At 40.5% G+C, this 57,671-nt stretch carries 48 protein-coding genes and 2 tRNA genes (2 of these 50 only partly in view); 21 read left to right on the top strand and 29 right to left on the bottom strand.

Annotated elements, in window-relative coordinates; translation table 11 throughout:
• The 4 genes from NE848_RS03480 to NE848_RS03465 all read right to left on the bottom strand — a co-directional run.
• On the bottom strand, window positions 1-184 hold the 5' portion of the coding sequence (locus tag NE848_RS03480) for a glycoside hydrolase family 88/105 protein (protein ID WP_252110817.1). 1,070 nt of this gene lie to the left of the window's left edge; the window shows 184 of its 1,254 coding nt (coding positions 1-184); the start codon lies at window positions 182-184; the stop codon falls past the left edge of the window.
• Between the two features lie 5 nt (window positions 185-189).
• Window positions 190-1,194: a DUF4861 family protein gene (locus NE848_RS03475; RefSeq protein WP_252110816.1), complete on the bottom strand. Its 1,005-nt coding sequence runs from the start codon at window positions 1,192-1,194 to the stop codon at window positions 190-192.
• 10 nt (window positions 1,195-1,204) lie between these two features.
• On the bottom strand, window positions 1,205-2,632 hold the full coding sequence (locus NE848_RS03470; RefSeq protein WP_252110815.1) for a glycoside hydrolase family 28 protein: 1,428 nt from the start codon (window positions 2,630-2,632) through the stop codon (window positions 1,205-1,207).
• 134 nt (window positions 2,633-2,766) lie between these two features.
• Window positions 2,767-3,783, bottom strand: coding sequence for a pectinesterase family protein (locus tag NE848_RS03465; protein WP_252110814.1), 1,017 nt, complete (start codon window positions 3,781-3,783; stop codon window positions 2,767-2,769).
• 190 nt (window positions 3,784-3,973) lie between these two features.
• Between NE848_RS03465 and NE848_RS03460 the strand changes: the two genes are divergently transcribed.
• Window positions 3,974-5,023 carry a LacI family DNA-binding transcriptional regulator gene (locus tag NE848_RS03460; protein ID WP_252110813.1) on the top strand — a complete coding sequence of 350 codons (1,050 nt, stop codon included), beginning with the start codon at window positions 3,974-3,976 and terminating at the stop codon, window positions 5,021-5,023.
• Window positions 5,024-5,038: 15 nt separating this feature from the next.
• Here NE848_RS03460 and NE848_RS03455 read toward each other — a convergent pair whose 3' ends face one another.
• The 15 genes from NE848_RS03455 to NE848_RS03385 form a co-directional block, all read right to left on the bottom strand.
• Complete coding sequence (locus tag NE848_RS03455) at window positions 5,039-6,220, bottom strand: Gfo/Idh/MocA family protein (protein WP_252110812.1); 1,182 nt, start codon at window positions 6,218-6,220, stop codon at window positions 5,039-5,041.
• 13 nt (window positions 6,221-6,233) lie between these two features.
• Window positions 6,234-7,850 (bottom strand): UxaA family hydrolase, encoded by a 1,617-nt coding sequence (locus tag NE848_RS03450; protein ID WP_252110811.1) that lies wholly within the window; start codon window positions 7,848-7,850, stop codon window positions 6,234-6,236.
• A gap of 17 nt (window positions 7,851-7,867) precedes the next feature.
• Window positions 7,868-9,331 (bottom strand): tagaturonate reductase, encoded by a 1,464-nt coding sequence (locus NE848_RS03445; protein ID WP_252110810.1) that lies wholly within the window; start codon window positions 9,329-9,331, stop codon window positions 7,868-7,870.
• Between the two features lie 17 nt (window positions 9,332-9,348).
• Complete coding sequence (locus NE848_RS03440; protein ID WP_252110809.1) at window positions 9,349-10,638, bottom strand: TRAP transporter large permease; 1,290 nt, start codon at window positions 10,636-10,638, stop codon at window positions 9,349-9,351.
• Complete coding sequence (locus tag NE848_RS03435; RefSeq protein ID WP_252110808.1) at window positions 10,635-11,102, bottom strand: TRAP transporter small permease; 468 nt, start codon at window positions 11,100-11,102, stop codon at window positions 10,635-10,637. The genes NE848_RS03440 and NE848_RS03435 overlap by 4 nt, the downstream gene beginning before the upstream one ends.
• 1 nt (window position 11,103) lies before the next feature.
• Complete coding sequence (locus tag NE848_RS03430) at window positions 11,104-12,096, bottom strand: TRAP transporter substrate-binding protein (protein ID WP_252110807.1); 993 nt, start codon at window positions 12,094-12,096, stop codon at window positions 11,104-11,106.
• Window positions 12,093-12,764 carry a bifunctional 4-hydroxy-2-oxoglutarate aldolase/2-dehydro-3-deoxy-phosphogluconate aldolase gene (locus NE848_RS03425; protein WP_252110806.1) on the bottom strand — a complete coding sequence of 224 codons (672 nt, stop codon included), beginning with the start codon at window positions 12,762-12,764 and terminating at the stop codon, window positions 12,093-12,095. The genes NE848_RS03430 and NE848_RS03425 overlap by 4 nt, the downstream gene beginning before the upstream one ends.
• A gap of 4 nt (window positions 12,765-12,768) precedes the next feature.
• A complete protein-coding gene (locus NE848_RS03420) occupies window positions 12,769-13,794 on the bottom strand; it encodes a sugar kinase (protein WP_252110805.1) in 1,026 nt (341 codons plus the stop codon).
• The gene (uxaC, locus tag NE848_RS03415; RefSeq protein ID WP_252110804.1) at window positions 13,794-15,197 is read right to left on the bottom strand and encodes a glucuronate isomerase; all 1,404 of its coding nucleotides are present in this window, start codon (window positions 15,195-15,197) and stop codon (window positions 13,794-13,796) included. The genes NE848_RS03420 and uxaC overlap by 1 nt, the downstream gene beginning before the upstream one ends.
• A gap of 11 nt (window positions 15,198-15,208) precedes the next feature.
• Entirely contained in the window at window positions 15,209-15,973 is a 765-nt protein-coding gene (locus NE848_RS03410) for an SDR family NAD(P)-dependent oxidoreductase (protein ID WP_252110803.1), read from the bottom strand.
• 1 nt (window position 15,974) lies between these two features.
• Window positions 15,975-16,808 (bottom strand): 5-dehydro-4-deoxy-D-glucuronate isomerase, encoded by an 834-nt coding sequence (gene kduI / locus NE848_RS03405; protein WP_252110802.1) that lies wholly within the window; start codon window positions 16,806-16,808, stop codon window positions 15,975-15,977.
• 238 nt (window positions 16,809-17,046) lie between these two features.
• On the bottom strand, window positions 17,047-18,525 hold the full coding sequence (locus NE848_RS03400; RefSeq protein ID WP_252110801.1) for a pectate lyase family protein: 1,479 nt from the start codon (window positions 18,523-18,525) through the stop codon (window positions 17,047-17,049).
• Window positions 18,526-18,609: 84 nt separating this feature from the next.
• Window positions 18,610-20,277 (bottom strand): DUF4957 domain-containing protein, encoded by a 1,668-nt coding sequence (locus NE848_RS03395; protein WP_252110800.1) that lies wholly within the window; start codon window positions 20,275-20,277, stop codon window positions 18,610-18,612.
• Between the two features lie 25 nt (window positions 20,278-20,302).
• Window positions 20,303-22,111, bottom strand: coding sequence for a RagB/SusD family nutrient uptake outer membrane protein (locus NE848_RS03390; RefSeq protein ID WP_252110799.1), 1,809 nt, complete (start codon window positions 22,109-22,111; stop codon window positions 20,303-20,305).
• Between the two features lie 23 nt (window positions 22,112-22,134).
• Window positions 22,135-25,449, bottom strand: a complete 3,315-nt coding sequence (locus tag NE848_RS03385; RefSeq protein WP_252110798.1) for a SusC/RagA family TonB-linked outer membrane protein — start codon at window positions 25,447-25,449, stop codon at window positions 22,135-22,137.
• A 452-nt stretch (window positions 25,450-25,901) separates the two neighbouring features.
• Between NE848_RS03385 and NE848_RS03380 the strand changes: the two genes are divergently transcribed.
• A complete protein-coding gene (locus tag NE848_RS03380) occupies window positions 25,902-26,936 on the top strand; it encodes a LacI family DNA-binding transcriptional regulator (RefSeq protein ID WP_252110797.1) in 1,035 nt (344 codons plus the stop codon).
• A gap of 140 nt (window positions 26,937-27,076) precedes the next feature.
• Here the strand turns inward: NE848_RS03380 and NE848_RS03375 are convergent.
• Window positions 27,077-27,150: transfer RNA gene (locus NE848_RS03375), tRNA-Pro, on the bottom strand.
• A gap of 64 nt (window positions 27,151-27,214) precedes the next feature.
• Entirely contained in the window at window positions 27,215-28,066 is an 852-nt protein-coding gene (locus NE848_RS03370; protein WP_252110796.1) for an aldo/keto reductase, read from the bottom strand.
• A 222-nt stretch (window positions 28,067-28,288) separates the two neighbouring features.
• On the opposite strand from NE848_RS03370, the gene nadA reads away from it, so the two are divergent.
• Entirely contained in the window at window positions 28,289-29,239 is a 951-nt protein-coding gene (nadA, locus tag NE848_RS03365; protein ID WP_252110795.1) for a quinolinate synthase NadA, read from the top strand.
• A gap of 1 nt (window position 29,240) precedes the next feature.
• Window positions 29,241-30,782 (top strand): L-aspartate oxidase, encoded by a 1,542-nt coding sequence (nadB, locus tag NE848_RS03360; RefSeq protein ID WP_252110794.1) that lies wholly within the window; start codon window positions 29,241-29,243, stop codon window positions 30,780-30,782.
• Between the two features lie 32 nt (window positions 30,783-30,814).
• Here nadB and NE848_RS03355 read toward each other — a convergent pair whose 3' ends face one another.
• The 3 genes from NE848_RS03355 to NE848_RS03345 all read right to left on the bottom strand — a co-directional run bounded on the left by NE848_RS03355 (window position 30,815) and on the right by NE848_RS03345 (window position 35,204).
• Window positions 30,815-31,192 carry a HEPN domain-containing protein gene (locus NE848_RS03355; protein WP_252110793.1) on the bottom strand — a complete coding sequence of 126 codons (378 nt, stop codon included), beginning with the start codon at window positions 31,190-31,192 and terminating at the stop codon, window positions 30,815-30,817.
• 109 nt (window positions 31,193-31,301) lie between these two features.
• Complete coding sequence (gene nifJ / locus NE848_RS03350; RefSeq protein WP_252110792.1) at window positions 31,302-34,832, bottom strand: pyruvate:ferredoxin (flavodoxin) oxidoreductase; 3,531 nt, start codon at window positions 34,830-34,832, stop codon at window positions 31,302-31,304.
• 21 nt (window positions 34,833-34,853) lie between these two features.
• Window positions 34,854-35,204, bottom strand: coding sequence for a 4Fe-4S binding protein (locus NE848_RS03345; protein ID WP_252110791.1), 351 nt, complete (start codon window positions 35,202-35,204; stop codon window positions 34,854-34,856).
• 222 nt (window positions 35,205-35,426) lie between these two features.
• On the opposite strand from NE848_RS03345, the gene NE848_RS03340 reads away from it, so the two are divergent.
• The 14 genes from NE848_RS03340 (at window position 35,427) to NE848_RS03275 (ending at window position 48,612) form a co-directional block, all read left to right on the top strand.
• Complete coding sequence (locus tag NE848_RS03340) at window positions 35,427-37,283, top strand: 2-oxoacid:acceptor oxidoreductase subunit alpha (RefSeq protein ID WP_252110790.1); 1,857 nt, start codon at window positions 35,427-35,429, stop codon at window positions 37,281-37,283.
• A 2-nt stretch (window positions 37,284-37,285) separates the two neighbouring features.
• Entirely contained in the window at window positions 37,286-38,296 is a 1,011-nt protein-coding gene (locus NE848_RS03335; protein ID WP_252110789.1) for a 2-oxoacid:ferredoxin oxidoreductase subunit beta, read from the top strand.
• Between the two features lie 74 nt (window positions 38,297-38,370).
• Window positions 38,371-38,721, top strand: a complete 351-nt coding sequence (locus tag NE848_RS03330; protein ID WP_252110788.1) for an NADH-quinone oxidoreductase subunit A — start codon at window positions 38,371-38,373, stop codon at window positions 38,719-38,721.
• The gene (locus tag NE848_RS03325; protein WP_252110787.1) at window positions 38,712-39,272 is read left to right on the top strand and encodes an NADH-quinone oxidoreductase subunit B; all 561 of its coding nucleotides are present in this window, start codon (window positions 38,712-38,714) and stop codon (window positions 39,270-39,272) included. The genes NE848_RS03330 and NE848_RS03325 overlap by 10 nt, the downstream gene beginning before the upstream one ends.
• 11 nt (window positions 39,273-39,283) lie before the next feature.
• Window positions 39,284-39,760, top strand: coding sequence for an NADH-quinone oxidoreductase subunit C (locus NE848_RS03320; protein WP_252110786.1), 477 nt, complete (start codon window positions 39,284-39,286; stop codon window positions 39,758-39,760).
• A 6-nt stretch (window positions 39,761-39,766) separates the two neighbouring features.
• Complete coding sequence (locus NE848_RS03315) at window positions 39,767-40,888, top strand: NADH-quinone oxidoreductase subunit D (RefSeq protein WP_252110785.1); 1,122 nt, start codon at window positions 39,767-39,769, stop codon at window positions 40,886-40,888.
• 10 nt (window positions 40,889-40,898) lie between these two features.
• Window positions 40,899-41,951: an NADH-quinone oxidoreductase subunit NuoH gene (gene nuoH, locus NE848_RS03310; RefSeq protein ID WP_252110784.1), complete on the top strand. Its 1,053-nt coding sequence runs from the start codon at window positions 40,899-40,901 to the stop codon at window positions 41,949-41,951.
• A gap of 5 nt (window positions 41,952-41,956) precedes the next feature.
• Window positions 41,957-42,433 (top strand): 4Fe-4S dicluster domain-containing protein, encoded by a 477-nt coding sequence (locus NE848_RS03305; protein ID WP_252110783.1) that lies wholly within the window; start codon window positions 41,957-41,959, stop codon window positions 42,431-42,433.
• Between the two features lie 5 nt (window positions 42,434-42,438).
• Window positions 42,439-43,038 carry an NADH-quinone oxidoreductase subunit J family protein gene (locus NE848_RS03300; protein WP_252110782.1) on the top strand — a complete coding sequence of 200 codons (600 nt, stop codon included), beginning with the start codon at window positions 42,439-42,441 and terminating at the stop codon, window positions 43,036-43,038.
• A gap of 51 nt (window positions 43,039-43,089) precedes the next feature.
• Window positions 43,090-43,407 carry an NADH-quinone oxidoreductase subunit NuoK gene (gene nuoK, locus NE848_RS03295; protein WP_252110781.1) on the top strand — a complete coding sequence of 106 codons (318 nt, stop codon included), beginning with the start codon at window positions 43,090-43,092 and terminating at the stop codon, window positions 43,405-43,407.
• A 12-nt stretch (window positions 43,408-43,419) separates the two neighbouring features.
• Window positions 43,420-45,339, top strand: a complete 1,920-nt coding sequence (gene nuoL / locus NE848_RS03290) for an NADH-quinone oxidoreductase subunit L (RefSeq protein ID WP_252110780.1) — start codon at window positions 43,420-43,422, stop codon at window positions 45,337-45,339.
• A 9-nt stretch (window positions 45,340-45,348) separates the two neighbouring features.
• Window positions 45,349-46,836, top strand: a complete 1,488-nt coding sequence (locus NE848_RS03285) for a complex I subunit 4 family protein (RefSeq protein WP_252110779.1) — start codon at window positions 45,349-45,351, stop codon at window positions 46,834-46,836.
• Between the two features lie 18 nt (window positions 46,837-46,854).
• On the top strand, window positions 46,855-48,282 hold the full coding sequence (locus tag NE848_RS03280; protein ID WP_252110778.1) for an NADH-quinone oxidoreductase subunit N: 1,428 nt from the start codon (window positions 46,855-46,857) through the stop codon (window positions 48,280-48,282).
• A gap of 6 nt (window positions 48,283-48,288) precedes the next feature.
• Entirely contained in the window at window positions 48,289-48,612 is a 324-nt protein-coding gene (locus tag NE848_RS03275; RefSeq protein WP_252110777.1) for a hypothetical protein, read from the top strand.
• Window positions 48,613-48,724: 112 nt separating this feature from the next.
• Here the strand turns inward: NE848_RS03275 and NE848_RS03270 are convergent, their stop codons facing one another.
• Genes NE848_RS03270 through NE848_RS03260 form a run of 3 tightly spaced genes read right to left on the bottom strand, consistent with a single transcriptional unit; the run spans window position 48,725 to window position 51,568 of the window.
• A complete protein-coding gene (locus NE848_RS03270; RefSeq protein WP_252110776.1) occupies window positions 48,725-50,176 on the bottom strand; it encodes a glycosyltransferase family 2 protein in 1,452 nt (483 codons plus the stop codon).
• Window positions 50,166-51,215 carry a hypothetical protein gene (locus tag NE848_RS03265; RefSeq protein WP_252110775.1) on the bottom strand — a complete coding sequence of 350 codons (1,050 nt, stop codon included), beginning with the start codon at window positions 51,213-51,215 and terminating at the stop codon, window positions 50,166-50,168. Before NE848_RS03265 ends, NE848_RS03270 begins: the two co-directional genes overlap by 11 nt.
• Window positions 51,215-51,568, bottom strand: a complete 354-nt coding sequence (locus tag NE848_RS03260; protein WP_252110774.1) for a DNA-binding transcriptional response regulator — start codon at window positions 51,566-51,568, stop codon at window positions 51,215-51,217. Before NE848_RS03260 ends, NE848_RS03265 begins: the two co-directional genes overlap by 1 nt.
• A gap of 324 nt (window positions 51,569-51,892) precedes the next feature.
• Here NE848_RS03260 and NE848_RS03255 point away from each other — a divergent pair, with 324 nt between their 5' ends.
• Window positions 51,893-53,146 carry a YaiO family outer membrane beta-barrel protein gene (locus NE848_RS03255; RefSeq protein ID WP_252110773.1) on the top strand — a complete coding sequence of 418 codons (1,254 nt, stop codon included), beginning with the start codon at window positions 51,893-51,895 and terminating at the stop codon, window positions 53,144-53,146.
• 1 nt (window position 53,147) lies between these two features.
• Window positions 53,148-54,302, top strand: coding sequence for a hypothetical protein (locus NE848_RS03250; protein WP_252110772.1), 1,155 nt, complete (start codon window positions 53,148-53,150; stop codon window positions 54,300-54,302).
• 3 nt (window positions 54,303-54,305) lie between these two features.
• Here the strand turns inward: NE848_RS03250 and NE848_RS03245 are convergent, their stop codons facing one another.
• Both NE848_RS03245 and NE848_RS03240 read right to left on the bottom strand, forming a co-directional pair.
• Window positions 54,306-56,336 (bottom strand): LTA synthase family protein, encoded by a 2,031-nt coding sequence (locus NE848_RS03245; protein ID WP_252110771.1) that lies wholly within the window; start codon window positions 56,334-56,336, stop codon window positions 54,306-54,308.
• A 664-nt stretch (window positions 56,337-57,000) separates the two neighbouring features.
• Window positions 57,001-57,075 (bottom strand) — tRNA-Pro (locus NE848_RS03240).
• 122 nt (window positions 57,076-57,197) lie between these two features.
• On the opposite strand from NE848_RS03240, the gene NE848_RS03235 reads away from it, so the two are divergent.
• A protein-coding gene (locus tag NE848_RS03235) for a PQQ-dependent sugar dehydrogenase (RefSeq protein ID WP_252110770.1) crosses the window boundary here: on the top strand, window positions 57,198-57,671 show its 5' portion. It continues 717 nt past the right edge of the window; only the first 474 of its 1,191 coding nucleotides appear in the window; its start codon is at window positions 57,198-57,200; the stop codon falls past the right edge of the window.

Here is a 57,671-nt window from a genome sequence, read left to right as displayed (position 1 = left end):
AACGATGCATTTCTGACAGCATCATTCTTTCAGACCATTTCAGGTCTTCAGGAACTATTTTTTCCTGGTCTACAGAGGCCATTTCTTCCTTTTGCTTATCTCCATTCTCCTTGCAGCTTATAAACGCCCCACCAACAAATAGAAAAATGAAACAGTAGTGAAGTCGGTTTTTCAGAATTTTCATCAGAATTAGTTTAAAGTATTATTTGAATTCAATTCTTTCAATAACTCATCTAAATGAGATAAGAAATCTTCTTTAGTTGTTATACCATCTTTTTCCTGTTCCCAGGCACCAAGGAAATAATAGGTAATTGTTTCGGTAGTGGGTTTAAAGACTACTAAATGATCATCGGTCCCTTCAATTTGTTTGTCCAATTCATCGGTATTATAGAAAACGGCCATTCCCAGTTTATCATTCTCATTCACCAGCGTCTGCGCACCATAAGTGGCTATATAGGCCCACTTGCCGTTCTCACTTTGTCTTTTGATCAATTGCGGGCCATGTTTTACAATTCCCGTAGTAAGACCATCTATCTCTGCAGAAGGAGTAAGTTCGGCTTTGGTATACCTGCCTTCCGGAAAAATGCTAAGTTTAGCTTCCAGATCTATGGTGTCTTTACCTGTAGCCCAGTCTTCATAAAATATTTCTACTGAAGATCTGCTTTCTGTATTAATAACAGTCGCAATAGTATTCCCTACATTCCTGAAATGCGCCACAGTATCGTTCATATAACGGCCGTAACCTCCAATTCCCATGGATTTACCGGCTTTCAGGATATCCAGACCCCAATCGGCTTCCTCATGATAAGAATCAAATCCATCCTGCCCTACATATGGTAGAACCAGGGTATCCACTTTTTTTCCGAAGATATCTATAGCATTTCTCCAGTCCAGATAGAGCCTGTAGCCAACATTTTTGTTCTCCCAACCCGGACCTTCATACCTTATAAACCATGAATGGTCAGTATGATTTTCGGGCACGGAGAGACTATCAACATTTTTAAATTCTCCACCCTTATATTCACGACCTTCCCATTTACCGCCTTCCTTCACTGAAATTTCAGCATAAGTCTTGTTCGAGATTAATGTTTCAGTTTCTTCCTTTGTTTCTACCGTAGCTTCTTTTTCTTTCTTCCCGTCATTACAGGAAACAATGCTCAGGGTAGCTAAAAAAAGTAATATTAGTTTTTTCATAGTCTTCTATTTAATATGCTTTTCCATTAATTGTGGTATTAATAAATTTTACCGGTTCGCAATTTTCGATATTAAGCGGAACCTCAGTACTCTTAATGCTTACATTTTTAAGTTGTACATTCTGAACAGGTGATTGTTCCCTTCCTTTTATGAGTAAACCATATTTACCTCCATTTTCCACCTCTACATTTTCCAGGAAAATATTTCTGATCTCCGGAATATAGTCCCCTTCCTGATTGTCATATATAGCGTAATAAGTATTTATTTTAAGCACAGCTTCCTTAACCTGCCCCACCTGAAGATCTTTTACGTAAACTCCGTCTACAAAACCACCACGAATGGTATTGGTCTTGATACGGATTGCACGGTCAAGATTAGGACTATCCATACGGCAGTTTCTCACAAAAACGTTGCGAACCCCGGCAGAGATCTCACTTCCCATTACCACGCCACCATGACCATCAGCCATTTCGCAGTTTTCAACTACAATATTCTCACTGGGAATATTAACACGCCGACCATCGTTGTTACGGCCAGATTTTATGGCAATACAGTCATCACCAGTATCAAATATGGAATTTTTGATATGAACATTTTTGGAATACTCAGGATCGCATCCATCATTATTAGGACCATGACTACGCACTGTCACTCCATCTACGGTTATATTGTTGCTTTTTATAGGATGTATAATCCAGAACGGAGCGTTAGTAAAGGTAACTCCTTCAACAAGTATATTTTCACATTCAAATGGTTCGAAAAAGGTTGGACGCAATTGATTACCTTCCCCAAAAACCCTTTCGGTTACAGGAACGCCATCGGCCACCATTTGTCTTAACCTAGGCAGATTACTATCGTCATGTTGTCTTGGATCGCCTTCCTTATATCCATATTCGTCTTTCCCGGCCCAGGGCCACCAGTTATCATTGTCTGCCTGCCCATTAAAAACTCCCTTTCCGGTTACCGCAATGTTCTTCTGGCCGTAGGCATAGATCAAAGGTGAATAGTTCATCAGTTCCATCCCTTCGTAAGAGGTATGAACCACGGGCAGATAAGCCGATTTATTCTTACTGAAGAGGATCTCCGCACCTTCAGCCAGATGAAAATTTACATTGGATTTTAAATGTATTGGTCCGGTAACATATCTCCCCGCCGGCACTAAAACTTTTCCGCCTCCCTGTGCATTACAGGCATCTATGGCCTTTTTGAAAACTTCAGTATTATCAGTGACTCCATCTGCCTTTGCGCCGAAATCGGTAACATTAAAGCTACGGTCTGGAAATTGGGGGACTTTAATATCTTGAATAATATTTTCTGCCCTCTCCCAGGCCTTATCTGAATTAAAGTCCTGATCACCAGCTTTGCATGAACACAGCATAAAAATCAACCCAAAAACCACGGCATTGATCACGAAGTTAACTATAGTCTCTCTTTTCATATTTATTGTAATCGATTGCACTAAAATAGCAAAGCTTTGTCAGTTTACATAATATTTATTCAAAAATTTATCAAAATATTAAAATCACTGCTTTTTTAATAAGGAATATGAGTCCTTAATATAAATGAACCAGGTTAATTCTTAATGGATTTAGCAGGATTCCAATTATCCGTACCTCCGAGTATCTTTCTTACTGTGAAGTTTTTTGCTTCCTCTGCAGTAAGTAACTTTGCCCATTCAATCCTCTCTTTGGAAGCTCCTTCTCCTTTTGAGTTATATTCCGCATAAAATACAGTTTCTTCAGCATGAGGCTTATTCCAGTTATGCCATCCTTCGGGTTTAATGAGAGATGCCATTTCGGTACTTATAAAAACGGTTTGGGCATGGTCTCTCCACGGGCGTCCGAGATAAAAGCTTTCCTCTGGAGCATCACCGGTTATGGAACAGTTAATAAAGACAAACCCATATTTCGAGCTTTCTTCAGTGGAAGCAGCCGTAATATAATGGCCGCCTTCCTTACAGTAAATTTCACAATCCTCAAAGACCGCCGTGGACCAACCAAAGATAAAATCGGTGGTTCCTTCGATATAGCAATCCTTATAATATTGTCTGCTATTCCTTCCATGCAAGTACAAAGTATCCTGATTTCCAAGGAATCTGCAGTTTACGAATACAGCCCTATCCCCATCTACCCTCACGGCGACTGCCTGCCCTACAGGACCTGCGCTGTTTTCGAAAGTAAGATTGTATGCTTTAAAATCATCTCCAAAAATGAAAAAAGAAGTTGATCCGGTAGTTCCTATTTCCTCACCATATTTATTGAGTTTCTGGGCATAATCATCATAGGTCAAAACGGTTTTATCCCGGCTCTCACCAATAAAAGTTACATTAGTCTTGGAGGTAGGAAGTATAAGTTTTTCTTTATAAATCCCAACTTTTATGAGTATCCTTGTTTCTTCTTTTCTGAAATCCGGGATGGCATTGATGGCTTCCTGTACATATTGAAAGTCTCCACTTCCATCTTTGGCAACAACAAAATGATATTCCCCCCCAGTATTTTCATTAGCTGGTTGGTATGCCCACCCAGTGTATGAAATCAAAAGAACTTGAAGAAAAGCAATGAATTTTAATTTAATCGAAGATAAAGGCATATTGTATTATTTTTTGCAATCGATTGCTTAAATTAAGCTAATTTTCTTTTTTTACTAAGAAAATTCTTTATTTTTAATAAATATATAATGTAAGAGTTGCTTTATGGAGGAAGAAAGTCATATTTTACCCGAAATATTATTGGCTAATTCAGATTCTTAAAATAACTATTCTACCAAACAAAACGCCTTCATGAAAAGTAAAGACAAGGTTACTATCTATGATATTTCCAAAAAATTAAATATCAGTGCTGCTACAGTCTCACGGGCATTAAATAACAATCCTAAAATTAGCGAGAAGACGCGGGAGTTGGTTGTTAAAACCGCCAGAGAGATGAACTATAAGCAGAACCGACTGGCCCAGGCTTTGAAACAAGGTAGGACCAATAACGTAGGAGTGATCGTTCCTTATATTAATCGTAGTTTTTTCTCTTCAGTAATTAGAGGTATTGAGGAAGAGTTAACTCCACATGGTTACCATATCATTATAGGCCAATCTCATGAGGAAGTTGAGATAGAAGCGGAGCAATTGAATGCCCTTTTAAATACTCAAATTGACGGTATATTCATGTCGGTTTCCAAAACCACCCAGAAGACAGATCACATTAAAAAAGTACTTGAAGAACAGACGCCCCTGGTATTTTTTGATAGAAAAATAGATATCCCAAGCGTGAGCTCGGTAGTGCTGGACGATTATAAGGCAGGATATATTGCCACAGAACACCTGATAAAAGAAGGCTGTAGCAGAATAGCACATCTTTCTGGTGACATTAACCTGGAAATCTATAGAAACAGATTTGAGGGATACAAAAAGGCTCTAAAAGATTATGAGATTGATTTTAATCCCGAGTATGTAATTCAGGTAAACAGTAAAATAGAATCTGGAATGCAGGCCATAGACGATTTATGGAAGCTTGAAGAAAAACCCGATGCTATTTTCTCTGCCGGAGATTACGCAGCACTTGGTGCCATGCAGGAATTACGGGCCAGAAAGATCAAAATTCCTCAGGAAGTTTGTGTGGTTGGATTCAGTAATGAGCCTTTTACCAAATATATGGAACTGCCTATCACCTCTATGGATCAAACCCCGCTTATGATGGGTAAGATTGCCGCCCAGGTTTTTCTTGAGCAGGTAAAAGAGACCAATGCCTATACTGTTGAAAAAAAGGTGGTGCTCCCTCCAGAGCTAATCATCCGTGATTCTTCAAACAGAAAATTGCTTAAACTTAGTGATGTAAGTTAGGTTCGAGGAAGGGTTTTAAAGCCACGGAATCTTTACTTCAGCACCTTTATTTTCAGCTGAGAGGTAGGCTGAATAAATACTTCTGATCACATCGGCCGCAAGGGCAGAGTTACTTTCAGGGTCGCTTCCTTTGACTATCGAATCATAAAAATTATCCATTTCGTGCTGATATCCATTAAACCAGGCTTCATCTGGTGATATATTTGACCAACCCTGCTTTGTTCCGGTTTTCTCTACTACGTAAATATCTTCAAAATACTCCTCTTTTGGATTGTAGGTTTGCATGGCATTGGTAGGAGTAAGATTGCATATAGTACGATGGTTATTGGCGTGTACTTCCAAATAATTCTTTACCCCTCCATGAAGAATTTCGCTGGCTGTAATATCAGCGATGGTACCATCTTCAAAAATAATATGGGTTAAAGCATAGTCTTCAACATCTGTGTATGTATCTTTTAAATGTTCCAGATTCTTATAAGTCGGCAGGCGGGTTATACTATGAACCCGACAACTAACAGACATAGGTCGTATAGGTTTACCATTTGTAGATCTACCTTCGACATGCTTCAAATAGATGGCAGCTGCCATAGGATGACAGCCTTTACCCATAAGAGAGCCACCTCCCGACAATTCCCATTTTCCATAAGCCGTAGAATGCGACCCTGAATGAGACTGTTGAGCCTGGATACAAAGAATCTGGGATTTAGTCTTCTCAATAATTTCCCTTTCTTTCTGAATTGCCGGGGCATATATCCAATTCTCGGCATACAGAACCTTCCCCTTACTATTCTCTTCTGCCAGCAGAATATTCCTAATGCTTTTTAAGCTCTCCTCAAGCCCTGCTTCTCTGGAAAAGGTGTCACCAGAAAAGTCTTCTTCTCCTTTCCCGAAATAACCTGTAAGAGGTTTTTCCACAACCACATACTTATTCTTACTTAGGATCTTTATACTAAGAGCTTCATGGGTTACAGGAGGAGTACACAGGTGGAGTACATCTGCTTCATTAATCAAACTATCCAGATTATCAAAAGGCTTAAGATTCTTTTCCTGACAAAAGGCATTTAGGTTTTCCAAATTAAGAGAATAGGCTCCGATTATTTCAAGATTTACGCGATAAACTCTTCTAAGGGCATCACAATGAAATCTAGCGGCAAATCCTGAACCTATAATTCCAACTTTGATATTTTGGACTACCATTTCCATTGTTTTTTTACAATGAGACGCCTCTTTTCCAGGGGATGAAATCGTTCTGATTAAGCTGATCTGCCTTTGAACTAATATCTCCGCTTGCTACTTTTATGATATATTCAAGTAATTCCTCTCCCATCTCCGGGATAGTTTTTTCTCCTTTTATTACGGCTCCTGCATCTACATCTATTATATCGGGCATGCGTTGTGCAAGGATAGAATTAGATGATAGTTTTATAATAGGAGCAATAGGATTGCCTGTTGGAGTACCGAGACCGGTTGTAAAAACCACCACATTTGCTCCAGACCCTACCATTCCCGTGGTGCTTTCCACATCATTCCCTGGGGTACACAATAAATTAAGACCTGGTTTAGAGACATATTCTCCATAATCCAATACTGCCTGAATGGGAGATGTACCTCCTTTTTTAGCTGCTCCTGCCGATTTCATGGCATCGGTAATAAGCCCGTCCTTTATATTTCCAGGGGAAGGATTCATATCAAAGCCTGAGCCTGAAGCTTCAGCTGCCTTCTCATATGATTTCATCAAATCCATGAACTTTTGGGCAGTTTCATCATCTACGCAACGATTTACTAATTCCTGTTCAACACCACATAATTCAGGAAATTCAGAAAGTATTGGCGAGCCACCCAGGGCCGCTAAAACATCTGAAACATAACCTAAAGTAGGATTTGCTGAAATCCCGGAAAATCCATCTGAACCTCCACATTCCAGACCCAGTTTTAAACTGGATAGTGGCGCAGGTTTTCTCTGTATATTATTGGCTTTTTTTATTTCTTCAAAAGACTCCCTGATTATGGTATTCATCATTTCGTCCACCGTTCCCATCTGTTGTTGTTCATAAATCAAAACCGGTTTTTTTATGTCGGGATTAATTTCTTTCAGGGAATTCTTAAAAATATCGATTTGAAGGTTTTGACAACCAAGACTTAAAACCGTAGCACCGGCAACATTCGGATTATTCACATAGCCGGCCAGCAACTTTGAGAGCATTACAGAATCCTGCCTGATCCCACCACAACCTCCCTGGTGGGTTATAAACTTTACCTCAATATTGTCAAAAACTTCGCTCTCTTCCTCTTCAAACTCGACGCTGGTATTTTCATCCTTTCCACTGATAAGATTACGCAACAGCTGACGTTGTTTTGGTGATTTATGAAAGGACAACTCTTTTTCAAAAACGTCCTTAAGTAATTCAATGTTCCTGTTCTCACAGAATACAAGAGGAAAGAATAACCAGGTATTGGCAGTTCCCACCTGCCCATCAGGGCGATGATAACCATTAAAGGTGCGATCTTTCCATTTGGAAACATCAGGAGCCTGCCATTTGGTGACTTCTGACTTTTGAAAAGTCTGGCTGGCCTCATGCTTTATATTGTTTACCGTAAGCACATCACCTCTTTTTATTTCTTCTGTCGCCTTTCCCACCAGTACACCATACATATAGATCTTATCCCCCTTAGCAAGGTCAACCATGGTAATTTTATGCTTGGCCTTCACATCAGAAAGGATTATCACTTCTTCCCCTTCAAATTCAATTTTATCTCCCTGCCAAAGATCTATTAACGCAATGGCTACATTATCATCGGGGTGTACCTTGATCAATTTGTTTTTCATAACTTATCTTTTTTGACTTACGAAAATTTTTCTGAATAAACCTCGTAGCCGTTCCTCACTCCTTTATTATCAATTACCTCCAAAGCAAAAGTTATATGCTCTTTCAATTCAGGAATTTCATTAAGGTTGACTCCCCAAAATTCTGTTTTGCCTAAAACCTTTTCTGTAATTTCATTGTAACTGTGCAGTTCCCAAATCTTTTTCATACTTGACATTACCTGCTCGTCATCCTGTACAGGCAGACTTTTTCCTTTCCATTTGGCATCATAGAACCTTATAAGACATGCAAAGGCAAAGGTCAGCTTTAAGGGCAATCGATTGAATTTTTTCTGAAAAGCTAAAAGACTGGGTAGGACCCGAACCTTGAACTTAGAAATACTATTTAAGGCTATACTGGAAAGCTGATGTTTTATAAATGGATTTCTAAACCTGTCGAACACCTCCGAAGCAAAAGAATTCAACTCTTCTTCAGGCAGAGATAAAGTAGGATTGATTTCTTCAAAAACAGCTTCTTTTATAAACTTTCCAGTAAATTCATCATCTACTGTTTCTTTCACTGTCTCATTGCCATAAAGTAAAGAAAATGGCACCATACTAGTATGCGCTCCATTAAGTATTCTAACCTTTCGCGTACGGTAAGGCTGCATATCCTTTACTATTAGCACATTTTCATCGATCTTGCTAAAAGGAATTTTAGCCTTTAGCTTTTCGTCACCTTCTATAACCCATAATAGAAAAACTTCAGCAGAAACAATAAGCTTATCCTCGTAATCAAGTTCATTCTGATAGGCCTCGATATCATCTTTAGGATATCCAGGAACAATACGGTCTACCAGGGTATTATGAAAACTATTGCTGTTTTCAATCCAATTCACAAATTCATCTTCCAGCTGCCATATTTCCGCATACCTCAATATGATCTCTTTGAGAGTATCGGCATTGTAATTTATCAGTTCACAAGGAATTATGGTAAGACCTTTAGAGGTGTCTCCTTCAAAATGATTAAACCTTTTATAAAGCAAAGCTGTCACTTTCGCCGGAAAACTCTTATGTGGATATTCATTCAGGGTATCGGCCTCATCATAAGCGATTCCCGCTTCGGTAGTATTAGATATAAGGAACTCCAACTCCTCTTCTTCAGCCAGTTTTAAATAATCCTCGTACTTGTCATACGGATTGATGCCTTTTTGAATACAGGAAATTGTTTCATTTAACTGCAGTTCTTTTCCTTTCTTTACGCCTTTCATAAAGAGATTATAAAGACCGTCCTGTTCATTAAGTACATCTATAAGCCCTCCTGCCAGTGGCTGAACCACAGCCACACCAGCATTGAAGCCGGTTTCCTTGTTTAGCTTATCTATAATATAATCTACAAAAGCTCTCAGGAAATTTCCCTCTCCATATTGAATGACCTTAATTGGCAGTTCTTTTGTAAGCCCAGCATTCTTCCTGTTTAATCTTTTAAGTTGTGTATTTTCCATAGTTAAGATCAATAATTTTATTCAAAAATTTCTGGCAACCACAGGCTGATAGCTGGAATAAAAGTCACCAACAATAACACAATTGCCATTACTACATATAAAGGGATTAAAGGTTTTATTACTTTCTGAATAGTGGTCTTAGCCACTCCGACACCGATAAAGAGGACAGAGCCTACCGGAGGGGTACAGAGTCCCACACAGAGATTCATCACCATAATAATCCCGAAGTGCACAGGGTCTACACCCAAATTTTGCATCACTGGTAAAAAGATAGGTGTGAAGATCAGTACCGCAGGAGTCATATCCATAAAGGTTCCCACAAAAAGCAATAACAGATTAATGATAAGAAGGATCACATATTTATTATCACTCAAGGCCAGTAGGGCATCACTCACTGATTGCGGAATATTTTCATAAGACATCACCCATGACATACTCATGGATGTTGCAATAAGAAGCATCACAATGGCCGTAGTGCCAACCGAGTTCAAAAACACCTTATAAAGTTTTTCACGGTTGAGCTCCCGGTAAACAAAAGAAAGCACAAGGCAATAGAGAACGGCTATTCCCGAAGCCTCGGTAGCTGTAAATATTCCTGAAACAATTCCACCAATAACTACTACAAGCAGCAATAAACTTGGAAGAGCCTTAAGAAATGTAGAGGCCAGCAATCCTAAACTCGTTGCATTCCCTGCGGGGTATTTCTTCTTTTTTATCCAGACGGCAGCGACCAGCATAAGGGCAAGTCCCATCAAAATCCCCGGCAGATAACCAGCCAGGAAAAGGGAGGCAATGGACACCCCGCCACTGGCAAGTGAATATACGATAAGTACATTTGAGGGTGGAATAACAAGCCCTGTGGTGGATGAGGTAACATTGATCGCGGCCCCAAATTCTTTTGAATAATTCTCTTTTTCCATGGGTGGCCCAAGGATACCGCCGATCGCAGATGCAGCCGCTACGGCTGAACCTGAAATAGCGCCAAACAACATCGCTGCGATCACATTCACATACACCAATCCACCCGGCAGGGAGCCAATAAGAGCCTTGGCAAAGTTGATAAGCCGGTTGGCAATCCCTCCCTGGTTCATGATCTGTCCTGCGAGAATAAAGAAAGGAATAGCGAGCAGTGAAAAACTATCCAGTCCCGTTGCCATTCGCTGTGATACCGTAGTAAATGCTGCCAGGGTATCTATACTCGCCAGCATGGTAAAAAGACAGGATAAGCCAATAGACCAAGCCACAGGCACCCCAATTGAAAGCAGAACCACAAAAGAAATAACCAGGATTAAAATTTCAGATATCATACCAGGTATTTTTCGGGGTTCATAATTTCATTTATTTTATAAGTGATAATCAAAAAACCACTTAGTGGAATTACCATATAGACTATATACAAAGGGATCTCAAGTGCAGCCGAACTTTGTCCCAGTTCATAATTCACATAAACCAGGTTGCCCCCTCCTATCACCAATACCGTAACACAGAAAAAAATGATCAAAACATCAATACCTATTCTGAGTTTTTTCCGGTTTTTTTTATCCAATTTCTCCTCCAGCAGGTTTATAGCCAGGTGATCCTGCTGCCCGGCCGCGTAAGCTGCACCAAGGATTCCAATCCATATAAGCAGATATCTAGCCAGTTCCTCAGTTACAGAACTGGGAGATTGCATCACATATCTTGAAAAGACCTGCCATAAAACTGCCACTACCATAATGGTCATAAGGGTTACCAGTAGCACTCCTAAAATTCTATCTAAGCTCTTTTTCATATTATTCTACTGCTTGAATATCTTCTATTATTTGTTTCATTTCAGGATCTTCACTGAATTCATCATACATAGGCTGTACTTTTTCTCGAAACTCCTCCTTATTGGCTTCGATCACCGTAACCCCGGCTGCTTTTATCTCTTCCAAAGCCTTTAGTTCAGCTTCACGCCATAATTTTTTCTGATATTCGGAAGACTCCATGGCTGCCTCCTTAAGCCATATTTGTTGCTGCTTTGTAAGTTTGTTCCAAACTGGTGTTCCAATAACCAGTTCATCAGGAAGCGCCGTATGCTCATCTACCAGGAAGTATTTACACACCTCATAATGCCTGGATAGGTGGAAACTGGGCAGGTTATTCTCTGCGCCGTCTACTATACCCTGTTGAAGTGCAGTGTATAACTCTCCCCAGGCGATAGGGGTTGGCGAGCCTCCAAGGTTTTTCACCATATTAATTGCAGTTTGACTTTCCATTACACGTACCTTTAGGCCTTCAAGGTCCTGAGGGGTTTTAATTGGTTTTTTTGTATAAAAACTACGACTGCCGGCATCATAAAAGGTTAAACCTTTTAAACGTTTGTCGATACTGGAATTAAGGAAATCCTCACCTATCTCACTCTCCAGAACGTTAAATCTATGTTCGCGGTCCCTGAATAAAAATGGAAGACCAAAAACCTTTAAGCCGGTAGCAAAATTTTCCATAACCCCAGTAGACACCTTGGTCATTCCAAGACTACCTATTTGTAGAAGCTCCAGGCATTCCCGCTCTGAACCTAGTTGCTGATTAGGATAAATATCGATACGCATGCTGCCCCCAGATTTTTCTGCCAACCGCTCTCCCATAAAAAGCATTGCTTTGTGAACAGGGTGACTGGTATCCAGGCCGTGGCCCAATTTTATAATTTTGGTATTGGACTTTTCGCTACACCCCGAAAATAACAGGATAAGAACCGACAGAAAAAGGTTTACAATGATATGCTTTGATTTTACCAATCTCATTTTCTGAACTTTTTGGCCATTTCAATGGAAGACTTAACAATTTTAGTAATGCTGTTATAGTCATAACCACCATCCTGTTTTTTAGTAAAAAGCTTAGAACCTATGCCAACGCAGTGAACGCCGGCATCAAACCATTCTTTGAGGTTCTCCTCAGTAGGACTCACTCCTCCGGTGGGCATAATGCTGCTCCATGGAAAAGGTCCCTTTACTGCCTTCACAAATGAGGGGCCTCCAACCTGGCTTCCCGGGAAGATCTTAACCACCTCGGCACCGAGCTCTTCTGCATAGGAAATCTCCGTGACCGATCCGCAACCCGGCATCCAGGCCACCTTTCTACGATTGCAAGTTTTAGCCATCTCGGTGTTTATTATCGGGGATACAATAAAGTTTGCTCCCAGCTGAAGGTATAATGAGGTAGTGCCGGCATCAATCACCGAGCCCACCCCCAGCATCATATCGTTAAAAGTTTCGTTACAGTATTTGTTGAGTTCTCCAAAAACCTCGTGTGCATAATCACCCCTATTGGTAAATTCAAACACCCTGGTGCCGCCCTCATAACAGGCTTTGAGTACTTCTTTACAAACACTAAGATCCTTATGATAAAATACCGGAACTATTCCCGTATTCTTCATGGTTTCAGCAACCTCTATTCTTGAATATCTTGCCATTTTTTTATCTTTTTATTCTACCTCCGGTATTCCCTTCCATCACTTCCAAAACTTCTTCTACACTCGCCAGGTTGACATCTCCTAAAATTGTATGTTTTAAGCCGCATGCCGCGTTGGCAAAGCGAAGTGCTTTTTCGTCATCAAAATGCTGAAGTCCATAGATCAATCCTGCGGCATAAGCATCTCCCGTTCCAATACGGTCCACTACCGAAGCGACTTCAATTTCTTCGGTTGTAATATATTGTTTACCCGTCCAGGCACGGCCGTAGATCTTCTGCCACGACGCGCTAAGACCCGTTCTCACCTTATCAAACACCTTCTCAATAGAGGGACATTCTTCAATCAGTCTCTTACTGGCTTCAATAAATCCATCTTCCTCAAAAGGATAATCAGTTCCCAGGATCTCGTTGATCTCATTTACTCCACCTATAAAGATCGTGGAAGATGAAACCAACTCCTTTAAAATCTCGTGACCATCTTTGCCATATTTCCACAGATTGCTTCGGTAAGCGGGATCGGCAGTTATGGTAATACCTTTCTTTTTTGCCAGGTTGAGCGCATTCTTCAGCGTTTTATAGGCATTCTCAGAAATGGCTGGTGTAATCCCGGTCCAGTGAAAATAAGTACAGCCTTCCAAAATCTTATCCCAATCCACAACATCCGGATCTATATTGGCAAAGGCACCGTGTAATCGATTATAAGCAATTCTGCTGGGTCTAATGGAAGCACCTACCTCCAGGAAATACAGACCCAACGGATGGTCCACCCGGTTTACCGCAGAGACATCTATGCCATACTTTCGCATTGCTGCCACCGCGGCATCACCAACAAGATCATCAGAAACATTGGTCACATGCCTGGTGGAAAGACCGAAATTTGAAAGAGAGGTGGCTACATTCATCTCGGTTCCCCCAAAATAAAAGTCCATAGTATCGGCCTGTACCAGCTTCCGGTTTTCAGAAGGTGAAAGGCGCATAAGGACCTCTCCAAATGTGACTATAGTTCCTGTATTTTTTTTAGAGTCTGCCATTAAAAATCAAAATATTCCTTTGCATTATTATAACTGATATCTGCAATCACTTTACCTACCAGCTCCATGTCATCGGGCAATTCCCCCGATTGCATTTCTTGACCGAACAAGTTACATAATACTCTTCTAAAATATTCATGCCTTGGAAAACTCAGGAAACTACGAGAATCTGTAAGCATTCCTATAAAGCAGCTCACAAGTCCCATATTGGATAATGCGTTTAGTTGTTCAATAATCCCGTCTTTCTGATCCAGGAACCACCATCCGGAACCAAACTGAATCTTTCCTTTTACCGAACCGTCATTAAAGTTACCGATCATCGAAGCGAAAATCGCATTATCAGCAGGATTAAGGTTATAAATAATGGTTTTGGCAAGCTTATCTTTTCCATCCAGGGAATCAAAGAATTTAGAAAGATTTTCAGCCTGTTTAAAATCACCAATCGAATCCCAACCGGTATCAGGGCCAAGTTTAGCAAGCATTCGCTTGTTGTTATTTCTTAAAGCTCCGAGGTGAAATTGCTGTACCCAGCCAAACTCATGGTAGGTTTCGCTCAAATACGTAGTGATCGCTGTCTTGAACTTTTCAATTTCAGCAAAAGTAAGCTCACTTCCGTTTTGTTTTTTACTGAAGATCGCATCCACCTCAGCATCTTTATATTCTTCAAAAGAAATTGAATTCAATCCGTGGTCGCATAATCTGCAACCATTTTGGTGGAAATATTCTATTCGCTTTCTTAGCGCATCTTTCAGGTCGCTATAACCACTAATATTAACGTCGGCTGCTTTGCCTAATTCTGAAAGATAGTCTAAAAATCCCTCCGCATCGATCATGATCGCTTTATCCGGTCTAAAAGCAGTGCTCACTTTAATTCCGAAATCATCCTTAGCCAGGCTCTGATGATGTTCCAGCATATCGGTTGGGTCTTCCGTTGTACAAAGCGTATCTACATTCATTTGGGCAAGCAGACCTCTACATGAATTTTCAGGCTGCTGAAGCTGGGAATTCACTTCTTTATAAATTTCTGTGGCATTATCACCATTCAGCAATTCATCGATTCCGAAATAACGCTTCAATTCCAGATGTGTCCAGTGATACAACGGGTTTCTCAAGGTTGCCGGAACCACTTTCCCCCAAGCTTCGAATTTCTCCTGATCGCTGGCATCACCCGTAATATATTTTTCATTCACCCCCATCGTTCTCATGGCACGCCACTTATAATGATCGCCATTAAGCCAGACTTTCGAAATATTATCAAAATTGACATCTGCCGCTATTTGCTGCGGAGGTAAATGATTGTGATAATCTATTATTGGCTGTTTTGAAGCGTAATCGTGATAGAGCGCTTCAGCATATTTATTCTCCAGCAAAAAATTATCGGTTATAAAACTCTTTTTACTCATTTTTTCATTATTTATCGGCCCATCCAGCCACCATCTACTGTGAGGATAGAACCATTCATATAATCACTGGCTTTTGAGGCTAGAAAAACGATTGGACCTTTAAAATCTTCAGGTTTTCCCCAGCGTCCCGCAGGAATTCTTGCAAGGATTGCTTCACTTCTATCAGGATCATTTCTAAGGGCCTCTGTATTGTCTGTAGCAATATAACCAGGAGCAATCGCATTTACCTGTACTCCTTTAGAAGCCCATTCGTTAGACAAAGCCATTGTTAACTGGCCTATCGCACCCTTTGATGCGGCATATCCAGGTACGGTAATTCCACCCTGAAAAGTTAATAAGGAGGCGGTAAAAATCACTTTGCCACTACCCCGTTTTATCATTTCCTTTCCTAACTCCCTGGACAGGATGAATTGAGCATTTTGGTTTACTTCTATCACCTTATCCCAGTATTCATCGGAATGTTCGGCAGCCGGTGCGCGTAAAATAGTGCCGGCATTATTAACAAGAATATCAATTCTAGGATTTTCAGATTTTACTTTTTCTATGAAATCATACAAAGACTTTCTATCAGAGAAATCGCATTGATAAGCTTTGAATTTTCTTCCTTTTGCTATAATAGTTTTTTCGATCTCTGAACCTGAGGTTTCCAGACTTGCTGAAACCCCAAGAATATCGGCTCCAGCCTCGGCTAGGGCTTCGGCCATTGCAAAACCAATTCCTCTTTTACAGCCAGTAACAAGCGCGACTTTTCCTTCTAATTTGAATAATTTATCCATATTACTTCAGTTCATACGGTTCCACCCCGTCCATATCTCCATAATCCATATTTTCACCGGCCATACCCCAGATGAAAGTATAGTTAGAGGTTCCGGCACCAGCATGTATAGACCATTCCGGAGATATTACAGCCTGATGATTTTGAAGAAAGATGTGTCTGGTTTCCTGGGGCTGCCCCATAAAATGACTCACGGTTTGCCCTTCTTCTAGATCGAAATAAAAATAAATTTCCATCCTTCGTTCATGAGTATGGGGAGGCATGGTATTCCATACATTTCCCTCCTGTAGCTCGGTCATACCCATTTGCAACTGACAGGTATCAACTACCTGATTAACCAGAAGCTTGTTAATTATCCGTTTATTTGAATATTTTGAATCTCCCAGCTCCACAATCTGCGCCTCCTTTTTAGTAACTTTTTTAGTGGGATAAGCCTGATGGGCGGGAGCCGAGTTTATATAAAAATATGGTTGCTCTTCTGTCGCTTCAAAGATCACCTCTTTATTCCCTTTACCAACATAAAGAGCTTCCCTGTGACCTATTTCATAAACTTCACCATCAACAGTAACTTTACCTTTACCGCCCACGTTGATTACTCCAAGTTCCCGGCGGTCAAGGAAGTTCTCAGCCTTCAATTCATCAATAGCTTCAAGCTTCAGAGATTTTGTAACCGGAAATGCACCACCAGCAATATAGCGATCGTACATGGTATAGGTGAGTGAGATCTGATCTTTCACAAATAACTCAGGAATTAAAAAGTGATCCCTTAGCTCTTCGGTAGTATATCTTTTAACATCATTGGGGTGATGTGCATATCTAAATTCTGAATTCGTCATTGAGTCTATTTTTTTAATTATGCAATCGATTACACGAATATAGTAAAAATTTTTTAACCTTTAAGAATAGTATTGTTTTTTCTCGTAAAAAAGCAGTATCAACAATTTTTAAACATTAATTATCATAATTTTTCAATCAAATTATTAATCAATCAATACCCCTACTCTTGATCATAAATCAAAAGAAGAAATTATTTAAGTCATTTCTATCCTGTTGTGTACTGCTTACCGGCAGCAGCTATGGTTGCTCATAAATATCCTTTACCAGGTAATTTAAGTACATTTCTATATTTTCATATCCTGTACTAAGGTCATGTCCATTAGCCTGGAAATTTTGAGGATCGAGACTTTTCTCCACTTTCCAGTCATCTGGCATGCCATCTCCTGACGTATCTACAGGTGCTTCAGTAGATTCAAGTCGGGGCCAGCCACCAACATCACTCTGGGAATCTATAATTCCATTAGTACTGCCATTTGACCCCTCATGGCTATAAGACGAATTTCTCACGTTCTCTACAATCCTTTTATCAACTGCATCTCTTTTATAAGACGCACCACCGTAATCCAGAACCAGCTCATAAGCCACCTGGGCTGAGTGCGTAGTTACGTTCCCTCGAATATCATTCGGTTCATCAATACGCATTTCATCTTTCTCCTCTTCTGAAACAGTACCATAACTGTGATGAAACTGGTTAAAGACCCCATATGTCCAGTTATCTTCGGTGGCGCGGGTGCTGCCTTCTACATAATTCCCACTGATATAAAACCTCCCCCAGGTATCATATACCTCGGTACCCTCATTTTTATTCTTATCTATAGAAATAATCCTCTCATTTTTGGTAGTTGCCGGCCCGGGTTTATAATAGCAGTTCACAATATTCACATTCATAGCCTCACCGCCATAAGCACTATTTCCCTGCCAGTTATATATAACGTTGTTTCTTAGGTCTACTAAATCGGTAAGAGCAAAAGCTTTTCCTGCTTCTTCGCCCAAGCGAGGATTCCTGCTGTCATGATGGGCAAGCAAATTGTGATGAAAAGAAGCATATCTCCCACCCCAGATACCTCCATAACCATGTTCGCCTTTTTCATGCACAGAGTTTCTTAGACTCTCCGTTATAAAGCACCATTGTACGGTGGTATTTTCATTTGCATAAAAAGTAACTGTTTCGTCTGTGGACCAGCTCATAGAACAGTGATCTATAATAATGTTCTTATGAAATCGCGATTCCAGGGCATCGGCTTGCTGTTTGGCTTCATCTCCCAACCTGAATCTAAGAAAACGAATAATGATGTTATCTGCATCAATAACCACGGGATAATCTTTTATGGTTATTCCATCTCCAGGTGCGGTTTGACCGGCTATTGTTAAATTATCGTTCCTAATAATAAGCCTGGATTTAAGTTCAATGGTTCCCGAAACTTTAAAGAGGATATACCTGGGACCAAAAGTTTCCACTGCCTGTCTAAAACTTCCCGGTCCTGAATCTTCAAGATTGGTTACATACAAGATTTTACCTCCTCTCCCTCCGGATGTATTCCGGCCAAAACCTTCGGCCCCGGGGAATGCAAAGGCATCCTCTTCAACAGGAGTGGGCCCCGGCTCTATCTTTCCTTCACTATCAGGATTCTCTGTTGTCTGGCCCTCAGTACTGCAATTCACAAGAGAAAAGAACAGACATAGTAAAAGCATCGTTTTAATTCTATTTTTTACCATTAATTTTTATTGGATATTATTAAAAAGGTGCGGCTCTCACCGCACCTTTTTAACCTAATTCAAACTAAAACTAACATCTTAACATTATAATTCATCTCTCCAGCGGGGATCGCCAGAATTGGTACGACCTCCGAAACTTCGATCCCTAAAATTGAAATCCATTTGATCAGGTGCTATCCAAAGTTCCTGGGCTGTTCCGCTATAGGTGAAGCTCGGAAACCCGGGAATCTCTGAACCTTCTCTTAAGCAAAAATTACTAGTACCCCATACATTGTCTATCGCAAAATTAGTACTCTCTAATCCATCTCCTATTCCCTGTATACAACCATAATTTCCTTCTCCTGACATATCCCACGAATGACCGAAAATCGAGTTTCGGATGGCAATTCCATTCGTCACATTGTTATGTCCTTCACTTCCACGGTAACGGAAGAATCTTCCTCCATTAACTATGAAGTTATTGAAAGTACAGTTTTCAATTGTGATAGATTCAGAGCCCATCCTAGATGTAATTCCTGTATCTATATAATTGAAGGTACTATTGATTAATTCGATATGGTTTACATGAGCGGTATTTTCATCTGCAAAATCAGTATCTGTAGTAATAATTCCGTAACCTCCTATAGTATCTATAAGAGAGTTGTGAATCTTATATTCATCAACCACCACAGAAGTACGAATTCTCATGATTCCTCTGAAGTTTGTTATATTGCAGTCATCAAATAATACCTCCCCCACATACACGTTTTCACGGTTTGGATTGAACACATAATCACCGGTATAATCTTCACCTCTTAGCTCAAGGCCAATAAAGCGGATATGATCAATAGTGGAATTATTATCAATATCCCAGTTCCCCGTGGTATATAATTGGGCCTTTTCTTCTCCAAAGCCATAAGCAGCCCTTATAGTTATGGATTTATTAAGGTTATCATCAGGGAATTCATAGAACGAGCCTCTGCTTATGAGGATAATTGCACCATCAGGCGCAGTCGACACCGCATTAGAAACTGCCTCGGGATTTTCATCACCTCTAAGATCAATTACACCTGGTGCAGTAGGATCAATATCCCTAACCTTCGTAGTATAGCGAACCCATCCTCTAAGCTCCCCTTCACTGTAAAGGGCGATCTGATACTCCGTTTCCGGCTCAAGGCCAGTAACTATAGCTTCTTCTGCTAAACGTTCTTCCTCAGTAACCGGCCTCTCTTCAAAAAGAGGGTTAGTTAGCCTGTCATCATCTCCAGCAAACACTTTTATACCTGTAACAGGAGCTCCTGCCGTAACCCAGGTAACCCTGGCTGCAGTATCTATCACATCAAATTTTGCTGGTATTTCCAGAATAGTAGGAAAGCGCTGTGTCCTTACATTTCCCAGGTCTGCCACCCGGCTATCGTATGTCGGGTCATCTGCATGAGCTTGTGCCCTTACCTGGTAAATAGCATCCCATAATAGTTCTTCCCCAACCAGTTCTTTATTTATCACAACATAACTGGTATCTGTTTCAATAGTATATAATACTGTTTGAAAAGTATCACGGCTCACTTCTATGGTATAAGATTCCGCTTCCTTAAATGAAGCAAGATTTACAATAATAGTGTTCCTTTCAGAAGTAAGGCCTTCCTGGCTTAGCACCGGCCTGAAAAGCCGGGTACGCTGAAATGCTTCATCATCCTTTTCGCAGGCACTGAACATCAGTACAGCTGCAAAAATAACAAGTAGCGTTTTTATATAACTTTTACTGTTTTTCATAATTTAAAAATTGTTAAGGTTCAAATTAAAATCCATAACCATCATTCTGCAATACTCCGCGACTATTCTCAATAGCTTCATTTGGTATCGGGAATATGTATCTTACAACACCTGGCTGAGGTCCATTTATATAGTTTTCCCAATCTTTTAAGATCCATTCCTGATAGGTGCTTTCATCGTCATGAAGTGCTAATAAGAATGGAACCTGATTCCATGTGTCATCTGGTGGAGCCACTACATTTTGATCAGGATTAAGTACCATGAAATTCCCATTTTCGTCTGTTTTCCAGTACATGTAAATAGGCTCATTGGTAGTACCGTTAAAGGCTGCATCTGCCAGTCTTTTCAGTTCCTCTACAGTTTCCTCCACTTTCTCTGAATAGATACCCCAGCGAATAAGTTCGTACTTTCTAATCATCTCGCCTCCAAATTCCCAGGCACGCTCATCCACTATGGCCTCAAAGAAACTTTCTTTAGAAGCAGAAACATTGCCAACATACTGGTCTACTTTCTCTGGCCAGTCTTCAGGTTCAAAAGCCCTTCTCCTTACACGCTTAAGTGCTTCCTGCGCTTCAGCAGTAGGTCCGTTAAGTTCATTCTCTGCTTCGGCTAACATCAGTAACACGTCTGAATAACGCATCATTGGCCAGTTTATACCAGTCCCTTTCGCTGATGAAGATCCTGGTGGAGGGTCCAGTAAGGCTCGATTCCATTTCCCCTGAGAGATATTAAGAGGACCTTCAACAAATTCCTGTTCAAACTCCTGATTAATCTTAAATAGCCCAGTAGTAACTTCACGGCGCCTGTCTTCAGAATCAAAAGATAAATAGTAGGTTGGCGTAACTTCCATATAGTTATTTCCAGATCCGTAATCGTGTGCTGCAGTTGGTCCACCTTCTACAGTAATTCCTATATTCCATCCAACATCACCCTGACCATCTCCGAATGGAATCTCAAAAAGCACATCAGAATTAACAGGAGACCTGGAATTATGTTGATTTAAGAAAATCTGCCTGTAATCTCTTGGTAATTGTCTGTCTTTTAATTCTATTAATTTCTGGGTATAATCCTTTGCAATCTGATAGTAATCAAGGTAATCCCCTTCCCTTTGCATGGTAAGGTCGGGAGTAAGAAAATATCCTCCTCGCTGTAATGCAAGCCTCGCAATCATACCGAGAGTGAATTCTCGGTTTACCTGTTCAGCTCCGTAAGGAAGCTGGTCGGCCCACATCATATGTTCCTCGGCATCGATCATATCCTGGATCACTCCAGATAAGATCATATTACGATCGGTTTTAGGCTGATTAAGATCAGCACCGGCTTTTGGCGCTTCTGTAATATAAGGCACATCCCCGAAGTAATAGATAAGCATACTATACCAGTAGGCACGCAAGGTATAAGCTTCCCCTATTAAATGATTAAAAGTTCTGCTTACCGTATCGTCAGAAGCGTCAAGATTCCCTGAATTCTGGATACCTTCAATAGCAATATTGGCATCCCTGATAGCCTGATAGGCATAGGTCCAGACAATCTGAAGATCCCGGTTGGCCGGGTTAGCTTGTAAATCCCAGATCTGGTAACGGTCACCATTACTAGTCCATCCCGACTGATGTTCAATATCAGTATTCCCTGTCATGTTATTTGATAGCCTAGACCGAAATGCATCCTGATTAAAATGAGAGTAGATGGCATTAACTCCGTTTCTGGCATCATCAACATTGGAATAGATATAATCAATATCAAATGTTGAAATGGATTTTGGTTCCATAAAGTCCTTTTCACAAGAACTTAGAACGAAGGCCATAATGGCCGTTAATAATAATCTCGTTTTCATATTCTTTATCATTTCGTTTTTAATTAAAAGCTAAGGTTCAAACCTATAGCGTACGACCTGCTTCTTGGGTAAGAAGAAAAATCCACACCAGGAGTTAAGCCATTATTAGTACTGTTAACCTCAGGGTCATATCCTGAATAATTAGTCCATATATGAAGATTTCTTCCGGCGGCGTAAACCCTGAACCTGGACAAACCAACCTGGGAGATTACATCCTTCGGTAGACTATATCCTAAGGTTAAATTGTTTAAACGTATAAAAGAACCATCTTCTATAGCCCAGGAATGTACTACCGCCCCGGCAACTCCATGACTAACATGCGACCAGATATTTTTATCTGAGTTGAGATCTGCTAATTGATCAAGATCTGTTACAACTGCGCCAGGAGTTCCGGTATATTCACCATCTACATCGATATAAGTGAACCGATTATCAGAACTCATGGTCGTCAATAAGTTCCCGTAGGTAATCCTTCTGAACTGATTAAACTGTATTTTCCCGGTATTATAAACGTCATTCCCATACTGGAAGTTAAAGAAAATAGAGGCGTCAAATCCTTTAAAGTTCGCATTAAAACCTAAACCTCCCTGGAAATCCGGTAAAGTATTTCCAATCACTTTCCTGTCTTCAGCATTTATAATTCCATCTTCATTAAGATCTTTTAGTTTTAAGAATCCAGGTCTTATATCGGTATTACCAACCACAGAAGTGGAATTAGGAACACCCTCTCTGAGGATATATTCATCTGAAGCCTCATCATAGCTTGCAAAATCATCTGTTGTATAATATCCATCTGTCACATAACCATACACATCTCCAATAGTTCCTCCTACCCTAAGGTAAAAATCATTGATGTTATTAAGATCGGTACTTGCCCAGTTGGACCGGAAGAATCTTTCGTCAGTACCATCCAATTCCTCTATCTTGGCACGGTTTAGCCCAATATTGAAATTAGCAGACAAATTAAAATCGGCACTCTCAATAATACCTGCATTTATACCTAATTCAACACCCTTATTTGAAGTAGTTCCCACATTGTTCCATTGAGTACTGAAACCAGAGGTAGGTGGAATAGCCGATCTAAGAAGAAGATCTTTCGTGGTGTTATAATACAAGTCTAAACTACCATTAATACGACGATTCAGGAAGACAAAATCAAGCCCCAGGTTACGGTTTATTGTGGTTTCCCATTTTACGTCAGGGTTATACAAGACATCGCTGCTAGGTGAATAGTACACCTGTTCCCTGTCGTTAAAACCTGGGCCACGGAATGTATTCGGGCTAAACAAAAATTGTGTTGCGGTAGGATCAATCCTGTCGTTACCGGTTTGACCGTAACTCAAACGTAATTTAAGTTCATCTACAAAATCGCTATCCTGAAGAAATTCTTCCTCTGCAATTTTCCATCCCAGTGCCAGGGCAGGAAAGAATCCCCACCTGTTTTCTTCTGAGAATCTACTTGATGCATCAGCTCTAAAGGTTGCAGTGATCATATACCTGTTTTTGAACTGGTAATCCAGTCTTCCAAAACCTGATAAACGATTAGTTTCGGTTGCCTCCTGAGTCTGAAGCCTGTCAAATTCTCCGAATGACATGTTAGCAAATAATTCTTCAGGCGTAATAGAAAGACGAAACTGCTCCGCTCGCACAAAGGTGCTTTCTCCGCCATTGGAGTATATCTCCTGACCTAGAAGAAAATCCAGTTTATGATCTTCCCATTCACTGTACTGGAAATTTAAGGTATTAAGCCAACGATAAGAATAACTTGTTGATGTAGTTTTCTGTCCCAGCGGCATACTCCCTCCATTGTTAAATGATTCACTGGTAAGTGGTCCAAAAAATCTTTTGTTTTCATCAAAATTCTTTTCGGTTGTAAAGGTACTTCTAAATTGTAATTGCTCTATTATAGACCAGTTAAGACCTGCGTTAAGAACATAATTATTTTGTTCTCTTTTTCGCCAGTCCTGTTCGGCCAGTTCTACAGGGCTCACAAGACTCCTAAGAAATTGCTGATAATCATCATCTGTATTCACCTGGTTCAGGTCAACTTCAATTTCATCAGCAATCCCGCTCACGGGCCTGGTTTGTACTGCATCTTTAATTTTTATTTGCGCATTGGTAGAAGTCCCCGCTCCGTCAGTTACCATATCGGCAATACGGGTAGAGATATCTAAATCCAGTTTATCATCTACAATTTGTTGATTGAGTTTAAAGTTTATTGCCGTTCTTTTAAAACCAGAATTATCCAAAAGACCTTCATCATCATTATGGGTAACACTCAAATTCATTTTGGTTCTATCGGTACCTCCTCCCACGGTTAAATTATGATACTGCGAAAGACGCGGATCACCGAATAGCTCTTCCTGCCAGTCAGTACCCTCCCTGCTTCTGTAGATATCAATATCATCATACACTCCAAAAAATCTTTCAAAATTTTCCAAAGCGGTTGTCGACTGAAGCCTTGCATATTCATAATTAGCAAGGACATATTCGTAGGGCGACAAAACCTCATATCTGCGATCTTCTGGCAGAGTATTAAATTGGAAAAAGTTATTATAAGTCACCGTAGTCTTACCTGCAACAGGGTTTTTAGTAGTTACAACAACCACCCCGTTAGCAGCCTGTGCTCCATAAACTGCGGTAGCGGCAGCATCTTTCAATACGTTAATACTCTCAATATCTGTAGGAGGGATATCTCTAATCCCATCAACGATAAATCCATCAACTACATATAAAGGTTCATTTGACTGAGTCACAGAGCCACCTCCTCGAACCCTGATACGCACTTCAGCGCCAGGCTCTCCGTCTGCGGTAGTAACATTTACGCCCGGCAATCGGCCACTAAGAGCTTCGGCAGCACTGGCCACAGGTATTTTAGCAAGTTCCTGGCTACCTATAGTGGCTACAGAACCTGTCATATCTTCCTTTCTAACTCTTCCATAACCATAATCGACAATTACAACTTCATCTAATTGCCCCATATCAACTTGCATGGTCACATTTATAGTACTTTGGCCATTTACTGAAACCTCCTGAGTGGCGTATCCAACAAATGAAAATACTAGAACCGCATTTTCTCCGGATAAATTAATTGAATAATTTCCATCAAAATCGGTTATTACACCATTCGAAGTTCCTTTCTCTAATACAGTAACTCCCGGAAGAGGAGCACCGGAATCTGAAGCAATTATGGTTCCGCTAACTTCTGTAGTTTGAGCAAAAATTAAATTTGCACTAAACAGGATAAACAGAAAAAAAACCTTTTGCAGCCTGCCCTTAATTTGTTTTCTCGGGACTTTCAGAAAAAACAGTAATCTTTGAGATAAAATACGTTTCATAAAATTAGCTAGTTAAATTAATAGTGAGTGCTTCTCTACCCGTTTTCTTTAATTCTATTGGTGGTTAATCCTATTTTGACTACAAAAAATGTTAAATTAAGAATAACAAAACCGGTTATATTCACCTAAAAAAGCCTGTTATTTCTAGAATTATCAATCAATTCTTAAATAATTTAACAATGCAATCGATTGCGTAAATATATCTATTATATATCAAAAACAAAATATTTTCAGCAAAATTTTTGTATTTACCTATTTTTAGAAGGTGGTTTTTCGTAATACATAACTTTTTAAGCGCTGTTTTTTGGAAATTAATAATCAGTAATGAGTAGATTAGCTGTTTTTCCAGGTATATAGATAAAAATGTAATCGATAACATAATTTCTTATTATATTGAAACCAAAACAATTACCCATAAATAGTAAATACATTTTTATTATAAAAATTGAGGAATGAACAAGAAAATGACATTAAAGGAACTGGCTTTCAAACTTAATCTCTCTATAAGTACAGTTTCAAAGGCCTTAAACGGAAGTTCTGAAATTAGTACGGAGACAAAAAACAGAGTAAAAGAATTGGCTACTATAAGTAATTATTTTCCCAACAGTTTTGCCCAGGGTCTAAAATCAAGTAAAACTAATACCCTGGGAATAATAGTTCCTGACATTCTTCCAAATTTCTTCTCTATGGTGCTTGACGGAATTGAAGAGAAAGCGACAGAATTAGGATATAAAGTGATTATATGCATTTCTAAAGAATCTGTTGAGAAAGAAAAGCAAGCAATAGAGATGCTCATTAGGTCTCAAGTTGATGGCATATTGATTTCACCATCCAGAGAAACACAAGCCACAAAACAGATAGAGCACCTAAATTTTCCTGGAAAATTTGATATTCCTCTGGTGATGTTTGACAGAATTCTTAATGAAATAGAAGCTGATAAGATTTTTATTGATGACAAGCTTGAAGCAGAACTGGCCACACTGGAACTTTTGAACTCTGGATGCTCACGAATCGTATATATTTCTGGAATAACCAAAACCAGTGTAAGCGAAAACAGAAATAAGGGATATAGAAACGCTTTAAGTAAATACAATTTAGAAGACAAATGTTTAGAACTGGAAGTAAACTCAACACAATACCCCTTTAAAGATTTAAAAAGACTGCTTATTAAAGAGAAAATAGATGGGATCCTGACTTCTGATGAATTGACAACAGTGCTAACTGCGCGCCAACTACTAAACTTAGGTTTTAAAATACCCGAAGAAGTGTCCCTTATAGGTTTTACAAATGGAATAATGGGAGAAACCTTTTTACCATCTATAAGCACCATTGATCAAAAAGCCAGGGAACAGGGAGAAATGGCCGTGCATACCATAGCAGACCGGATTGATGGAAAGTTATCTCTAGAACGACTTGAATTTATCATACAAGCTGATATTATTCATCGTGAATCAACTAGAAGAACATCTTTATCAAGATTTATTTAACTTTAGAATACTTATTTCTGTTCTGTATCCAATTTGAAATTGAAGAAAGTAAAAAAATTCCATTCAAATTAAAAAAGGGTAATTACATAAAAACCATGTAATTACCCTGTGTTTTATTTCTTAATGAAATATTGAAAAAGTCGGGATGACTGGATTCGAACCAGCGACCCCACGCACCCCATGCGTATACGCTACCAGACTGCGCCACATCCCGATTCAGGACTGCAAATTAAACAGCTTTATTTTAATTATCAAAAGGAAATCGAAATTTAAAATTTTCATGGTTTTTTCTGAAAATGTTCCATAAAATGATCGGGGTGAGCTCCTGTACGGGTATCATTTTCAAGAGAGTCTATCAAAGCTATTTCCTCAGCTCTCAAATCAAAATCGAATACCTTGGAATTCTCTATAATTCTTTCCTTATGCACGCTTTTAGGTATGGAGGCAACTCCTTTTTGAAGATCCCACCTTATAACGATCTGAGCCGGACTTTTAGAATATCTTTTAGCCAGGTCTTTAATGACCGGATTGGTTAAAATTTCACCTCTCATTAAAGGAGACCATGCCTGGTAAAGGATATTATTGTTTTCACAATATTCCAGAATCTCCTGTTGAACGAGTCTTGGATGAAATTCATTCTGTAAGACCATGGGCTCAACACCTCCAAACTGTTTTATACTTTCCAGGTGATGGATTAAACAATTACTTACACCTATTGCCCTCGCTTTTCCTTCCTCATATAACTCCTGGATAATCTGCCAGGTATCAAGAAATTTACCTGGAACAGGCCAGTGAATAAGATACAGGTCCACATAATCCATATCCAGTTTATAAAGCGAAGTTTCAAAGGCTTCCCGGGTAGACTCCTCTCCCTGATCATCAATCCAGATCTTTGTAGTGACAAATATTTCTTTCCTGGGAATCCCTGAGTTCTTTATTGCCTCTCCCACCCCTGCTTCATTCTCATAGAAAGAGGCTGTGTCTATTAAACGATACCCATGCTCCAGGGCATGGCCAACCGAATTAATAACTTCTGCTCCATCTTTCGCTTTATAGACTCCCAGTCCAAGATATGGCATTTCAACACCATTTCTCAGCCTTACCTTTCCATTGATATCACTAATCTGCATTCCCTTTTTAAATTTTATAATTCCTGAATTTTCTTTCAGAATTTCCGAAGTTATAAAATTGATCTTTTATCATAGAATTTTAGTAAAAAACATAGAGATTGAAATTCAGTTTCTACTCAAAAAATGACTTTCGTCATAAATTAAGCTGAAGGCAGGCTCTAATTTTGTAACCCGATGAATTAAAAGGCTTGAAAGCAGCCTCTTCTTTAAGAATTTCCATAAATGAAATTAACTCCTTCTGAAACTCAAAAATTACAGGATAAAGTACAACTACTCAAAAAAGAAAAAAATGCTGTGGTCCTTGCTCATTATTATCAGGAACCTGCGATAAAACAAGTGGCCGACTTTGTTGGAGACAGCCTGGAACTTGCGAAAAGAGCAGCTCAGAGCCAGGCAGAGATCATCGTTTTCGCCGGAGTTCATTTTATGGCCGAAACCGCCAAGATCCTGAACCCACAAAGGAAGGTACTCTTACCCGATCTGAATGCCGGGTGTTCACTGGCCGATAGTTGTGAACCTAAGAGTTTTAAAAAGTTTATTCAACAGCATCCAGAACATGTGGTAGTAACCTATATAAATTGTTCGGCCGAGATAAAAACGATGAGTGATTTTGTGTGTACTTCATCAAATGCTGAAAAGGTGATCAATTCCATCCCGATGGATAAAGAGATTATTTTCGCTCCCGATAAAAACCTGGGAGATTACCTCATCCAAAAGACCGGCCGTGAGATGCTTTTATGGGATGGTTCCTGTATGGTTCACGAAGCTTTTTCGATAGATAAGCTACTGGACCTGCATAAAAAATACCCTTCGGCCAGGATCATTGCACATCCGGAATCAGAAAGGCATATTTTAAGGGCCGCATCCTATATTGGTTCAACATCGGGACTAATTCAACATATTGCTGAAAGTGACTGGAACACATTTATCGTCGCCACAGAAGCCGGTATTCTTTACGATATGCAGAAGCATTTTCCCGACAAAACCATAATTCCTGCTCCTGCTAAAGAGAATAACAGTTGCGCCTGCAGTGAATGTGCCTATATGAAGATGAATAGTCTTGAAAAACTCTACTCATGCCTGAAGCATGAAACTCCTGAAATTATACTGGAGCAAGATATAATGAAAAAAGCCGCACTCCCAATTAACCGAATGCTCGAATTATCGAATTGATATGTTGTTTCAAACTGACATAGCCATTGTAGGCTCAGGAATTGCCGGTCTTTCGTTTGCCATAAAATTAGCAGAAGCAAGACCAGACCTGGATATTTCTATTTTCACCAAAGAATATCCTGAATCTGGAAACACCATTAAAGCCCAGGGTGGCATAGCGGTGGTTCTGAATAATGAACAGGATAGTTTTGAATCTCACCTGGAAGATACCATTAAAGCAGGAAAAGGCTTCAACGACCCTGAAGTTGTAAGGATGGTAGTGGAACAGGCGCCCCAGAGACTAACGGAACTGATGCAATGGGGAAGCAATTTTGATCTTTCCCAAAATGGCGATTTCGATCTGGGCCTGGAAGGCGGACATTCTTTTAACAGGATACTCCATAAACAGGATTTTACGGGATTTGAGATCCAAACCAAGTTACTTGCTAAAGCTGCCTCATATCCTAATATTAAACTCTTCTCTCGTTATTTTGTAACAGATCTTATCATAAAATCAAACGAAGGAGTTAACACTTGTGTAGGAATAAGGGCGCTTAACCTCACTAAAAATATACTTAGCGAAATTAAGAGCAAAGTAACACTTCTGGCTACCGGAGGAAGCGGAAAGCTTTTCCATAATACCACCAATCCACCTGTGGCAACAGCCGATGGGGTTGCTATGGCATATAATGCCGGGGCTGACATAGCCGACATGAATTTTATACAATTTCATCCCACTGCTTTATTTGAAAAAAACCACGGTCCTCTATTCCTCATTTCAGAAGCCGTTAGGGGATATGGAGCCTACCTGGTAAATAATAAAGGGAAACGGTTTTTATTCCAACATGATTCCAGAGGAGAACTTGCTACCAGGGATATTATTTCTGCCAGTATTTTAAAGGAACTTTCAGATTCAGGAGAGAAATGTGTGTATCTCGATTGCAGACATCTTGACCAGAAAAAATTCGCCGATCATTTCCCTACCATCGTTGAATATTGCAGGAAAAAGGGAATAAATGTAGAAACAGATACTATTCCAGTGATCCCTGCAGCACATTATCAGTGTGGAGGTATAAAGGTTGATAAAAATGCACAGACCTCTATTAAAAATCTCTTTGCATCAGGTGAATGTAGTTGCACGGGGCTTCATGGCTCAAATCGCCTGGCCTCCAATTCATTACTTGAAGCTATTGTATTTTCACATCAGGCGGTTAAATATCTGTTGCCACGCCTTGATAAAATAAGCCGTCAACCGAATTCAATATCGATGGAAAGCAGGAGCAGAATAGCTTATCAAAAAGGAAAAACTCTCGAAAAATTAAAAGACAGGCTTAAAGCCCTCATGACCTATGAACTTGTCTACCTCACAACTCCTTTTGAGAAAGAAAATGCTCTTAAAGAGTTAAAACTGATGAGAGGTCTTATAAAACAGGAATTTGACAAAAACTGTTTTAGTGCTGAATATTTTGAAATTCGCAATTTAGTGACGGCGGCATATCTCGTTCTTGAACATGCCATTCTATTTCAGAAAAAGCACCGGCCTAAATGCAGTACCTTTTCTTAATCCCTATTATAATTTAAGACTGATATCAAAAGCTAACTAAAAAGTTGTTCTTTACGCAGAAAAGAGTTCAATTCATCGGCCATCCTGTAACATTTACTCACGGTGGGAGTATCGGTACAATAACTCTTATTCATATCGGTTGCCTTACAATTAAAACCGGAAAGGTCTATCTGCTCAAAATTCTTATTGATAGACCTGCATTTTTTATAAAGACTATCTACGGTTTTATATTCTGCAGGATCAATATTGTTCTTCAACAGATAAGCTTTTAAAAGATTCTCTATTGCAAATTGGGCATTTTTACACACAAGGAACGATACCACATCTTCCTCGGGTCTTCCCAGCTCTTCTCTTGCCTCATCAAGCTTTTTAATGGCCTGATCCAGGGTCCTGATCACGTTATTTTCCATAATCTTTAATTTAGGTGGTTAAAAAAAATACGTTTTTAGCTATTTAAACCCTTCTAAAAGTTTTTCATAACCAAAAACGTATTATTTATTTGAGTTAGTTATTTACTTGTTACATATCTCTAAAGAGCTCAAGTCTTTCCCATTTGGTTTCCACCTCTTCCTGAGCCTGTTTAAGCAAAGCGGCTCCAGTTTCAGGGTTCTCTTTAGCTACCCTTGTGAAACGCGTTTCGTTGTACATAAACTCCTTAACAGGAATCTGAGGTGGCTTAGAATCAAGCTTGAATTTTTTACCTTTTGGTTTTAAAGGATCAAACCTGAATAATGGCCAGTAACCCGATTCTACGGCTTTCTCCTGCTGACGGGCTCCAAACTTGAGGTCATAACCGTGCTCTCCGCAGTGAGAATAAGCAATAATAATAGAAGGTCCCGGATAAGCCGTTGCCTCTTCAATAGCCTTAAGGGTTTGCAGGTCCTTGGCTCCTATCGCAACCTGTGCTACATAAACGTTCTGATAAGAGACCGCCTGTAAGGCAAGACTTTTCTTAGAAGTCCTTTTTCCTGATACTGCAAATTTTGCACTGGCTCCAAGAGGTGTGGCTTTAGACATTTGTCCGCCGGTATTGGAGTAAACTTCGGTATCCATCACCAGGATATTAACATCCTCTCCCGATGCTAGGACGTGATCCACGCCACCGTAACCTATATCATAAGCCCAGCCGTCCCCGCCAAGTATCCAGACCGCTTTTTTGCGGAGATATTCTGACAGTTCATTTAGCTTAACTGCTTTTTCATCGTCTATTCCTGAAAGGATCTGTTTAAGTTCAGCTATCTGGCTATGCTTTTCTTTTTTCTGAATTTCATTTTCTTCAGGATTGCTGAGAATAGCCTCTACCAGCTCTTTACCCACATAGTCTTCCAGGGATCTAAGCAGATCAACGGCGATCTCCTGTTTCTTTGTCAGCGCCAGCCTCATTCCAAGTCCGAATTCGGCATTGTCTTCAAATAATGAGTTAGCCCAGGCCGGACCATGCCCCATATCGTTCTTCTTATATGGCGTGGTAGGTAAATTACCTCCGTAAATTGACGAACATCCGGTAGCATTGGCTATAAGGATACTGTCTCCATAAAGCTGGGTGAGCATCTTGATATATGGTGTTTCACCACAACCCGAACAGGCTCCGGAAAATTCAAATAAAGGTTCAAGGAATTGAGATCCTTTTACATTTGTAATCTGAAGTTCGGTCCTGTCATAATAAGGCAATGTGGTAAAATAGTTCCAGTTTTGATTCTCCTCAGCGGTCACATCGAGTTTGTTCCTCATATTTATTGCCTTGAAGTTTTCTATTTCTTTGCTTTCGGCAGGACAAACAGCTACACAGAGATCACATCCTGTACAGTCTTCAGGAGACACCTGCAACACATAAGATTCGGTATCACTGGCAAAAGGTCTTCCTTTTGCAGGAACTGCTTTAAGCGAAGAAGGAGCAGCTGCCAGATCCTCATTGGGCACAACTTTAGCCCTGATCGCTGCATGCGGACAGATAGCTACACACTTATTACACTGGGTACATAGGTCCTCTCCTTCCCACACTGGAATAAAATCGGCAATTCCGCGTTTTTCATACTGAGTGGTACTTGTAGGGAAAGTTCCGTCAATCGGGAAAGCGCTCACTGGAAGTTCATCGCCTTCTCCTGCCAGGATCTTACCTAATACTTCTTTCACAAAAGGATCTGCATCCCCGGTCATGATAGGCTTAAAGCCTCTGGTACTGGTGATATTCTTAGGATAATCTACCTTTTGAAGATACTCAAGAGACTTGTCTACCGCGTTAAAATTCATGTTCACTATCTTATCACCCTTATGAGAATAAGATTTCACGATCGCGTCCTTGATCTTCTGGATAGCTTCTTCTTTTGGGAGTACACCTGAAATGGCAAAGAAGCAGGTTTGCAATACGGTATTGGTTCTTTTACCCAGTTTGGTATCATGTGCCACTTTAGTTGCATCTACCACATAAAACTGCAGTTCCTTTTCTACGATCTCTTCCTGCATTTTCTTAGGAAGTTCATCCCAGATATCTTCTTTTGAGAATGGTGAGTTTAACAAGAATGTTCCACCGGTTTTGATCTTTTTAAGAATGTCATACTTATGTATAAAATTGAACTGATGACAGGCAACAAAATCTGCAGTATTTATAAGATAACTTGAATAAATGGGCTCTGGTCCAAAGCGCAGGTGAGACACCGTTTGGGCCCCGGCCTTTTTAGAGTCATATACAAAATAACCCTGCACATAATTATCGGTAGTTTCTCCAATGATCTTGATAGAGTTCTTATTGGCGCCCACTGTCCCGTCAGACCCCAGGCCATAGAACATACAGTTAAAGGTGGATTTTTTGGTCTTGAATACCGGATTGTAAAGTAGGCTCTTAAAGCTTACATCATCATTAATACCAATGGTAAAATGGTTTTTAGGTTTATCCTTTAAAAGCTCATCAAAGATCCCTTTAACCATGGCCGGATTAAACTCTTTGGAAGATAGTCCGTAACGGCCACCTATGATAAGCGGTTTTGGTCTGTCACTTTCACTGAAGGCTGTAACAACATCGAGGTATAAAGGCTCTCCTGTACTTCCGGGTTCTTTGGTACGATCCAGAACTGCGATTTTCTTAACGCTTTCAGGAATTTCATTGATAAAATGTTCAATTGAGAATGGTCTGAAAAGACGTACCAGTAGCACCCCTACTTTTTCATCTGAATTAAGCAGGGTATCTACAGTTTCCCTTACAGCTCCTTCTCCGGAACCCATTATGATGATCACCTTTTCAGCCTGTGGGTGTCCTATATAATCGAACAACTTATACTTGCGACCGGTATGTTTATAGAATTCATCCATAACCGACTGAACAATTGCCGGTACCTTTTCATAATGAAGGTTAGCGGCTTCACGAGCCTGGAAGAATACATCGGGATTCTGAGAAGTTCCTCTAATCACGGGATTATCGGGATCAAGACTTCGTTTCTTATGAGCCATGATCTTATCTTCAGGCATCATGGCTTTTATCACCTCGTCTGGTATCGCATCGATCTTAGAGATCTCGTGTGAGGTCCTGAAACCATCAAATATATTCAGAAAAGGTACGCGGGACCGTAAGGTAGCTACCTGGGAGATAAGGGCAAAGTCCATCGCCTCCTGAACAGATCCTCCAAATAACATGGAAAATCCCGTCTGTCTCGCGGCCATTACATCAGAATGATCTCCAAAGATAGACAGTGCATGAGTGGCAATGGTCCTTGCCGCCACATGAATTACGGTGGGCAATAATTCCCCGGCGATTTTATACATATTAGGAATCATGAGCAGCAGGCCCTGTGATGCGGTAAAGGTGGTGGTGAGTGCACCGGCCTGTAGAGAGCCATGAACCGCACCCGCAGCACCCCCTTCACTTTGCATTTCAACAATTCTTGGAACATTATTCCAGATATTCTTTTCACCTTTTGAGCTAAAAACGTCTACATGCTCGCCCATGGGCGAGGCTGGTGTAATTGGATAAATAGCGCAGACTTCGTTCGTTTTATGAGCCACTCTTGCGACAGCCTCATTGGCATCGCAGATAAGCTTCGGGGGTTTTGCAGCCATCTTGAAAGTATTTAAATAAATTTATTCGCCGTGTAACCAGGCTTTTTTCTCCAGTAATTCTTCTTCAGATTCCTGGTGATTATCATCGGGCACACAGCAGTCTACAGGACATACTGATGCGCACTGTGGTTCATCATGAAATCCTTTACACTCTGTACACTTGTCACTAACAATAAAATAGAATTCGTCAGACAAAGGTTCATTTTCGGCATCGGCATCTACCTCCTTACCACTGGGTGTTGTCACGGTTCCGCTTAAAACAGTCTCATCTGAATAAGACCATTCCTGATCGGGTTCGTAGATAGCATTATTTGGACATTCAGAAATACAGGCATCGCAGTTGATGCACTCATCGGTAATAATAAGAGACATAGCTAAATTATTTGGTTGAACTTTCGAATAAAATTAGACAGTAGCATCCTCGATTAATATGACAAATGTCATATTTCGGTATCCCCAAAAAATTAATTTCCGATTCTGAATATCAGGTTTATATGACATCAGTCATATTTAAAGCTTATGAGTAAAATTAAATTTGGTTCAAATACTACAACTAAGGGTTAATATCCCAACAGTTACTAATAGCCCACTCATATGATCGCACAAGCTAAAAAAACACAAGCCGAAGCTCTGGAAGCAGTTGTAATTCGTTTTGTTGGGGACTCCGGAGACGGAATGCAGCTAACAGGAACTCAGTTTTCAGACACCTCGGCCATGTTCGGTAATGATGTAGCCACTTTCCCAAATTATCCTTCTGAAATAAGAGCTCCCCAGGGGAGCCTCTATGGCGTTTCCGGATTCCAGGTACATATAGGAAGTGTAGAGATAAGTACTCCGGGAGATAATGTGGATCTGCTGGTTGCTATGAACCCGGCCGGATTAAAAACCAATCTGTATGCTGTAAAACCAGGACATACTATTATAGTAGACACCGATTCCTTTACCAAAAAGAACCTTGAGAAAGCACAATACGATTCGAACCCGCTGGAAGATGGCAGCCTTGAGAATTACAGGGTGGTACAGGTACAAATGACTTCACTTACAAAAGAAGCACTTAAGGAAGTTGAAGGGCTGGACAATAAAAGTATTACCAGAAGTAAGAATATGTTCGCTCTTGGGATGGTTTACTGGCTGTATAACCGGTCTCCCGAGCATACCATAGATTTCTTCAATAAAAAATTTAAAAACAAGCCTGAATTAATAGAAGCAAACACCAAGGTGCTCAATTCAGGTTACTTCTATGCCGAAACCATAGAACTAATCCCTAACTCCTATAGCATATCTCCCGCAAAAATGGCTGGCGGTCAATATAGAATCATCATGGGAAATACCGCTACTGCCTGGGGCTTCCTTGCCGCTGCAGAAAAATCCGGGCTGGAACTGTTCTTAGGCTCCTACCCTATCACCCCCGCTACAGATATTTTACACGAACTTGTGAAGCATAAGCATTTTGGAGTGAAGGCATTTCAGGCTGAGGATGAGATCGCCGGAATCACATCAGCAATTGGAGCTTCGTTTGCCGGTGACCTTGCCATTACTACAACTTCCGGCCCGGGATTAGCTCTTAAAGGGGAAGCTCTGGGTCTTGCAATGATGGTAGAATTACCGCTTGTAGTAGTGAACGTTCAGCGAGGAGGACCATCGACTGGCCTTCCTACCAAAACCGAACAATCTGATCTTTTGCAGGCCTTATACGGTCGTAACGGAGAAAGCCCGGTGATAGTGATCGCCGCGAGTACACCGGCCAATTGTTTTAATTACGCGTACCAGGCAGCTAAACTGGCATTAGAGCATATGACTCCTGTGATATTGTTAACTGATGGATACATAGCTAACGGCTCAGCGCCATGGAAAATCAAAAGTATCGATGAGATGCCCGATATCAGGAATCATAAGATCAGGGAAGCCAGGGAAAACTGGCATCCATATGACAGGGATCCGGAAACGCTGGCAAGAAACTGGGCTATCCCAGGCACTCCGGGCCTTGAACATCGTGTTGGCGGACTTGAAAAAGACCGGGTGACCGGTAATGTTTCCTATGTACCCGAAAATCACGAAATAATGACGATAACCCGTGCCGAAAAGGTAAAACGGGTTGAGAATTATATTCCCTCAATCGTGCCCGAATTCACGGACAGCGGAGACCTTCTTGTGATTGGCTGGGGAGGAACTTACGGAGCCCTGCATACCGCCGTAAAACAACTTTATGAAGAAGGTCATACCAATATAGGGTACGCTCACTTCAACTATATCAATCCCCTACCAAAGAATACTGGGGATTTGCTTAAACGCTTTAAAAAGATCGTAGTGTGCGAACTCAATAACGGGCAATTCGCATCTGTGTTGAGAATGAATTTCAACGGGATTGAATTCCATCAATTCAATAAAATACAAGGCCTTCCTTTCTCGAACTCCGAACTGATTGAAAAATTCAAAAAATCACTAAGCTAGCCATGGAAACAACTGCAACTAAATATACATATAAAGATTTCGCCAACGACCAGGAGGTTCGATGGTGCCCGGGTTGTGATGACTATGTGATCCTACGCTCGGTACAAAAAGCACTGCCTGAAATGGGCGTAAAGAAGGAAGATGTGGTTTTTATCTCAGGTATCGGCTGTTCTTCCCGTTTCCCTTACTATATGGGAACCTATGGAATGCATGGTATTCATGGAAGGGCTCCTGCAATTGCTTCAGGGGTCAAACTTGCAAATCCGGAGCTTAGCGTATGGGTAATCACGGGTGACGGAGACAGTATGGCTATTGGAGGCAATCATTTTATACATGTTTTGAGAAGGAACATAGACCTTAATATTATCCTTTTTAACAATGAGATCTATGGACTTACCAAGGGACAGTTTTCTCCAACTTCCCTGGTTGGGCAGAAGACGAAATCTTCTCCCTACGGGAATACCCAGCCACCATTCTCCCCTGGAGAACTGGCAATTGGAGCACATGCAAGGTTCTTTGCCAGGATTTCGGGGAATACTCCAAAAGAGATGACCGAAACTTTTATAGAAGCTGAAAAATTCAAGGGTACCTCCCTGATAGAAGTACTTCAAAACTGTGTGATATTCAATGACGGATGCTACCTGAAGTATACTGATAAGAATGTACGTGAAGATAAACAGCTATATGTGGAGCATGGCAAACCAATGATCTTCGGAAAAGACCGAAGCAAAGGTCTCATTCTGAATGGTCTTAAACTGGAAGTAGTTAGCATTGGGGAGAATGGAATAACAGAAGAAGATATTCTAGTACATGATGCAAAAGAAAAGGATCCAACCTTACACCAAATGCTGGTTAGACTTGAGTATCCTTTGGTCACCGGAATCATACGAAGTGTAGACGATGTCACCTTCGAAGAAAGGGAAAATGCACTTACCGAACAGATCAAGGCACAGTCTCATTTTAAATGCACAGACGACCTTTTCTTTTCCGGTGAAACTTATGAAGTAAAATAGCAGGAATACTGATTTTTATCAGTTCCTGCCCACCTAAATACTATTAATTTTATTAACCACTAAAGCCTGTAAAAATGGGTTCAGAAGCGATAATAGTATTCTTAATTGCCGGGGTGATTCTAGTAGCCGGCGCGAACTTTCTTTCAAAATTAATATCACCAAAATCTGATAATCCGCAAAAGCGGGAACCCTACGAAAGTGGGATGACCACCATTGGGCCAACCTGGGTCCAGTTTAAAGTAGGCTATTATCTCTTTGCTATTCTCTTCCTGATATTCGATGTAGAGATAGCTTTTTTAGTACCCTGGGCCGTGGTATTTGGCAAAATTGGAAGCGTAGCCCTTATTGAAATACTCATCTTCCTGGTTATCCTGGGACTGGGACTGGCTTATGCCTGGAAAAAAGGAGCATTAAAATGGGAATAAATAATAACCATCAGATTCCGGCAGATTTCCCCGGTAAAGTTTTACCGGCAGGAAACGGCGCAAACATAGTAGTTACTTCTCTCGATAAGATCATTAACTGGGGACGTGCAAATTCTCTTTGGTCACTCTATTTTGGCACCAGTTGTTGTGCCATAGAAATGATGCAAACAGGAGCTGCTCGTCACGATTATTCCCGTTTTGGCTTTGAGGTGGCAAGACCTTCCCCCCGGCAGGCGGATCTGATCATAATTGCAGGTACCATTACGAATAAAATGGCACCGGTATTACGCAGGCTTTACGACCAGATGGCAGAACCTAAATACGTGATCGCGATGGGAGCTTGTGCAATCTCTGGTGGCCCCTTCTTTTACAATTCTTATTCGGTGGTAAAAGGTGCCGACCATGTGATCCCAGTAGATGTCTATGTCCCCGGCTGTCCTCCCCGCCCGGAAGCCTTACTCAAGGGAATGATCCTGCTTCAGGAAAAAATTAAAACTGAAAGCAGGCAGAAACAGAAGAATCCTATAGAAGGTTTTGATGAAGGACTTTAAAATTGGAAGCCATGACAAATCAAGAACTAAAAGATTTAATTACCGGTTGGTTTGCAATACCAGAAGCAGTTCAACTTGAATTTAGTGAAGAAGGATCCCAGTTTCTTAACCTTAGCATACATCCTGATTATCTCCACGAAACTATGTATTACCTCAAACTGAACAGAGATACAGATTTTGATTATCTCTATTGCCTTACCGGAATAGACTGGGAAAAAGAGCTCGAGGTGGTATACCACCTGGAATCTACAGAACACAGGCATAGCCTGGTGGTGAGAACAAAAACCAGTGATCGTGAGACGCCTGTTATAGATTCTGTACAGGATATCTGGCCTACTGCCAATTTTCATGAACGCGAGGTTTACGATTTCTTCGGAATAAGATTCAAAAATCATCCGAATATGAAAAGACTCTTTCTTGCCGAGGACTGGGAAGGATTCCCCCTTCGCAAGGATTATGTAGACGAAGTAAATATGGTTGTTAAATAAAAGCTTATGAGCACCGCAACAATAAATAACAACTTTAAGTCTGAAGAATACTTCATCAATATGGGGCCTCAGCATCCGGCAACTCATGGAGTTCTAAGGCTTTTACTGACTATTGACGGGGAGATCATCAAAAAAGTAGAACCTGATCTGGGCTATATTCACCGCTCTATAGAAAAGATGTGCGAGAAGGACAGCTACCAGCAAATAGTTCACCTAACAGACAGGATGGACTATCTCTCCTCTCATATTAACAACGAAGCGGTGTGTCTTTGTGTGGAAAATGCGCTTCAACTGGAAATTCCTGAAAGGGTAAAAGTAATAAGGACCATTCTTGATGAACTTACCCGAATTTCTTCCCACTGCCTCTGGTGGGGAGTAATGGGAATGGATGTGGGTGCCCTTACCACTTACTTCTATGGCTTCAGGGATCGAGAAATGATCAACGATATATTTGAGGAAACCTGCGGAGCCCGGTTAACCATGAATTACAATATTCCGGGAGGGCTAATGCAGGACATACATCCCAATTTTGTAAAAAGAGTAAAAGAATTTATTGCCCATTTCAAAACAAAAATACCCGAATACAACCGCCTTTTAACAGGAAATGTAATCTTCCAAAAGAGAACCATAGGTGTTGGTTTGTTAACAAAAGAGGATGCTATTTCCTATGGAGCATCCGGTCCTGTTGGGCGGGCTTCGGGTTATTCATGTGATGTAAGGAAGCATCATCCCTACAGCGCACTGGATAGGGTAGATTTTAAGGAAGCACTGGCCACTGAAGGAGATTCATTTGCACGCTACCGGGTTAGGATACAGGAAATGTGGGAATCGATCTCCATCATCGAACAATTAATTGACAATATTCCGGAGGGTGATTTTAAAGTACCCACTAATGCGGTGATCAAACTTCCAAAGGGCGAATATTATCAAAAAGTGGAAACTGCCAGAGGAGAACTTGGAGTATATATTATTAGTACTGGAACAAAGAATCCATACCGGGTAAAGTTCCGTTCTCCGGGATTATCCAATTTGTCTCTACTGAATCATATTGCCGTGGGCGGAAAGATTGGTGACCTGGTGGCTACTATGGCAACCATAGATATTGTTGTACCTGATATTGACCGATAAATTATGTGATATGAATACATTGATCAACATAAACAATCTTTTTTTAAGCATTATTCCTGCTGAAATTACCGGGCTTCCTAAAATGGCTATGATCGCTCTTATTTACCTGGGGATCTTTGCTGTCCTTGGTCTCTATCTGGTATTACTGGAAAGAAAGGTTGCCGCCTGGTTCCAGCTAAGGTTAGGCCCAAACCGGGTGGGTTACCACGGCCTGCTACAAACAATGGCCGATGCCCTGAAGCTGGTTTCCAAGGAACTTACCGGTACGGTTAAAGCCGATAAATTTCTTTACAATCTTGCCCCCTATTTTGTGATCATTACATCATTAATGGCCCTTGGGATATTTCCTTTTACCCAAAAGCTTCAGGCTTATGATCTTAATATTGGCCTCTTTTTTCTTATTGCGATCTCCTCTATAGGTGTTATTGGAATTCTTCTTGGAGGCTGGAGTAGTAATAACAAGTTCTCTCTCATAGGTGCCATGCGAAGCGGAGTACAAACCATAAGCTATGAACTTTCAGTAGGCCTATCATTGTTAACCATGGTTCTGCTAACCCAAAGTCTTCAGCTATCAGAGATCGTGGAAGTTCAAAAGAACGGATGGCTAATTGTACAGGGACATATCCCAGCAATTATTGCCTTTATGGTTTTTATGATAGCCGGAACCGCGGAAACCAACCGGGCTCCCTTTGATATGGTCGAGGCAGAATCTGAATTAGGTGCAGGATTTCACACCGAATATTCGGGGATGAAGTTTGCTTACTTCTTCCTTGCTGAGTTCATAAATATGTTCATAATCGCGGCTATAGCTACCACGGTATTCTTTGGCGGCTGGCTCTCACCTTTTGGGGTTACTGAGTCTATACCCTGGCTTGGAGTTTTCTGGTTCCTGGCCAAAACATTCATACTGGTTTTCTTAATGATGTGGTTCCGCTGGACCTTCCCAAGACTTAGGGTAGACCAGTTACTCACCCTGGAATGGAAATACCTGTTACCTATAAACCTGGTGAACATAGTAATTATGGCAGTAATAGTATGGCTAAATCTTAGTATTCAATTTTAGAAATTATGAGCTATCTCTCTGATATATATAACGGAATTAAGACACTGCTCACAGGGATGAGCGTGACAGGAAAATATTTTCTGAATTCCCGGAAAGGAGCTATTACCCAGCAGTATCCTGATAATAGGGATACCCTGAAAATGTTCGAACGCTTTCGCGGAGAGGTGGTAATGCCTCACGATGAAAACAATGAACATAGTTGTACCGGTTGCCAGAAATGTGAACTGGCCTGCCCCAATGGAAGCATAGAGATCATCTGGGACAGGGTGATAGATGAAAACACCGGTAAAAAGAAAAAGATCATTGACCAGCATATCTACCATTTCGGAATGTGCACCCAGTGTGGGTTGTGTGTAGATGCCTGCCCAAGCGATGCAATTAAATGGGCCCAGAATTTCGAAAATTCAGTATATGACAGAACCCAGCTTACCAGAGTTTTAAACCAACCCGGTTCTAAGGTTAGAGCCGGTGTAGAAGAATAAAAAATATGGAAAGAATAATATTTTATATCCTGGCAGTAATTATGATCGCGTTCGCAATCGCTTCGGTTAGCAGTCGCAAAATGTTGCGTTCTGTGATATACCTGTTATTTGTACTGATAGGGATTGCGGGCCTTTATTTCCTGTTTGATTATAATTTCCTGGCTGCTATCCAGCTAACGGTGTATGCGGGAGGAATAATAGTTTTAATGATCTTCTCTGTACTTCTTGTACATCACATAGAAATGGAACTGGAAACTGCCCGTCCTCTCCGGAGGTTGATCAGTGCATTGCTTTGCCTGGCAGGATTGGGAATTTTCATTACCTCGATCTATTCCTATGATTTTAATGTTAGTTTAAATGCTACCACAACAACTACAGCCCAGATAGGTGAAAAACTTCTAAGCTATGGTGCCGGTGGATTCATCCTTCCTTTTGAGGTGATTAGCGTCTTACTCCTTTCAGCAATGATTGGAGCAATCGTAGTGGCCCGGGGAAGCCATAAAGAAGAGAAAAAAATAACTCCAAATAAAACCAAACCACAGAAAGAGATAAAAGAAATTGAATCCATGAAAGTGGAGATCCTTGAAGAGGAGATCCCTTTATAACAGACAACCAATTAATTAACTCAGGGTCTGCAGACCCCAAACATTGAAAATATGATTCCCGGAGTAAGCATACATGAAATTTTAGTTCTGAGCTCTATCCTGTTCTTTATAGGAGTTTATGGATTCATTACCCGAAAGAACCTCATCTCAATTCTTATCTCGGTAGAACTTATTCTTAACTCTACTGTAATAAATTTTGTAGTGATCAATAAATACCTCTTTCCCGATATCCTGGAAGGAATGATCTACGGGATCTTTATAATCGCAGTTGCTGCGGCAGAAACAGCCCTGGCAGTGGCCATTATTATAAATCTCTACAGAAAAACGAGCTCTGTGGATATAAAAGAAACCGAAACGATGAAGTATTAAATCTCAACAACTATGAACCTAAATTATATCTTTTTGATCCCATTAATTCCACTGATCGTTTTTCTGGTTCTCGGGATCTTCAGCCAAAAAATAAAAGCCGGAATATCAGGTTATATTGGGGTTCTGGGTATCGCCATTTCAACAATCCTATCCTACTTTGCGGCCTGGCAGTACTTTATGGTTGAGGGAAAACTAAATGGGGTTTACCAGACCTTTACCGAAAAGACAGTCTGGATTCATTTCACCGAAAGCCTGCATATAGATATGGGGGTTCTTATAGATCCAATCTCTGTCATGATGCTGGTTGTTGTATCAACCGTTTCTCTCATGGTAAACATTTACAGCAGGGGTTATATGAAAGGCGACGATGGCTTTACGAGATTCTTCGCCTATCTGTCTTTATTTACCTTCTCCATGTATGGACTGGTACTGGCCACTAACCTGTTCCAGATCTATATCTTCTGGGAACTGGTAGGAGTGTCGTCTTTTCTGTTGATAGGTTATTATTACACCAAAACCTCAGCTATTGCAGCGGCTAAGAAAGCCTTCATAGTGACCAGGTTTGCCGATTTCGGATTTCTGATAGGAATATTCATCATTGGATATTATACCAATACCTTCGATTTTCAGACTTTAAATGATCCTGAAGGTAGTATTTTGACCAGCTGGGCTTCCACTTCCTTTATGGGATTATCGGTACTGGCCTGGGCACTCATCCTCATCTTTATGGGTGGCGCCGGAAAATCGGCAATGTTCCCGCTACATATCTGGCTGCCCGATGCTATGGAAGGACCAACCCCTGTATCAGCACTCATACACGCCGCTACGATGGTAGTTGCAGGCGTATATCTGGTAGCTCGTTTATTCCCGATGTTCTACATAGTGGAAGAGGGATTTGTTCTCCATATCGTGGCCTATGTCGGGGCTTTTTCTGCCCTGTTTGCAGCAATCATTGCGATCACTCAAACAGATATTAAAAGAGTACTGGCGTTCTCTACAATGTCTCAATTGGGCTATATGATGATGGCTCTAGGGCTCTCAGGTTATGATGGGCACGAAGGAGTTGGCTTTATGGCTTCTATGTTCCACCTCTTCACCCACGCGATGTTCAAAGCCCTTTTATTCCTTGGTGCAGGTTCTGTGATCCACGCAGTTCATAGTAATCTTTTACAAGATATGGGCGGATTAAGGAAATATATGCCTGTTACCAATATCACTTTCTTAATTGCTGCTTTAGCCATAGCAGGAGTTCCGCCTTTGGCAGGTTTCTGGAGTAAGGATGAGATCCTAGTGGCCGCATATGAGAACAACCAGTTCCTTTACCTTATTGGAGTTTTTGTAGCCGGACTTACCGCCTTCTATATTTTCAGGATCTACTTCGGAATTTTCTGGGGAAAGGACACCAGCTACAAACATTCTCCACACGAATCACCTGGTTCGATGGTAATACCGCTTGTCGTCCTTGCTGTTTTAAGCATGGTTGCCGGATTTGTTCCTTTTAGTGAATTCATTTCGGCTGACAAAGCAGGCTTTGATACCCATATAAATGTGCCGCTCGCCGTTATAGCGACAGGAGCCGGTGCTGTTGGAATTTTGATGGCCTGGATATTCTATAAAAAAGAAAATGACCTGGCTTCCAGATTTGCCAATGCTTTTGGGGTGTTTTACAAATGTACCAGCAGGAAGTTTTATTTCGATGAGATCTACCTTTTTATGGCCCGAACCATTTTCTTCAAGAATGTGGCTGCTCCCATTGCCTGGTTCGATAAGAAATTTGTAGACGGGACCATGGAAGGAATTGGCAACAAAACAGTGGTGATTTCAGAAAAAATCAAAGGCATCCAATCCGGAAAACTACAGGACTATGCTTTTGGCCTCATTGCGGGCTTCGTAGTGATCGCTTTCATGTTTATTTATTTATGGACTAACTAATTGAGTATTATGGATATCTTATCACTTTTTGTTATAGTTCCGGTACTGGTGATCCTGGCATTGGTCTTTTCCAAAGGCCTGAAACAGGCCCGGATGATAGCTATGTGCGGGGGAATCATCCAGTTGGGCATGGCCCTGAACCTCATCTTCGCCTATATAAAGGAAAGAGAGGTGAGCAAAGAGATCATGTTATTTACCCGTGACCTGCCATGGTTCGAACAACTCAACATCCACTACAGTATAGGAGTGGATGGGATCTCTGTGGCACTTATCACCCTTACATCCATAGTCGTACTAGCCGGGGTCTTTATATCCTGGAAAATTGACGATCTACCCAAGGAGTTTTTCGTTTCCCTTATAGTACTTTCAACCGGAGTATATGGTTTCTTTATCTCCCTGGACCTGTTTACGATGTTCGTTTTTTATGAAATAGCAGTGATCCCGATGTACCTGCTTATTGGCATATGGGGTTCAGGCCCCAAAGAATACTCCGCAATGAAACTTACCCTGATGCTGATGGGTGCCTCTGCGGTACTTCTTGTTGGTATCCTGGGAATCTATTTTAATTCAAATGCCGATGGCGGAGCATTAACCTTCAACATCCTGGAGATCGCAAAGGTGAACATTCCTTTTGAAGCCCAGAAACTGTTCTTCCCGATGACCTTTATAGGATTTGCCGTGCTGGGAGCCCTTTTCCCTTTCCATACCTGGTCGCCCGATGGACATGCCTCTGCTCCTACCGCCGTGTCGATGCTGCACGCCGGTGTATTGATGAAACTTGGTGGTTACGGTATTTTCAGGGTTGCAATGTACCTTCTACCCGAAGGGGCCCTGGAATGGTCCTGGTTCTTTATAATTCTCTCGGCTATCGGAGTGATCTATGGAGCTTTTGCTGCATTAAGACAAACCGACCTTAAATATATAAACGCCTATGCTTCGGTTAGCCACCTGGGAATGGTAAGTTTTGCGCTTTTAATGCTAAACAAGACTGCCTGGAACGGGGCAATTTTGCAATCCCTCTCACACGGATTTATGACTGCTCTCTTCTTCGCACTTATAGGAATGGTCTATGGCAGAACACATACCAGGGATATCACGAAGCTGGGAGGACTGCTCAAAGTTATTCCGTTTATCTCGGTGATCTATGTGGTGGCCGGCCTGGCACTGCTTGGACTCCCCGGATTCAGTGGATTTGTAGCCGAAATGAACATCTTTATGGGGGCATTCCTGCACGATGATATGTTCTACCGGATAGTGACCATTGTTTCCATTTCAGCGATCGTGGTCACAGCAGTCTATGTATTAAGAGTGGTGGGTATAATGCTGATGGGGCCGGTAAAGAATGAAGCATACCTCAACCTGCCCAAAGCCACCTGGTATGAAAAAACGGGAGTTCTGTTATTGCTTATTCCCATTATTGGGATAGGGGTAGCTCCACTCTGGCTGAGCAATATGATCCTGGAAAGCCTTGAACCTTTTATTCAGGGAGTATTATAAAATTAAAGTTGTACTGAAATGGATTTAAATAGTTTTTTCCTGATGCGCCACGAGATGATCCTGCTGGGAATCATACTCCTCCTGATAGTTGCAGAAATCATCGTTGCTGACAGTAAAAAGAGCAGCATTGTAAACCTGGCCTTGTTACTGTTCGGTATACATACCCTTTCGGGTTTTTTCCCCTTGCAGGAAAGCAGTCTCTTTGGTGGAATGTTTAGAAGCAATGATCTTATCCACTTCTTCAAGAGCGTACTTAATTTAGGTGTTTTCATTCTGTTGCTTCAGGCGGCCGACTGGATAAAGGAAAAGGTGGTCGAGAATGACCGAAGTACAGAATTCTTTATTCTTCTGTTCGCTTCTTTGCTGGGTATGTATTTTATGATCTCGGCCGGTGACTTCCTGATGTTCTATATTGGTCTCGAACTTTCAACCTTACCCGTTGCTGCGCTGGCTGCTTTTGAAATTATGCAAAGAAAATCCAGTGAAGCGGGAATTAAACTTATACTTTCTGCCGCACTTGCCTCAGGGGTTTCACTTTTTGGGATATCTATGCTATATGCCACCACCGGCTCAATATATTTTGATCAGATCGTTCTGGGTTTAACCGAAACTAATTTAAGCATACTTGGATTCGTCCTCTTCTTTACAGGACTGGCATTCAAGATATCACTGGTTCCTTTCCATTTCTGGACCGCCGATGTTTATGAGGGAGCTCCAATAAGCATCGCCTCCTACCTTTCTGTAATTTCCAAGGGGGCTGCGGTATTCATTCTGATGATCCTGCTGTTCAGTGTCCTTAAACCTCTTATGCATATCTGGGAGAATCTGGTCTACGGAATAGCGCTGGCGACCATGTTTACCGGAAACCTGTTTGCACTGCGCCAGCAAAATATGAAACGCTTCCTGGCATTTTCTTCGATCGCTCAGGCTGGTTTTATACTGTTAGGCCTTATCACGGGCACCCAGTTAGGAACTACCACAGTGGTCTATTTCGTGTTGATCTATATCTTTTCCAACCTTGCCGCATTTGGGGTGGTTCAGGCAATTTCTTTAAAAACCGGGAAAGAGAATTTGAGTGATTATGAAGGTCTTTATCGAACCAATCCTAAATTAAGCCTTGTGATGATGCTTGCTCTTTTCTCACTTGCAGGTATCCCTCCCGTGGCAGGATTCTTTGGAAAATTCTTCCTCTTTACCGCTGCGGCCAGTAAAGGCTATTATCTGTTGGTATTCCTTGCGGTAGTGAATGTTACCATCTCACTCTATTATTACCTTTTGGTGATAAGGGCGATATTCCTAAGAAAAGGAACAGACCCTATCCCCTTCTTTAAGAACAAACTTTATATGAGACTTGGCCTGATCATAACGGTATTGGGAATATTAATATTAGGACTTTACAGTCCGCTCTACGACTATATATATCAACTAAGCGCTGCTTTTAAATAAGGAATTATGGCAATAGAAGGAAGACATAGCTTTGGAAGCATTGGAGACACAAGAGTCACCTTTATTGAGAAAAAGGTAGATGAATCCCGTAAAGATTTTCTTAAAGATTTGCTGGAACATAATGGGTTTGAAGTGATCATAGAAGAAGAAAAGCGTAAAAGTGAAGAGGAACCCCAACTATACACCGTTGCCGTTAACGATATGGTCTTTAATCCCGTGATCTGGATCTATGAAAGGAAATTAAAGACGTTCGACGGGCATAAAGTAACCGCTGATTACTGGAATCAGAAAAGTGAAGATACGCCTCCACAATATTGGATAAAAAATTAAGTTCTCTCTTCGGACGGATCCTGATGTTTTCAGGTGATTAAGCCTTGCCGGTCTTACTGTGCAGGGCTTTTTTATGCTTTGGGATCAAACAAAATTCTGATAAAGAATATGACTATTTCTTTACAACCTTAAAACCTTTACGGGTCATGTTGCCCCAGCCCGAGGTAATATCAAAAAGTTTTTTATAGTACCCCTTTATCTGGCCAAATAATAAAAATGGATGATACAGGAATGGTTCCAGATATGCCGCCAGTAATAATTCCACAACCTGCTTTGGTTTGGTATAATGATCAAAACTCTTTACATACATAAATATAGCAATGGTAGAGAATACACATCCAACCAGGTAAGCAGCAAAAAAAAGAAGTATTGCAAAAGGCCAGTCTATCCAGCCAAAAATACCAAATGCGATCATACAGATAATTCCTAAAAATTCGACAACCGGAGCCCCAAATTCAAAAATGAGCCAGTAGGGATAGTATAGCAAGCCCATTTTCCCGTATTTCGGGTTCAGGAAAAGTTTTTTGTGAAGGCTTATGGTTTCCCATAGTCCCCTTGCCCATCTGTCCCTCTGCCTAATAAGGATATTATAATCTGAAGGAGCTTCCGTCCAGCATAAGGTCTCTGGAAGGTACACTACCTTATAGGGAATCTTCTTCTCTTCCATATGCATCCGCAGCCTTATACAAAGTTCAAGATCTTCTCCTACCGTTTTGGGATTAAATCCTCCTACCTCGATAACTCTTTTTCTCGGATACATTCCGAAGGCTCCGGAAATAAGCATCAATCCGTTGATCTCACTCCATGCCATTCTACCAAGCAAAAATGCCCGGATGTATTCCACCACCTGATGCATTGGAATAAGCCTGGAAGGGAGCCGTAACTCGCTTAAAATTCCATCCTTAATAATAGAATTATTAGCGATACCTATTCCACCACCACAACCAATGATCTCTTTATCATCTTCTTCCAGATAAGGCCTTACCATCTTGAGGATCGCATCCTGCTCAATGATGCAATCCACATCGGTAAAGATTACCAGTTCAGTATTGGCGAAATTCACCCCCGCATTTATAGCATCGGCCTTTCCCCCATTATTTTTATCGATTACCGTAAGATGGGTATATTTTGTTTGCCGACTTCTATAGATATATTTTACCGATGCTGTAGGTATAGGCTGAGTAATAAAGGTAGCGTCCTGTCTTTCCAGATCGAACTCCTTGATCAGTTTTTTCAGAGAGTCATCCTTACTTCCATCATTTACCAGGATAAGTTCATAATAAGGATACTGAATTGAAAGCAGGGATTTAACATTCTCAATAATGGTAAGCCCTTCATTGTAGGCAGGTGCGATGATAGTGACCGAAGGAATATCGGTTGCGCTTACTACATCTTCGGTCCTTAGAAAAATTGATCTCTGTTTGGTTCGTTTTATAGATCTTCTGGCCAGGATAATACCTGCCAAATAAAGTGTTATAAGGCTGGCACCATAACCAATAAACAGTAATACACTTATCCAGTAGATGTAGTAGCTACCAAAAAAACCTTCCCCACTATCCCACATTCAGCGTAGCTTTTGGGTATTGCTGATAATAGAATTCCTGCACCTTCTCCTTATAACCATTATTCCATAGGATCTCTGCTATACTCAATTTAAGCTCTTCGTTATCGCCGTATAATTGTTTCAGATAAAAATCCAGGTCAATATCTGAATTCTCATAGATATAATTCAAGAGTTGACCCTGCTGCGTGGTATTGGGGATATCATCATAAAGCTGCTTTATATACTCCATGGTTGAAGAAGCTACCGCGAAGGTTTGAAGGCAATATATGGCAGTTTCACGAACTTCGTAATCTTCATGATTCAGGTTATCTATGATATACCCTATCTCGGCATGTAATTCATATTTCCTGATAATACGCATGAGCAACTTCTTCCCGAAAAGCTTCTCAGTCTCATAAGCCTTATGTAGCCATTTTAATTCAGGCTTGGGATAATGGTCATATAATTTCTCAACGATCTTGATCTGTTGCCATAGCGTCATATTCTGCTTAAGATAAGGTAAAAATCTAAGACTTTCCCAACCCAGGAATACGACCAGAGCTATCTGGGCCTCACGTCTTACATAGATATTCTTATCGTCCCTGTATTTAAAGATCTCATCAAAATACTGGGACTGATTCATTTCATAAATTTCTCTTATCCCCCGCGCTTTTTTGTACCAGCTCCAGCTGGAAATTTTTTTTATCGAAACTCCATAAGGGGGGATCTCGGTATAAAGTTTTTGAAGCTTACTGAAGTTACGTCCTAAAATAGTGCGCTGTGTGCGTATCATCAGTCTGATAAGAAACTGTATATTATTCTTATTGCGTTGCCTAATGCCCACTTTTACCAGCCTTTTTTTTATCTCATCAAATGTTAGTGGATCTTTAGGGTCATTATACAAATAACGACTCACGATATCTGCAAAGGTTGTTTCGATCTTTTTCAACCTTGCTCTCCTTATCTTTCGATAAATAAGACTAACGGCTATGGATACCCAGTAAACCACCAGGACTGCAAAAACGATCTTTATGAATAAAAGTATAGATTCTTCATTCATCAGTAGGCCTGTATAATAGCTTCGATTTCATCGAGATCTATGGGCACAGCATAAAAACCGGTAATACCTCTTAAAGCAAAGATTTCCTGTTTAATTTTGTCCTGTCCCATATTAGTTACAATAAGTAGGTTCTTATGTAGCAGCACCTCCTGAACCTGAGCTACGAATTCAAGAGGAGCGATACCTTCAAATAGAATATCTGTAATAATAAAGTCGAAGTTGGTCTCCTGATCCTCTATACTAAGTTCATCCAGCGACCTTATCGCCTTACATTCAAAATTATTCAGACTAACCAGTCTTTCCAGAATCTTCAGAATTATAATGTCTTCCTGGATCACCAAGACCTTCTTCATCCGATTTTTTTTACAGGCGAAAGATAATAAATATCCCTGAAAACCAACCCCTTTAACGGCTACTCAGGTAATTTATCCTTCAAATTTATATTAATCAGTAGGAAAAATCTTTCTATTTATCCTGTGAAATTAATTTCATCGCTAACCAGGCTAACTTCAGATTTACATAAAAACTACTGTGCCGGCTTATTTATTTACTGATTTTCACACAACTAAAATTTATTATATTTTCATATACATTCGCCTTAAAGCTGTTATATTGCGAGCACTTTAGATCATATGAAAAAAATGAATTCATATGATAAAATGTAACAAGCCCTAAACATGAGACTTAAAATTACCGGCCCCCTGTCTTTTTTTCTCATATTCTTTGCAAGCATACAGATACAGGCCCAGGAAGAGCTTACTACGGATGAATTATTCTCTAAGGCCAGAAATGCCGCCTTTGAAGAAGATAATTATCCAAAAGCATTTAAGCTTACAAAAAGAGCACTAGAGAAAAGCCCTGATTATGCCGATGTGAGGATTTTTCTAGGCAGACTTTACACCTGGACAGATAAGGTGGATAGTGCAAGAGTGGAGTTTGAAAGAGTTTTGGAAGAAAATCCGGGACATGAAGATGGTTCTCTGGCATACGGAAACCTGGAATACTGGAATGATAATTCTGAAAAGGCCCTGGTTATAGTCAATAATGGCCTGGAAAAGCATACGAATTCTGAAAGCCTTCTATTGCTTAAAGCTAAGATCCAGAAAGATCTTAAGCTTTATGCTGAAGCCAGCACCACCCTTAACCAGTTGCTAAAAGTTAATCCTAAACTCACCGAAGCCCGCTCTTTAGGTGAATCCATTAAAAATGTTTCGTCTAAAAATGAGATCGGCGCAGATTATCAATATGTTTATTTTGACAAACGTTTTGATGATCCCTGGCACCTGGTCAGTGTGGATTATTCCAGAAGTACTAAAATCGGTTCCATAATAGGTAGGTTTAATTATGCCAATCGATTCAACTCGAATGGAACACAGGTAGTTATTGATGCCTATACGAGTATTTCGGATACCTTTTATGCTTACCTAAGTGGCGGAATAGCCAGCAGCGGAAGCATTTTTCCTGAATATCGTGCAGGCGCTTCTCTATTCGCTAATTTACCCGCAGCATTCGAAGGAGAATTGGGATTCAGAATGCTGAGTTTTGATGATGAAACCTGGATCTATACAGCTTCAGTAGGAAAATATATCAGTAATTTCTGGATAAACGCCCGTACCTATCTTACTCCTGACAATGAAAATGTTTCCCAATCTTATTCACTGAATGTCAGGTATTATCTGGGAGGCGAGGATGATTACCTCAGTCTTGGAATTGGGACCGGAATTTCTCCCGATAATGAAACCAATAACATTCTTTACGATAACGAAAATAATTACAAGCTTAAATCCAATAATATCACTTTAGGCTACCGGGTTTCCATAAAAAGCACCAATGTCTTTTTTATCAATACGAGTCTTGAAGACCAGGAATATGCAAGAGATACACGTGGCAACCAGTTCACTGTGGGCGTAGGATATTTCAAAAAGTTCTGAAATGCGGAAGAAGCTTTTTTGGGGAATTTTAATCATTCTCATCAGTGTCCCTTTTCTTATGTGGCTGGGCTGGCTGCTAACACCCAATACCAAACTGGTAATGGCAATAGTAGACAAGACCGTGCTGAACAAGAAGGGACAGGAACATATCTCTCTCAACTGGGTATTAAATCATGAAAAATACACCAAAACCTCCAGTAAAGCTTATGAAGTAAGCAGGGATTATTTTGGATTCTTCCCTGAAGAGAATGAGAATTTCCAGCTCAAAGGGCTTGAAAGATTCTCCTATTCCAAACTGGACCAGCTAAGTAATGATGCCGATATAGTTTATTTCACCGACACTTATGGAATATACAATAATGAATGGTTTAAAAATGGTGACACCAATGAACGTTCAGGGATTTTGTATGGTGGACTCAGTGATAAGGACATCTACCTTCTAAAGCAGATGAAGGAGAAAAACAAACTCATTATTGCCGAGTTCAATACTATTGGCTCCCCAACCGCTTACCAGAACAGACGGGAGTTTGAAGAGATGTTCAAAATGAAATGGACAGGCTGGACGGCACGATATTTTGACAATCTAAACATCAGGGAAAATCAAGAGATCCCTGCCTGGCTTATCAGAAATTATAAGAAAACTCATGGAGGTGGGTGGCCTTTTAAGAAATCGGGAATCGCATTTGTAAATAATAAAGATGAAGTGGTGATCCTGGAACAGGACACTCATTTAACCGAATCCATGCCTCATATTATTACCGATGAAAACTACACAAAGGAATTCTCAATACCTGAAAGTATCAAATATCCTTTCTGGTTTGATGTGATAATACCAGATGAAAAGATCAATGATGCGGTTTCCATATTTCAGATAAATACTAATGAGAATGGGCTTTCTCTACTAAAGGATTTTGGAATTCCTGCAAGTTTTCCTGCTGTTATAAAACATTCAGGAAACGACTATGATTTCTTCTACTTTTCTGGAGACTTTGCCGATAATCCTGTCAGCCTGGAAAGCTCTTATTTTAAGGGAATCGGGTTCTTTAAAGGCCTGTTCTATGACGAAAGGAATATCATGGAACGAGGCAGTTTCTTCTGGAAATATTATAAACCTCTCCTTACTAATATCCTGGACGAACACAGCTCGACCAAGTAAAAACTATTGGGAAAGATATTTGCTAGTTATGGAATCGGGAATGATCTTTTTAGCCTTTATGAATTCCGCATTCTTTCTTTTGAACTGTTCAAAAGCATACTGCAGTTCTTCTTTTTCTGACATATCGGTAACCAGCTCCTCTTCCATATTCGGACCTAATTTATATAAATCATCCCCATTGAGGTGGTATTCCCCCATTACAAAATCCCGCAATTCTGTTTTGGTCTGCTTTAGAGGAATATAGTGTTCATTCTGAAAGCGTCTTATTGTGTCCAGTCCCTGTCCCAGGAAAGCATTCACTTCAGGCGCTTTTATCTGATAATTATTTTTAAGAAAGGAAATCAGGCTGGGCGCAATATCAAAATGTGATGAAATGGACCTGAATTCGGCACTACGCTTCAACAAGGGAGAATAAATGATCAGTGGTACGTGATATCTGTCTATTTTAGAAGCCATAGGGATCTCCGGGATCCTGTGATCTCCTGTGATAATAAAAACAGTATTTTCAAAATCAGTTCTTTCTTTATATGAACTTATAAGATCCTGCAAGGCGTCATCAGCATACAGGATGCTGGTATATTGCTTTTGATATTTTCTATAATCCCTCTTTTTTTCTTCATGGAACTCAAGTTGCTCCATTCTTTCTTCAAACAATCGATCATATTTCTCAGGTTCGTCAGTCAGGAAAGGATCATGGGTACTAATGGTAAGCAATACATCCAGTTTTGGAGAGTCTGAAGTTTCCAACTCCTTATTTCTGAGAAAGTTACCATAAAGTTCCTTATCTGCATATCCCCAGGTAAAACCACTGAGTGCAGCCGGTATTTTCTGGTAACTCTCTGGAAAATCGTCCTCGTCAATTATATGATCGATATTGTTCTTCCTGAGATAGCCACCCATTTGATCGAACTCAGAATTACCTCCATAATAAAAGCTGGTTTCATAGCCGTTGTTCTTCAAAAGGTTCAGAAGAGATAATTGAGTCGGCATATCTCCTTCCATTTCCATAAAACCATTCTCAGCGAAAGGCAATGAGCCTAAAAGTGATGGTAATACCGCAAAGGTACGGCCACCATTGCTTAGAAAGTTCGGCCAGTAAAGGCTTTGGTTAGAAAGAGAATCAAGAAATGGCGTAAAGTTACCCAGGTAAGCTCCCTTATTGGTAAAAGCCCTTCCAAGACCTTCAACCAGTATAATTACAATGTTGGGAGCTTTTTCTTTTGTTTCAAAAAAGGGAGAAAGCACATCCTGATCCACCTGTTTGTGAAAAAATGGATAATTCGTCTCATCGATATATTCCAAACCGGCATATCCATTAGAAAGATCTCTTAAATAACTTTCGGCATATATATCAATTTCATATACTTCCGGGTTAAAATAAGCATAAGCGTCACCATAAAAATGGGCAGACTTGTTCCTGACCAGGTTGTTTTCAAATTCTGAAGATAGATTGGAAGTATCTGCACTGAATCCAGAACCAAAAATTAAGAATAGCAGTGACAAAACGGGAAGCATTATTGAATACTGCCAGTTGAGATTTGATTTTTTCGGTATGACAAGAAGTGAATAGATCATTGCCGAAATTACAATGATAAAGATCAGAACTTGCGCCAGGCTCAAACTATCTGAGGCTCCCACGGTTTGTATGATTTCCTGAATAGAATACCCAAAAAGATCACTCCCCAGCATCAGTAAAGTTGTATTGAAATAGAATATCAACAGAAACTGGATCACAAAAAAGATTATAAAAGCTGTGATAAAAAAACCTTTTGCAACTCTCGGAAGCAGAAAATGAAATGGCAAAAAGATAAGGTATGCGGGTAAGAGCCAGAATAAGTAGAACTTAAGATCCTCCAAAAAGCTCCACCCCAAAAGGCTTATAAAACTTTGGTTCACAGAATGATTTAACATACCCAGACCTATCTCCACTAAATCTGACAGGAAAAGAAATCCCAGGTAAATAAGGGATAGGCTTGCAAAAAGACAGCTGGAGTTTTTAAGTCTTCTCAGCAGTTTTGATTTTTCGGATCTCATGGTTCAGGTAATGGGGCTTTAAAAATAGAACTGCTCTAGAATTCTCTAAAATTTAAATCCTAAAGGCCTACAAAAGAATGAAAAATAATTGATTATAATAAATACTGAATTTGTTAAACACCAAATTTTAAATCCCCTAATATTTAATTTTCTGGAAAAAAACATCGATACCATTTATACCGGTATCCCATCCCAACTCCTGGAAAAACATCCCGATATAAGGAGAACTGAATTGGCAGCGACAAGACCCGATACCAAAGCACTAGAAGACCATTCTGAATAAATATATGTAGACGAAGAATGAATTATCAAAGATCGAAAACCTGAAAAAGGGTTATAAACTTAATGAAGGATAGGTAGAGTGTTTAGGAAGTCTATCAATTGCCTATAATTATTCAGGTCTGCCAGAGCAGATTATCTGGAAGTATTTTAACATATCTAGAAAACTGGCAGAAACCACAAGAATCATTCCCTTAGCAGGGTAAGTACGTAAGGCAGTCTTGGAGGTGGCTGGAGATAAGGTTTGTTTATTTTAATTGGTAAAAGGAAAGTTATTTTATATGATTTGAAATATCTCTTTTATATTATCATCTATAAAAAGATGAATTTCTAAATTTCCAGGGGAAAATAAAAAAGCCCGCTGAAATTCAGCAGGCTTTCTTTGTCGGGGTGGCAGGATTCGAACCTGCGGCCTCCTGCTCCCAAAGCAGGCGCGATAACCGGGCTACGCTACACCCCGAAATGGTCTTTCAACCATAATTGGGCGGCAAATATAATAATTATTCACCTCTCACAATGAAAAGTTTTAATTTTTTATATCTTAGTTTACTTATAATTTATCCAAGTAAAAATTATAATGCTATGAAAAAAATATTATTGCTGTTCACATTTGTTTTTAGCCTGTATTCCTGTGGGGAAAATGGAAAATCTTCCGATTCCGCTCAGGCTGAAGAAAATACCGAACAGATCTCCGAAGAACAGTCGGAACCAGGAGAAGTGCCCGACCCCATTCCAGCTGATAGCTCTGAGGAATATTCTTATGAAATGGTGGTTGAAGGTCTTAAGATTCCATGGGGCTTCGAATTCCTACCAGACGGCAGTATCATCATAACAGAGAAAAGTGGTGAGATCATTCATTTTAAGGATGGTCAGAAAATAAAAATCGAAGGAGGTCCCGAAGTATACAATCGTGGCCAGGGTGGTCTGCTAGATGTTGCCCTGCATCCTAATTATGCAAGTAACGGCTGGTTATACTTGACTTATTCATCAAAAGAAGGTGAAGGAGAAGGCGGAAATACCGCTTTAATGCGTGCTAAACTTAATGGAAACCAGCTT

The organism is Gramella jeungdoensis (assembly GCF_023805255.1).
GTDB classification, from domain to species: domain Bacteria; phylum Bacteroidota; class Bacteroidia; order Flavobacteriales; family Flavobacteriaceae; genus Christiangramia; species Christiangramia jeungdoensis.
The sequence above is the reverse complement of the archived record's forward strand: the minus strand, read 5'-3'. Positions and strand labels throughout refer to the sequence as shown.

Coding starts and splice junctions, on each gene's coding strand:
- NE848_RS03260 (WP_252110774.1), bottom strand. CDS start 51,568: ATGAAGAAGGTCTTGGTGATCCAGGAAGACATTATAATTCTGAAGATT.
- NE848_RS03270 (WP_252110776.1), bottom strand. CDS start 50,176: ATGTGGGATAGTGGGGAAGGTTTTTTTGGTAGCTACTACATCTACTGG.
- kduI (WP_252110802.1), bottom strand. CDS start 16,808: ATGACGAATTCAGAATTTAGATATGCACATCACCCCAATGATGTTAAA.
- NE848_RS03390 (WP_252110799.1), bottom strand. CDS start 22,111: ATGAAAACGAGATTATTATTAACGGCCATTATGGCCTTCGTTCTAAGT.
- nifJ (WP_252110792.1), bottom strand. CDS start 34,832: ATGGCTGCAAAACCCCCGAAGCTTATCTGCGATGCCAATGAGGCTGTC.
- NE848_RS03435 (WP_252110808.1), bottom strand. CDS start 11,102: ATGAAAAAGAGCTTAGATAGAATTTTAGGAGTGCTACTGGTAACCCTT.
- NE848_RS03475 (WP_252110816.1), bottom strand. CDS start 1,194: ATGAAAAAACTAATATTACTTTTTTTAGCTACCCTGAGCATTGTTTCC.
- NE848_RS03400 (WP_252110801.1), bottom strand. CDS start 18,525: ATGGTAAAAAATAGAATTAAAACGATGCTTTTACTATGTCTGTTCTTT.
- NE848_RS03285 (WP_252110779.1), top strand. CDS start 45,349: ATGGATATCTTATCACTTTTTGTTATAGTTCCGGTACTGGTGATCCTG.
- NE848_RS03410 (WP_252110803.1), bottom strand. CDS start 15,973: ATGGATAAATTATTCAAATTAGAAGGAAAAGTCGCGCTTGTTACTGGC.
- NE848_RS03325 (WP_252110787.1), top strand. CDS start 38,712: ATGGGAATAAATAATAACCATCAGATTCCGGCAGATTTCCCCGGTAAA.
- NE848_RS03265 (WP_252110775.1), bottom strand. CDS start 51,215: ATGAATGAAGAATCTATACTTTTATTCATAAAGATCGTTTTTGCAGTC.
- NE848_RS03340 (WP_252110790.1), top strand. CDS start 35,427: ATGATCGCACAAGCTAAAAAAACACAAGCCGAAGCTCTGGAAGCAGTT.
- NE848_RS03330 (WP_252110788.1), top strand. CDS start 38,371: ATGGGTTCAGAAGCGATAATAGTATTCTTAATTGCCGGGGTGATTCTA.
- NE848_RS03280 (WP_252110778.1), top strand. CDS start 46,855: ATGGATTTAAATAGTTTTTTCCTGATGCGCCACGAGATGATCCTGCTG.
- uxaC (WP_252110804.1), bottom strand. CDS start 15,197: ATGAGTAAAAAGAGTTTTATAACCGATAATTTTTTGCTGGAGAATAAA.
- NE848_RS03250 (WP_252110772.1), top strand. CDS start 53,148: ATGCGGAAGAAGCTTTTTTGGGGAATTTTAATCATTCTCATCAGTGTC.
- nuoL (WP_252110780.1), top strand. CDS start 43,420: ATGAACCTAAATTATATCTTTTTGATCCCATTAATTCCACTGATCGTT.
- nadA (WP_252110795.1), top strand. CDS start 28,289: ATGAAATTAACTCCTTCTGAAACTCAAAAATTACAGGATAAAGTACAA.
- NE848_RS03470 (WP_252110815.1), bottom strand. CDS start 2,632: ATGAAAAGAGAGACTATAGTTAACTTCGTGATCAATGCCGTGGTTTTT.
- NE848_RS03385 (WP_252110798.1), bottom strand. CDS start 25,449: ATGAAACGTATTTTATCTCAAAGATTACTGTTTTTTCTGAAAGTCCCG.
- NE848_RS03380 (WP_252110797.1), top strand. CDS start 25,902: ATGAACAAGAAAATGACATTAAAGGAACTGGCTTTCAAACTTAATCTC.
- NE848_RS03455 (WP_252110812.1), bottom strand. CDS start 6,220: ATGGTAGTCCAAAATATCAAAGTTGGAATTATAGGTTCAGGATTTGCC.
- NE848_RS03430 (WP_252110807.1), bottom strand. CDS start 12,096: ATGAGATTGGTAAAATCAAAGCATATCATTGTAAACCTTTTTCTGTCG.
- NE848_RS03300 (WP_252110782.1), top strand. CDS start 42,439: ATGGAAAGAATAATATTTTATATCCTGGCAGTAATTATGATCGCGTTC.
- NE848_RS03355 (WP_252110793.1), bottom strand. CDS start 31,192: ATGGAAAATAACGTGATCAGGACCCTGGATCAGGCCATTAAAAAGCTT.
- NE848_RS03245 (WP_252110771.1), bottom strand. CDS start 56,336: ATGAGATCCGAAAAATCAAAACTGCTGAGAAGACTTAAAAACTCCAGC.
- NE848_RS03420 (WP_252110805.1), bottom strand. CDS start 13,794: ATGGCAGACTCTAAAAAAAATACAGGAACTATAGTCACATTTGGAGAG.
- NE848_RS03345 (WP_252110791.1), bottom strand. CDS start 35,204: ATGTCTCTTATTATTACCGATGAGTGCATCAACTGCGATGCCTGTATT.
- NE848_RS03445 (WP_252110810.1), bottom strand. CDS start 9,331: ATGGAAAATACACAACTTAAAAGATTAAACAGGAAGAATGCTGGGCTT.
- NE848_RS03465 (WP_252110814.1), bottom strand. CDS start 3,783: ATGCCTTTATCTTCGATTAAATTAAAATTCATTGCTTTTCTTCAAGTT.
- nuoH (WP_252110784.1), top strand. CDS start 40,899: ATGAATACATTGATCAACATAAACAATCTTTTTTTAAGCATTATTCCT.
- NE848_RS03255 (WP_252110773.1), top strand. CDS start 51,893: ATGAGACTTAAAATTACCGGCCCCCTGTCTTTTTTTCTCATATTCTTT.
- nadB (WP_252110794.1), top strand. CDS start 29,241: ATGTTGTTTCAAACTGACATAGCCATTGTAGGCTCAGGAATTGCCGGT.
- NE848_RS03460 (WP_252110813.1), top strand. CDS start 3,974: ATGAAAAGTAAAGACAAGGTTACTATCTATGATATTTCCAAAAAATTA.
- NE848_RS03305 (WP_252110783.1), top strand. CDS start 41,957: ATGAGCTATCTCTCTGATATATATAACGGAATTAAGACACTGCTCACA.
- NE848_RS03335 (WP_252110789.1), top strand. CDS start 37,286: ATGGAAACAACTGCAACTAAATATACATATAAAGATTTCGCCAACGAC.
- NE848_RS03370 (WP_252110796.1), bottom strand. CDS start 28,066: ATGCAGATTAGTGATATCAATGGAAAGGTAAGGCTGAGAAATGGTGTT.
- NE848_RS03315 (WP_252110785.1), top strand. CDS start 39,767: ATGAGCACCGCAACAATAAATAACAACTTTAAGTCTGAAGAATACTTC.
- NE848_RS03275 (WP_252110777.1), top strand. CDS start 48,289: ATGGCAATAGAAGGAAGACATAGCTTTGGAAGCATTGGAGACACAAGA.
- nuoK (WP_252110781.1), top strand. CDS start 43,090: ATGATTCCCGGAGTAAGCATACATGAAATTTTAGTTCTGAGCTCTATC.
- NE848_RS03320 (WP_252110786.1), top strand. CDS start 39,284: ATGACAAATCAAGAACTAAAAGATTTAATTACCGGTTGGTTTGCAATA.
- NE848_RS03395 (WP_252110800.1), bottom strand. CDS start 20,277: ATGAAAAACAGTAAAAGTTATATAAAAACGCTACTTGTTATTTTTGCA.
- NE848_RS03425 (WP_252110806.1), bottom strand. CDS start 12,764: ATGGCAAGATATTCAAGAATAGAGGTTGCTGAAACCATGAAGAATACG.
- NE848_RS03440 (WP_252110809.1), bottom strand. CDS start 10,638: ATGATATCTGAAATTTTAATCCTGGTTATTTCTTTTGTGGTTCTGCTT.
- NE848_RS03450 (WP_252110811.1), bottom strand. CDS start 7,850: ATGAAAAACAAATTGATCAAGGTACACCCCGATGATAATGTAGCCATT.